This window comes from Roseobacter insulae (assembly GCF_019375555.1).
In the GTDB taxonomy this organism is placed as follows: domain Bacteria; phylum Pseudomonadota; class Alphaproteobacteria; order Rhodobacterales; family Rhodobacteraceae; genus Roseobacter; species Roseobacter insulae.
On record NZ_JAHXDN010000008.1, the window covers coordinates 57672 to 112995 of the forward strand.

57 protein-coding genes, 2 tRNA genes and 2 pseudogenes (2 of these 61 only partly in view) are annotated in these 55324 nt (G+C 61.8%); 34 read left to right on the forward strand and 27 right to left on the reverse strand.

The genetic code is table 11. The features are described from left to right. Together araD and KX928_RS21930 are read right to left on the reverse strand one after the other, a co-directional pair. Positions 1–390, reverse strand: the start of a protein-coding gene (gene araD / locus KX928_RS21925) for an L-arabinonate dehydratase (RefSeq protein ID WP_219507040.1). 1341 nt of this gene lie to the left of the window's left edge; 390 of the gene's 1731 nt are visible here — the first part of the coding sequence; it begins with the start codon at positions 388–390; its stop codon lies beyond the left edge, outside the window. A 420-nt stretch (positions 391–810) separates the two neighbouring features. Continuing rightward, a tRNA-Ser gene (locus KX928_RS21930) sits at positions 811–900 on the reverse strand. Between the two features lie 196 nt (positions 901–1096). On the opposite strand from KX928_RS21930, the gene KX928_RS21935 reads away from it, so the two are divergent. The 9 genes from KX928_RS21935 (at position 1097) to KX928_RS21975 (ending at position 11880) form a co-directional block, all read left to right on the forward strand. Beyond that, positions 1097–2002 (forward strand): SPOR domain-containing protein, encoded by a 906-nt coding sequence (locus KX928_RS21935; RefSeq protein ID WP_219507043.1) that lies wholly within the window; start codon positions 1097–1099, stop codon positions 2000–2002. 20 nt (positions 2003–2022) lie between these two features. Next, positions 2023–3192, forward strand: coding sequence for a D-alanyl-D-alanine carboxypeptidase family protein (locus tag KX928_RS21940; protein WP_219507046.1), 1170 nt, complete (start codon positions 2023–2025; stop codon positions 3190–3192). Next, positions 3189–3827 carry a dTMP kinase gene (tmk, locus tag KX928_RS21945; protein WP_219507048.1) on the forward strand — a complete coding sequence of 213 codons (639 nt, stop codon included), beginning with the start codon at positions 3189–3191 and terminating at the stop codon, positions 3825–3827. Before KX928_RS21940 ends, tmk begins: the two co-directional genes overlap by 4 nt. After that, complete coding sequence (locus KX928_RS21950) at positions 3824–4930, forward strand: DNA polymerase III subunit delta' (protein WP_219507050.1); 1107 nt, start codon at positions 3824–3826, stop codon at positions 4928–4930. Before tmk ends, KX928_RS21950 begins: the two co-directional genes overlap by 4 nt. Before the next feature lie 32 nt (positions 4931–4962). Continuing rightward, entirely contained in the window at positions 4963–5769 is an 807-nt protein-coding gene (locus tag KX928_RS21955) for a TatD family hydrolase (RefSeq protein WP_219507052.1), read from the forward strand. Next, positions 5769–6569, forward strand: coding sequence for an MBL fold metallo-hydrolase (locus KX928_RS21960; protein ID WP_219507053.1), 801 nt, complete (start codon positions 5769–5771; stop codon positions 6567–6569). Before KX928_RS21955 ends, KX928_RS21960 begins: the two co-directional genes overlap by 1 nt. Before the next feature lie 67 nt (positions 6570–6636). After that, complete coding sequence (locus KX928_RS21965; protein ID WP_219507054.1) at positions 6637–7572, forward strand: AEC family transporter; 936 nt, start codon at positions 6637–6639, stop codon at positions 7570–7572. Between the two features lie 120 nt (positions 7573–7692). Further along, a complete protein-coding gene (locus KX928_RS21970) occupies positions 7693–8799 on the forward strand; it encodes an efflux RND transporter periplasmic adaptor subunit (protein WP_219507055.1) in 1107 nt (368 codons plus the stop codon). Between the two features lie 3 nt (positions 8800–8802). Beyond that, on the forward strand, positions 8803–11880 hold the full coding sequence (locus KX928_RS21975) for an efflux RND transporter permease subunit (protein WP_219507057.1): 3078 nt from the start codon (positions 8803–8805) through the stop codon (positions 11878–11880). Positions 11881–11884: 4 nt separating this feature from the next. Here KX928_RS21975 and KX928_RS21980 read toward each other — a convergent pair whose 3' ends face one another. Further along, on the reverse strand, positions 11885–13339 hold the full coding sequence (locus KX928_RS21980) for an aldehyde dehydrogenase family protein (protein WP_219507058.1): 1455 nt from the start codon (positions 13337–13339) through the stop codon (positions 11885–11887). 107 nt (positions 13340–13446) lie between these two features. Between KX928_RS21980 and KX928_RS21985 the strand changes: the two genes are divergently transcribed. The 4 genes from KX928_RS21985 to KX928_RS24265 all read left to right on the forward strand — a co-directional run bounded on the left by KX928_RS21985 (position 13447) and on the right by KX928_RS24265 (position 16274). After that, complete coding sequence (locus KX928_RS21985) at positions 13447–13872, forward strand: hypothetical protein (protein ID WP_219507060.1); 426 nt, start codon at positions 13447–13449, stop codon at positions 13870–13872. A gap of 60 nt (positions 13873–13932) precedes the next feature. Then, positions 13933–14424, forward strand: coding sequence for a copper chaperone PCu(A)C (locus KX928_RS21990; RefSeq protein ID WP_219507062.1), 492 nt, complete (start codon positions 13933–13935; stop codon positions 14422–14424). 218 nt (positions 14425–14642) lie between these two features. Further along, positions 14643–15398: a methyl-accepting chemotaxis protein gene (locus KX928_RS21995; RefSeq protein WP_219507064.1), complete on the forward strand. Its 756-nt coding sequence runs from the start codon at positions 14643–14645 to the stop codon at positions 15396–15398. 264 nt (positions 15399–15662) lie between these two features. Beyond that, entirely contained in the window at positions 15663–16274 is a 612-nt protein-coding gene (locus KX928_RS24265; protein ID WP_219507067.1) for a methyl-accepting chemotaxis protein, read from the forward strand. 91 nt (positions 16275–16365) lie between these two features. Here the strand turns inward: KX928_RS24265 and KX928_RS24175 are convergent. The 10 genes and pseudogenes from KX928_RS24175 to KX928_RS22045 form a co-directional block, all read right to left on the reverse strand. Continuing rightward, positions 16366–16848: pseudogene (locus KX928_RS24175) on the reverse strand (transposase); the annotation flags it as partial. An 864-nt stretch (positions 16849–17712) separates the two neighbouring features. Continuing rightward, positions 17713–18150: an NnrU family protein gene (locus KX928_RS24345; protein ID WP_373274817.1), complete on the reverse strand. Its 438-nt coding sequence runs from the start codon at positions 18148–18150 to the stop codon at positions 17713–17715. Between the two features lies 1 nt (position 18151). After that, entirely contained in the window at positions 18152–19345 is a 1194-nt protein-coding gene (locus tag KX928_RS22010) for an NnrS family protein (RefSeq protein WP_219507073.1), read from the reverse strand. Next, a complete protein-coding gene (locus KX928_RS22015; protein ID WP_219507077.1) occupies positions 19345–19599 on the reverse strand; it encodes a DUF6522 family protein in 255 nt (84 codons plus the stop codon). Before KX928_RS22015 ends, KX928_RS22010 begins: the two co-directional genes overlap by 1 nt. After that, positions 19583–19834, reverse strand: a complete 252-nt coding sequence (locus tag KX928_RS22020) for an NnrT protein (protein ID WP_219507079.1) — start codon at positions 19832–19834, stop codon at positions 19583–19585. Before KX928_RS22020 ends, KX928_RS22015 begins: the two co-directional genes overlap by 17 nt. After that, a complete protein-coding gene (locus KX928_RS22025; protein WP_219507082.1) occupies positions 19831–20007 on the reverse strand; it encodes a protein NnrT in 177 nt (58 codons plus the stop codon). Before KX928_RS22025 ends, KX928_RS22020 begins: the two co-directional genes overlap by 4 nt. Position 20008: 1 nt before the next feature. Next, the gene (locus KX928_RS22030) at positions 20009–21898 is read right to left on the reverse strand and encodes a nitric oxide reductase activation protein NorD (RefSeq protein ID WP_219507084.1); all 1890 of its coding nucleotides are present in this window, start codon (positions 21896–21898) and stop codon (positions 20009–20011) included. 5 nt (positions 21899–21903) lie between these two features. Next, positions 21904–22698: a CbbQ/NirQ/NorQ/GpvN family protein gene (locus tag KX928_RS22035; RefSeq protein WP_219507087.1), complete on the reverse strand. Its 795-nt coding sequence runs from the start codon at positions 22696–22698 to the stop codon at positions 21904–21906. Between the two features lie 3 nt (positions 22699–22701). Then, the gene (locus KX928_RS22040; protein WP_219507089.1) at positions 22702–24051 is read right to left on the reverse strand and encodes a cbb3-type cytochrome c oxidase subunit I; all 1350 of its coding nucleotides are present in this window, start codon (positions 24049–24051) and stop codon (positions 22702–22704) included. A 21-nt stretch (positions 24052–24072) separates the two neighbouring features. Further along, positions 24073–24525: a c-type cytochrome gene (locus KX928_RS22045; protein WP_219507092.1), complete on the reverse strand. Its 453-nt coding sequence runs from the start codon at positions 24523–24525 to the stop codon at positions 24073–24075. 121 nt (positions 24526–24646) lie between these two features. Between KX928_RS22045 and KX928_RS22050 the strand changes: the two genes are divergently transcribed. Continuing rightward, positions 24647–24859 carry a hypothetical protein gene (locus KX928_RS22050; protein ID WP_219507096.1) on the forward strand — a complete coding sequence of 71 codons (213 nt, stop codon included), beginning with the start codon at positions 24647–24649 and terminating at the stop codon, positions 24857–24859. A 4-nt stretch (positions 24860–24863) separates the two neighbouring features. Here the strand turns inward: KX928_RS22050 and KX928_RS22055 are convergent, their stop codons facing one another. Then, positions 24864–25580 carry a Crp/Fnr family transcriptional regulator gene (locus KX928_RS22055; RefSeq protein ID WP_219507100.1) on the reverse strand — a complete coding sequence of 239 codons (717 nt, stop codon included), beginning with the start codon at positions 25578–25580 and terminating at the stop codon, positions 24864–24866. Between the two features lie 157 nt (positions 25581–25737). On the opposite strand from KX928_RS22055, the gene KX928_RS22060 reads away from it, so the two are divergent. From KX928_RS22060 to KX928_RS22070, 3 genes are all read left to right on the forward strand, one after another. Then, positions 25738–26169, forward strand: coding sequence for a pseudoazurin (locus tag KX928_RS22060; RefSeq protein ID WP_219507102.1), 432 nt, complete (start codon positions 25738–25740; stop codon positions 26167–26169). Positions 26170–26233: 64 nt separating this feature from the next. Then, positions 26234–27451: a copper-containing nitrite reductase gene (gene nirK, locus KX928_RS22065; protein ID WP_219507103.1), complete on the forward strand. Its 1218-nt coding sequence runs from the start codon at positions 26234–26236 to the stop codon at positions 27449–27451. Positions 27452–27468: 17 nt separating this feature from the next. Continuing rightward, positions 27469–28215 (forward strand): formylglycine-generating enzyme family protein, encoded by a 747-nt coding sequence (locus tag KX928_RS22070; RefSeq protein WP_219507104.1) that lies wholly within the window; start codon positions 27469–27471, stop codon positions 28213–28215. A gap of 451 nt (positions 28216–28666) precedes the next feature. Here the strand turns inward: KX928_RS22070 and KX928_RS24180 are convergent, their stop codons facing one another. Together KX928_RS24180 and KX928_RS22075 are read right to left on the reverse strand one after the other, a co-directional pair. After that, a complete protein-coding gene (locus tag KX928_RS24180) occupies positions 28667–28789 on the reverse strand; it encodes a hypothetical protein (RefSeq protein ID WP_257884028.1) in 123 nt (40 codons plus the stop codon). Further along, positions 28789–29406: an IS110 family transposase gene (locus KX928_RS22075; RefSeq protein ID WP_257884029.1), complete on the reverse strand. Its 618-nt coding sequence runs from the start codon at positions 29404–29406 to the stop codon at positions 28789–28791. The genes KX928_RS24180 and KX928_RS22075 overlap by 1 nt, the downstream gene beginning before the upstream one ends. A gap of 295 nt (positions 29407–29701) precedes the next feature. Between KX928_RS22075 and KX928_RS24375 the strand changes: the two are divergent. Beyond that, a pseudogene (locus KX928_RS24375) lies at positions 29702–29832 on the forward strand (transposase); the annotation flags it as partial. Between the two features lie 178 nt (positions 29833–30010). Here the strand turns inward: KX928_RS24375 and KX928_RS22085 are convergent. Together KX928_RS22085 and KX928_RS22090 are read right to left on the reverse strand one after the other, a co-directional pair. Further along, a tRNA-Leu gene (locus tag KX928_RS22085) sits at positions 30011–30096 on the reverse strand. A gap of 134 nt (positions 30097–30230) precedes the next feature. Beyond that, complete coding sequence (locus KX928_RS22090; protein ID WP_219507105.1) at positions 30231–31538, reverse strand: peptidoglycan-binding domain-containing protein; 1308 nt, start codon at positions 31536–31538, stop codon at positions 30231–30233. Positions 31539–31692: 154 nt separating this feature from the next. Here KX928_RS22090 and KX928_RS22095 point away from each other — a divergent pair, with 154 nt between their 5' ends. Continuing rightward, positions 31693–32361 (forward strand): DsbA family oxidoreductase, encoded by a 669-nt coding sequence (locus KX928_RS22095; RefSeq protein ID WP_219507107.1) that lies wholly within the window; start codon positions 31693–31695, stop codon positions 32359–32361. A gap of 35 nt (positions 32362–32396) precedes the next feature. Next, positions 32397–33089 carry a lipoyl(octanoyl) transferase LipB gene (gene lipB / locus KX928_RS22100; protein WP_219507109.1) on the forward strand — a complete coding sequence of 231 codons (693 nt, stop codon included), beginning with the start codon at positions 32397–32399 and terminating at the stop codon, positions 33087–33089. On the opposite strand, the gene KX928_RS22105 is transcribed toward lipB, so the two are convergent. After that, positions 33068–33499: a response regulator gene (locus tag KX928_RS22105; RefSeq protein ID WP_219507112.1), complete on the reverse strand. Its 432-nt coding sequence runs from the start codon at positions 33497–33499 to the stop codon at positions 33068–33070. The genes lipB and KX928_RS22105 overlap by 22 nt on opposite strands. Continuing rightward, positions 33496–34746 carry a sensor histidine kinase gene (locus KX928_RS22110; protein WP_219507115.1) on the reverse strand — a complete coding sequence of 417 codons (1251 nt, stop codon included), beginning with the start codon at positions 34744–34746 and terminating at the stop codon, positions 33496–33498. Before KX928_RS22110 ends, KX928_RS22105 begins: the two co-directional genes overlap by 4 nt. Positions 34747–35032: 286 nt before the next feature. Here KX928_RS22110 and ctaD point away from each other — a divergent pair, with 286 nt between their 5' ends. After that, positions 35033–36703, forward strand: a complete 1671-nt coding sequence (gene ctaD, locus KX928_RS22115; RefSeq protein WP_219507118.1) for a cytochrome c oxidase subunit I — start codon at positions 35033–35035, stop codon at positions 36701–36703. A 117-nt stretch (positions 36704–36820) separates the two neighbouring features. Here ctaD and KX928_RS22120 read toward each other — a convergent pair whose 3' ends face one another. Further along, a complete protein-coding gene (locus tag KX928_RS22120) occupies positions 36821–37717 on the reverse strand; it encodes a LysR family transcriptional regulator (protein WP_219507121.1) in 897 nt (298 codons plus the stop codon). A 113-nt stretch (positions 37718–37830) separates the two neighbouring features. On the opposite strand from KX928_RS22120, the gene KX928_RS22125 reads away from it, so the two are divergent. From KX928_RS22125 to KX928_RS22145, 5 genes are all read left to right on the forward strand, one after another. Then, positions 37831–38823 (forward strand): TRAP transporter substrate-binding protein, encoded by a 993-nt coding sequence (locus tag KX928_RS22125; protein ID WP_219507124.1) that lies wholly within the window; start codon positions 37831–37833, stop codon positions 38821–38823. Positions 38824–38901: 78 nt separating this feature from the next. Next, positions 38902–39384 (forward strand): TRAP transporter small permease, encoded by a 483-nt coding sequence (locus KX928_RS22130; protein ID WP_219507127.1) that lies wholly within the window; start codon positions 38902–38904, stop codon positions 39382–39384. Then, on the forward strand, positions 39381–40772 hold the full coding sequence (locus KX928_RS22135; protein WP_257884030.1) for a TRAP transporter large permease: 1392 nt from the start codon (positions 39381–39383) through the stop codon (positions 40770–40772). Before KX928_RS22130 ends, KX928_RS22135 begins: the two co-directional genes overlap by 4 nt. Then, a complete protein-coding gene (locus tag KX928_RS22140; RefSeq protein WP_219507130.1) occupies positions 40769–42883 on the forward strand; it encodes a N,N-dimethylformamidase beta subunit family domain-containing protein in 2115 nt (704 codons plus the stop codon). The genes KX928_RS22135 and KX928_RS22140 overlap by 4 nt, the downstream gene beginning before the upstream one ends. Positions 42884–43215: 332 nt before the next feature. After that, positions 43216–43698: a DUF2244 domain-containing protein gene (locus KX928_RS22145; protein ID WP_219507134.1), complete on the forward strand. Its 483-nt coding sequence runs from the start codon at positions 43216–43218 to the stop codon at positions 43696–43698. A gap of 89 nt (positions 43699–43787) precedes the next feature. Here the strand turns inward: KX928_RS22145 and KX928_RS22150 are convergent, their stop codons facing one another. After that, on the reverse strand, positions 43788–44489 hold the full coding sequence (locus KX928_RS22150) for a helix-turn-helix transcriptional regulator (RefSeq protein ID WP_219507137.1): 702 nt from the start codon (positions 44487–44489) through the stop codon (positions 43788–43790). A 95-nt stretch (positions 44490–44584) separates the two neighbouring features. Here KX928_RS22150 and KX928_RS22155 point away from each other — a divergent pair, with 95 nt between their 5' ends. After that, positions 44585–44761, forward strand: a complete 177-nt coding sequence (locus KX928_RS22155) for a hypothetical protein (protein ID WP_219507138.1) — start codon at positions 44585–44587, stop codon at positions 44759–44761. Here the strand turns inward: KX928_RS22155 and KX928_RS22160 are convergent. After that, the gene (locus KX928_RS22160; protein ID WP_219507139.1) at positions 44758–45216 is read right to left on the reverse strand and encodes a GatB/YqeY domain-containing protein; all 459 of its coding nucleotides are present in this window, start codon (positions 45214–45216) and stop codon (positions 44758–44760) included. The two genes, KX928_RS22155 and KX928_RS22160, sit on opposite strands and share 4 nt — an antisense overlap. 222 nt (positions 45217–45438) lie before the next feature. Here KX928_RS22160 and carA point away from each other — a divergent pair, with 222 nt between their 5' ends. Both carA and KX928_RS22170 read left to right on the forward strand, forming a co-directional pair. Further along, positions 45439–46599 (forward strand): glutamine-hydrolyzing carbamoyl-phosphate synthase small subunit, encoded by a 1161-nt coding sequence (gene carA, locus KX928_RS22165; protein ID WP_219507140.1) that lies wholly within the window; start codon positions 45439–45441, stop codon positions 46597–46599. A 95-nt stretch (positions 46600–46694) separates the two neighbouring features. Continuing rightward, entirely contained in the window at positions 46695–48578 is a 1884-nt protein-coding gene (locus KX928_RS22170) for a glycosyltransferase (RefSeq protein WP_219507141.1), read from the forward strand. On the opposite strand, the gene KX928_RS22175 is transcribed toward KX928_RS22170, so the two are convergent. Further along, the gene (locus tag KX928_RS22175; protein WP_219507226.1) at positions 48575–49228 is read right to left on the reverse strand and encodes a GntR family transcriptional regulator; all 654 of its coding nucleotides are present in this window, start codon (positions 49226–49228) and stop codon (positions 48575–48577) included. The two genes, KX928_RS22170 and KX928_RS22175, sit on opposite strands and share 4 nt — an antisense overlap. Before the next feature lie 105 nt (positions 49229–49333). On the opposite strand from KX928_RS22175, the gene KX928_RS22180 reads away from it, so the two are divergent. The 3 genes from KX928_RS22180 (at position 49334) to KX928_RS22190 (ending at position 51575) form a co-directional block, all read left to right on the forward strand. Beyond that, entirely contained in the window at positions 49334–49978 is a 645-nt protein-coding gene (locus KX928_RS22180) for a pyrimidine 5'-nucleotidase (protein ID WP_219507142.1), read from the forward strand. Positions 49979–50105: 127 nt separating this feature from the next. Further along, positions 50106–50309 (forward strand): hypothetical protein, encoded by a 204-nt coding sequence (locus KX928_RS22185; RefSeq protein ID WP_219507229.1) that lies wholly within the window; start codon positions 50106–50108, stop codon positions 50307–50309. Between the two features lie 66 nt (positions 50310–50375). Next, on the forward strand, positions 50376–51575 hold the full coding sequence (locus KX928_RS22190; RefSeq protein WP_219507143.1) for a UbiH/UbiF family hydroxylase: 1200 nt from the start codon (positions 50376–50378) through the stop codon (positions 51573–51575). Between the two features lie 6 nt (positions 51576–51581). Here the strand turns inward: KX928_RS22190 and KX928_RS22195 are convergent, their stop codons facing one another. From KX928_RS22195 to KX928_RS22205, 3 genes are all read right to left on the reverse strand, one after another. After that, positions 51582–52709 (reverse strand): aminotransferase class V-fold PLP-dependent enzyme, encoded by a 1128-nt coding sequence (locus KX928_RS22195; RefSeq protein ID WP_219507144.1) that lies wholly within the window; start codon positions 52707–52709, stop codon positions 51582–51584. 117 nt (positions 52710–52826) lie between these two features. Then, positions 52827–53285 carry an Lrp/AsnC family transcriptional regulator gene (locus KX928_RS22200; RefSeq protein WP_219507145.1) on the reverse strand — a complete coding sequence of 153 codons (459 nt, stop codon included), beginning with the start codon at positions 53283–53285 and terminating at the stop codon, positions 52827–52829. Then, entirely contained in the window at positions 53282–53737 is a 456-nt protein-coding gene (locus tag KX928_RS22205; RefSeq protein WP_219507146.1) for an Lrp/AsnC family transcriptional regulator, read from the reverse strand. The genes KX928_RS22200 and KX928_RS22205 overlap by 4 nt, the downstream gene beginning before the upstream one ends. A gap of 135 nt (positions 53738–53872) precedes the next feature. Here KX928_RS22205 and ilvC point away from each other — a divergent pair, with 135 nt between their 5' ends. Beyond that, positions 53873–54895 (forward strand): ketol-acid reductoisomerase, encoded by a 1023-nt coding sequence (gene ilvC, locus KX928_RS22210; RefSeq protein ID WP_219507147.1) that lies wholly within the window; start codon positions 53873–53875, stop codon positions 54893–54895. A 92-nt stretch (positions 54896–54987) separates the two neighbouring features. Then, positions 54988–55324: the beginning of a DMT family transporter gene (locus KX928_RS22215; protein ID WP_219507149.1), read on the forward strand. Its footprint extends 584 nt past the window's final position; the window shows 337 of its 921 coding nt (coding positions 1–337); the start codon lies at positions 54988–54990; its stop codon lies off the right edge, out of view.

Below are 55324 nucleotides of genomic sequence, written 5' to 3' on the forward strand. Positions count from 1 at the left end.
CGCCGGGGTGGACTTGTCGCATCCGCCCATCAACACAACACCGTCTACCGGATGGCTGCGCAAGGTCTCCTCGACCTCCATCGCGCCCAGATTTCGATAGAGCATCGAGGTTGGCTTCAGAAACTGTTCGGCAAAGTCATGCACCGGCAATTCTGCGGGGGTGCCGCCCGCCTGCAATATTCCGCGTTTAACCCAGTCGGCGCGATCGCGCAGGTGATGATGACACGGCGACAGGTCAGACCAGGTGTTGATGATCGCAATGACCGGCTTGCCCTGCCAATCCTCTTCGGACCACCCCATTTGCATCGCACGGCTTCGGTGCCCCATGGACCGCAAATCGTCCGGAGCGAACCAACGTGCAGAGCGCAGATCTTCTGGTTTTTTTAGCATAGAGTTATCAATCCAGATTTCTGTTGGCGGATTAGGGGATGGGTCAGACTAGCACTCGCACTGACGCCACGCCACTGATGCGCTGCCAGCGTCATCCACATGGCGATCAACCGGTGAGGTAATACCCGCAAGCGGCGGCGATCACGTGATGCAGCCGGTTGTCCGACAATCGCATCACCACGCTGGAAGCCGGGCTCAAATTCGTTTTGCGGATCGGGTTTGCTACCGAACGCACAAAGCGGTTCACCGCCCCAATCAGCGCGCCCGTTCAGAGCCTTGGGGGCCGATTGCGCCAATAGGTGTGACATTGCTGACCTGACGAGCCGCAATTCAGCCGCCGGACACTCTCATCGTTTCTACAAAACAACAGCCGCCCACTGCTCTGTTCCTGCAACCGCTGTCTTTCTTGCGAAAGTCCTGTGGCGGAGGAGGTGGGATTCGAACCCACGGTACGCTTTCACGCACGCCGGTTTTCAAGACCGGTGCATTCGACCACTCTGCCACTCCTCCGGTCAGACCGTCCTAGTGGTCCGCAAATGATTCTGAAACCGGAAATTTTCCCGATTGAATCCGTGGATAATTGCCGATCTTGCCCGCAACACCTTCCCACAAATGAGAACGCAAGTTAAAGTGCGCTCAAAGATCCCGCTTCAAGGGGCTAAAAGGCGTGCCGAACTTCCGGCAAACAGGCAAGGACACACGAAAAATGAGCGGCAACATAATCACCCTCAATCGGATTTCGACAGCGCGGACCATCATGGCCCTTTGCGCGGTTGGAGTGCTCGCGGGCTGTGAAGAGGGCAGCGATTTCAATTTCAAAGATGTCTTTGCGCCGAAACCGGAAGCAACCGCGCAAGCGCCGGACCCAGCCCGATCAACCAACGTGATCGAACGGGATGTCGAAGCCCCGGAGGTGTTTTCCGCGACCGAACCCGGGCTTTGGGACGGACGTCCGTCGCTGGGGGGGGTCTGGGTGGCGCACCCCGACGTGACCGAGCCCGAGCGCGTGATCATCCGCAATCAGACCAATGGCCAGTTCGTGGTCGGCGCATTGTTTCGCAGGGAACGCGATATTCCCGGACCGCGGCTGCAAATCTCTTCTGATGCCGCCGAGGCCCTCGGCGTGCTGGCCGGGGCACCGGTTGATCTGGATGTCACGGCGCTGGTGAAGGAAACGGTCGAGGAAACGCCCGTCACGCCCGCCGCCGAGGCGATTGAAGCCCCCGATGACATCAGCGAAACATCTCTGGATCCTATTGCCGCCGCAGGTGCCGCGATCGAGACCGCCGACCCGACGCCCGGCGAGATCACGGCGTCTGCGGCAGCGACATCCGCGCCCGCCGCGCCGGTGATCGAGTCGACCCTCCCCAAGACAACGTTGAAGAAACCCTATGTTCAGATCGGCATCTTCAGTCAGGAAGCCAATGCCGAACGCGCTGCCAAGCAGATGCAGAGCGCCGGGCTGAAACCTGTGATCAAAGCACAGGAAGCGGGCGGCAAACCGTTCTGGCGCGTGATCGTCGGCCCGGCGACAACGACCTCTGAGCAGAATACCCTTCTGACCAAAATCAAGGGCGAAGGTTTCTCCGACGCCTACGCTGTCACGAACTGACCACTACATCAGGAGCCGCCATGATCCGTCTTGCTGTTGCCCTCTTTACGCTGATCGCCGCGACCACAAGCGCATTGGCCTTTGACACCAAAGCGACGGCCGCTTTTGTGGTCGACCAGACGACCGGCACGGTGCTGCTGGACAAAAACGCCGATACGCCGCTGCCACCGGCCTCCATGTCCAAGCTGATGACGCTGTACATGGCGTTCGAGGCGATCCGGCGCGGCAAGGCGGATGGTGGTCTTGACCTGAACGAGGAACTGCCCGTGTCGGAACATGCGCAGTCCTACGGCGGCTCCAGCATGTTCCTGCGCTCCGGCGAAACCGTTACCGTCGAGGATCTGCTGCGCGGTATCATCGTCTTGTCCGGGAATGACGCCTGCGTGGTGATTGCCGAAGCCCTGTCGCCCGATGGCACGGAATACGGGTTCGCACGGCTTATGACCCAGCGCGCGCAGCAGATGGGGATGACGAATTCCACCTTCACCAATTCCAACGGCTGGCCGCAGCCGGGTCACTTGATGTCGATGCGGGATCTGGCGTTGCTGTCCAACAGGCTGATCACCGATTTCCCCGAATTCTACCCACTGTTCGCAGAGACCGAGTTCGAGTTCGACAACCGGGTGCCCAGCAACAAGCGCAACCGCAATCCGCTGCTGACAATGGGCATCGGGGCGGACGGCCTGAAAACCGGCCACACGCAGGAAGCCGGCTACGGGCTGACCGGATCTGCCAAACAGGGTGACCGGCGGGTGATTTTCGTGATCTCGGGGCTTGGCAGCGTTGCGGAACGTGCGCAGGAATCGCAGGCCATTGTCAACTGGGCCTTCCGCCAGTTTGCCATACGACCGCTTGCCAGGAAGGACGAGCAATTTGCCCAGGCCGATGTGTGGATGGGCAGCGAAGCCTCGGTTGGCCTTGTTGCCGCCGAAGACATCAGTATCCTGATGCCAGCCCTTGCGGGCAACGAGATCGCGGGCGAAGTCGTCTACACGGGTCCGGTCAGTGCGCCCATCGCCAAGGGCGATCCCCTTGCGGAGCTTGTTTTTACGCTGGAAGGCCTGCCCGAAACCCGCATTCCCCTGGTGGCGGATCGCGCGGTTGAGCGCGGCGGGTTTGTCAGCCGGGTCAGCACTGCCGCGCTTGTCCTGTTCAAAAAGCTGGTGCAGGGACCCGAGGGCGCAACGTGAGCGCAAACCCGCGCGGGAACGGCACGTTCATTACCTTCGAAGGCATTGACGGATCGGGCAAATCGACCCAGGTCAAAAAGCTTGCCGACCACCTGCGCCGCAAGGGGCATGATGTCGTTCTGACACGAGAACCCGGTGGCTCGCCCGGCGCCGAGGAAATCCGGGCACTTGTATTGCAGGGTGATCCTGATCGCTGGTCGGCAGAGACCGAGATCCTGCTTTTCACGGCGGCACGACGGGATCACATGGAACGCACCATCCTGCCTGCCCTCGCCGCGGGGAAAATTGTGATTTGCGACCGGTTTGCAGACAGCACCCGCATGTATCAGGGATTGTCGCGGGGCGATCTGCGCGCGGTTGTGGACCAGCTGCACGACCTGATGATCGGCCATGAACCGGACCTGACGCTGCTCATTGATATGGATCCGGCGGTCGGCCTGTCCCGGGCGTTGTCCCGGCAAACAAGTGACGAGCGCTTCGAGGCATTCGGGGAAGATCTGCAGGTGGCGATGCGCCAAGGGTTTCTCAAACTGGCCGAGGAGTTCAGCCATCGGTTTTGCGTCATCGACGGTGCCCGTGATGTGGATATCGTCGCGCGCGACATCGCCGATCACGTGGATGGGCGGCTGGCATGAGCGGCCCGAACCAGATCGACGGCGCGCCGCATCCGCGAGACACCGAGCGGCTGTTTGGTCAGGACGCGGCGCAGCAGGCCTTTCTGGAGGCTTTCGCAACGGGGCGGCTGCATCACGCATGGCTCCTGACCGGCCCGCGCGGGATCGGCAAGGCCACCCTGGCCTGGTCAATCGCGCGTTTCTTGCTGGCTACACCGCTGATGGAAGATGACGGCCTCTTTGGCGCGCCGCCCGCACCGACGTCACTGACGATTGATCCTGAACATCCCGTCGCGCGGCGGATCGCGGCGGGTGCAGAGCCGGGATTGAAAGCCATCACCCGCACGCCAAACCCCACCACCGACCGCATGCGCGACCAGATCGTCGTGGATGACATCCGGTCGCTGGCCGGGTTCTTCCAGCTCTCCGCAACCGATGGCGGGCGTCGGGTGGTCCTTGTCGATGCCGCGGACGAGATGAACCCGTCGGCCGCAAACGCCCTGCTGAAAATGCTCGAGGAACCGCCGGAGCGCGCGACGCTGCTGCTGATCAGCCACCAGCCATCCGGTCTGTTGCCGACCATCAGGTCGCGCTGCCGTACCCTGCGGTTGCAGAGCCTCTCGGCGGACGACATGGCCAAGGCGCTCGATCAGGCGGGCGTAGAGACGGGCAAGACCACCGCGGCCTTGGCCGAGCTTGCCAGCGGGTCGGTCGGCGCCGCCATCAGGCTCTCGCTTCTGGAGGGGTTGAAAACATATGGCGACCTCACGCGGCTGATCGGGAACCTGCCGCAATTCGACCGGGCCGCCGCCCTGAAGCTGGCGGAAACGGCAGCAGCGCGCGGCGGCGAGGCCAAGCGCGATCTGCTTTTCGAACTCATCGACCTGCTGCTGTCTCGCCTTGCCCGTACCGGGGCAACCGGGTCGCCGCCGCCGGTCGAGGTGGTGCCGCGCGAAGCCGCAACCCTCGCCCGGCTTGCACCGCACCAGAGCGCGGGCCGGGCCTGGGCACACACCGCGCAGGAGACGGGCGCACGCGCACGACATGGGCGCGCGGTGAACCTTGACCCTGCCGCTCTGGTCCTAGATACCCTGATCAAGATTAGCCAAACCGCCACCGGGTAAGCTCGGGCCTGGCGCTGAACGACCGGACCGGCATGACCGAGACACCTCAGATCACCGACAGCCACTGCCACCTCGATTTCCCGGATTTCGACGGCCAGCACGCGGACATCATTGCGCGCGCCGCCGACGCTGGTGTCACGCGAATGGTTACCATCTGCACCAGGCTTGGCAACGAACCGCACGTGCGCGCCATCGCCGAAGCGCATGCGCCGGTGTTCTACGCGGCGGGCACCCACCCGATGAGCGTGGCGCGCGAACCGCTGGCGACCGTCGACGAGCTGATATCGGTCACACGACACCCCAAGATGGTGGGGATCGGGGAAACCGGGCTCGATTACCACTACACGGCGGACTCGGCAGAGCTCCAGAAGACGTCGCTGCGCCATCACATCGCTGCCGCGCGCGACACCGGTCTGCCCCTGATCATCCACGCACGCGACGCAGACAGCGATATGGCCACCATCCTCGCCGACGAATACCGCAACGGGGCCTTCGCTTGTGTGATGCATTGCTTTTCGTCCTCGGCAGCCCTGGCCACCGCGGCGCTGGACCTGGGGTTTTACCTGTCGATGTCAGGCATCACCGCCTTTCCGAAGTCCTCCGGCTTGCGCGACATATTTGCCGCGGCGCCGCTGGAGCGAATTCTCGTGGAAACCGATGCGCCGTACCTCGCGCCACCGCCCTGCCGCGGCAAGCGCAACGAACCGGCCTACACGGCCCATACCGCGCGCCGCGCAGCCGAAACCTTTGGCATCGACTACGCAGAATTCGCCGCGCAAACCCAGGCGAATTTCGATCGCTTGTTCACCAAGGCCGCGCAGTACGAGGCCGCCGCGTAATGGCGGAAACACGCTTCACCATTCTGGGCTGCGGCTCCTCCGGCGGGGTGCCCCGGCTTGGCGGCCACTGGGGCGACTGCGACCCGTCAAACCCGAAAAACCGCCGCCAGCGCTGTTCGCTGTTGGTGGAACGGCAGACAAGTGACGGCACCACCACCGTTCTGATCGACACCTCGCCGGATTTGCGCAACCAGTTGCTGGCCGCCAATGTCGGACGTCTGGACGCGGTGATCTACACCCACGCCCACGCAGATCACGTACACGGCATCGATGATTTGCGCATGGTTGTCTTCAACATGCGCGCGCGCCTGCCGGTCTGGGCCGATGCGCCAACCCGCGCCGCGCTGATGCAGCGGTTCGAATATGCCTTCGTGCAACCCGAAGGCTCAACCTACCCGCCGATCCTGAACATGCACCTGATGGAGGGTGAAGTAACCATCGACGGCGCGGGGGGGCTTCTTCACTTTGCACCCTTCCAGGTCGCGCATGGCGGAATGGACGCCCTGGGCTTCCGCATGGGCGATGTCGCCTATCTGCCCGACGTGGCGCAAATTCCAGAGGCCGCGTGGCCATATCTGGAAAACCTGGACTGCTGGATCGTCGATGCGCTGCGCCGTGATCCGCATCCCACCCATGCGCACCTCGCCCGCACCCTTGAGTGGATCGACAAGGTCCGGCCAAAACGCGCCGTGCTGACAAACATGCATATCGACCTTGACTATGAAACGCTTCTTGCCGAAACCCCCGACCATATCGAGCCCGCCTATGACGGGCTGACACTCACCTTTCCCGCGACCTGATCTTCTCTGGTTCTCAAATATCCCCGCCGGAGGCTCCCACCCGCAGCCACAGGCACAAAGGCTGCTGATGCAAACCCTGCTCGACGTTATCCTGCCCGTTTTTCTGGTGATCGGCTTTGGCTATGTATCGGTCTGGCGCGGCCTTTTCCCGGTGGCGGGCATCGACGGGGTCATGCGGTTCACCCAGAACTTCGCCATCCCCTGCCTGCTGTTTCAGGCGATTGCCAAGCTCGATCTCAACAGCTCCTTCGATCCCGGTTTGCTGAGCAGTTTCTACGCCGGCGCCACCTTGTGTTTCTTCCTCGGTCTGTTCGGCGCGCGCCTCCTGTTCAATCGCGACTGGGAAGACTGCGTGGCCATAGGGTTTTGCTGCCTGTTCTCCAATTCTGTTCTGCTCGGCCTGCCGATCACCGAACAGGCGTATGGCCCCGACGCGCTGACCGGAAACTTCGCTATCGTCGCGTTGCATTCACCCTTCTGCTACGGGCTGGGGATCACCGTGATGGAGATCGCCCGCAACAGGGGCCAATCGGTCATTGCCATGGCGCGGGGCGTGATCCGGGCCATGTTCCGCAATGCGCTGGTGCTCGCCATCGGGCTGGGCTTTCTTGTGAACCTCTCCGGCCTGCCCATCCCATTCGTGGTGGATGACGCCCTGTCGCTGATTTCCCGCGCGGCCCTGCCCGCGGCGCTTTTTGCCCTGGGCGGTGTGCTCATCCAGTACCGGCCCGAAGGCGACAGCCGGACGATCGCCATGGTCTGCGCCATCACGCTGATCCTGCATCCCAGCCTCGTGTGGTTCTTTGGCAGCGCGCAAAACGTCCCGCCCGACGCCTTCCGGTCGGGCGTCTTGACCGCGGCGATGGCACCCGGGTTCAACGCCTATATCTTTGCCAACATGTACGGCCGGGCGCGCCGTGTGGCGGCGTCGTCGGTGCTGATCGCCACCGCGGCGTCCGTGTTCACGGTCTGGGTGTGGCTGATACTGCTCGAATCCGTCTAGCGCCGGAGCCGCAGGCCGGGGTAGGTCGACCGGCGCACAAAGGGGCTTGCCTTTGCGCCTGACAGGTTTAGATGTGCTCTCATTCTGAACTGCCCAGTTCACTTTCGGTGGAGAGACCCCATGCCCCGCGTCGTGATTTTCCTGGCTGCCGCCCTGCTCGCAACATCGGCGCATATTACGCCTGCAAGCGCTCAGGGCGCAGATGTCACCGATCTGGACCCATCCGGGCAGATCGTCCCGCTGCCATCGGTCAAGATCCTCGCGCCCGAGGACCTCACCTCCGGGATCACCCGGCGGTTTTTCGGACGCATCGCCGCGCGCGAAACGGTCGATCTGAGCTTTGAGGTCGGCGGCCGTCTGGTCATGCTGCCGGTGGTCGAAGGCGAAACCATCCCGCAGGGCTCTGTCGTGGCGGCCCTGGACACCGAGAATTTCGAAAGGGCCGTGGCCCGCGCCGAACTGACGCTGGAACAGACAAGAAGAGAAAGCCGCCGGGCCGAGCAACTGGCGCAATCCAACGTGACGTCCGCCGTCCGGGCGGAAGATGCCGCAACGGCGCGCGACCTGGCGGAGGTCGCGCTGCGCGACGCGCGCGATGATCTCGAGGACGCCACGCTGAGAACCCCCTTTACCGCGCTTGTCGCCGAACGGATCGCTGCCAATTTCACCAATGTCTCGCCCGGCCAGCCGATCCTGCGGCTGCATGACATGTCGGAAATCCGCGTGCAGATCGACGTGCCGGAGCGGCTGTTCCTGTCCGGCATTCCGCCCGAGGCTGTCCGGTTCACCGGGTCTGTGCCGCAGGCCGCAGGTCCCATCCCGCTGCAACTGGCCGAATACGAGGCGCAGACAGAGGCCATCGGCCAGACCTTCCTCGTCTCGCTCACCTTGCCGGACAGCAATATTCCCAACCTTATCCCGGGCGCCTCGATGACCGTAACCGCCACGGTGGACGTCGATTATGCGCAACCCGGCCGCGCGCTGCCGGCCACGGCGCTGCTTCTTGGCGAGGATCGCACAGCAAGCGTGATGATCTTTGAACCCGACGGCGGCGCGGCTGATCGGGGCACGGTGCATGTCAGACCGGTCGAGCTTCTTTCGCTGGCCGGGACCGATCTGCGGGTCACCGGTCTGGCTAAAGACGCGCTGGTTGTGGGTGCCGGGGTGCACCTGCTGCGCGACGGCCAGAAAGTCCGCCGCTATACCGGCCTGTCGGTCGAGGAATAGGGCATGCAGATCGCGCGCAATTCCATCGAACGCCCACTTTACACATGGCTTTTCATGGCTTTCTGTCTGCTCGGGGGCGCGATGGGCTATCTCTCCGTCGGCAAGCTCGAAGACCCGCTTTTCACGCTCAAATCCGCCCTTGTGATCACCGCCTACCCAGGGGCCAGCGCGGCCGAAGTTGCCGCGGAAGTCTCCGAAGTGATCGAGGCGGAAGTCCAGCAGATGGACGAGGTCAAGACGATAACCTCGCGCAACTCACCCGGGGTTTCCGTCGTCGAAGTGGAGATGCGCGACAGTTTCGGCGGGGAGGACCTGCCGCAAATCTGGGACGACCTGCGCGACCGGGTCGCCGATGCCCAGGCTGCCTTGCCGGACGGGGCGCAACCCTCCATCGTCAACGATGATTTCGGCGATGTTTTCGGCATCTTCTACGCGGTGACGGCGCCGGGTTTCACAGATGCGGAGATCTGGGAAATCTCGAATTATCTGCGACGCGAAGTTCTCTCTGTCGACGGGGTGGCCAACGCTCAGGTGGCCGGACTGCCCGAGGAGGCGGTCTTTGTCGAACCCGACAGCCGCGCGCTCTTCAACCTTGGCGTCGATCCCGGCGTCATTCTGCAGGCGGTGACAGAGGCGGATACGGTTGTGCCCACCGGCACGACCCCGTCAGGGGGTCGCAACCTGACGGTCGATGCCCCCACAGGCGAAGACAGCGTCAGCGAGATCGCGGGGCTGTCCATCGGGTTTCAGGGTGAAGTGGTCAACCTGCTCGACATTGCCACCGTCATCCGGGAACGCGTCGAGCATCCGCGCAATATCCTGCGTCACAACGGGGTGCCGGCCTTCACGCTGGGCATCGCGGGCCTCGATTCGCGCAACATCGTCACGGTCGGTCAGGCCGTGGAAAAGCGCCTGAAAGAGATCGAACCGATCCTGCCACTGGGTGTGCAGCTGCACCCGATCTATGAACAACACCGCGTGGTCGATGAGGCCAACACCGGGTTCCTGACCAGCCTCGCCCTCTCGGTCTCCGTGGTTATCGGGGTGCTGGCGCTGTTCATGGGGTGGCGCGCCGCCGTGGTGGTGGGCCTGTCGCTGCTGCTGACCGTGATGGCGACCTTCTTTTTCATGTACCTGTTCGACGTCAAGGTGGAGCGGATCAGCCTGGGTGCGCTGATCATTGCCATGGGCATGCTGGTGGATAACGCCATCGTTGTGGCCGAGGGCATGCAGGTGGAAATGCGGCGCGGGCGCAAGGCCCCCGATGCCGCCGCACAAGTTGCGGGCAAGACGCAGATCCCCCTGCTGGGCGCAACCGTCATTGGCGTCATGGCCTTTGCCGGCATCGGCCTGAGCCCCGATGCCTCGGGTGAATTCCTCTTCTCCCTTTTCGCGGTCATCGCGATCTCGCTGATGCTGTCATGGGTTTTGGCGATCACCGTCACGCCACTGCTGGCGCATTATTTTTTCAGGGTCGGCGGGCTGAAAGAGGGCCAGGACCCCTATGACGGGCTTCTCTTTCGCACCTACGGCAGCCTGGTGCGCGGGGCGCTGCGCGTGCGGTGGCTGGTCATCATCGGCCTGCTGGGCACCACGGCAGGCTGTGTGATCGCCTTCGGTCAGGTGACACAACAATTCTTCCCTGCCGCCAACACACCGCTGTTCTATTTCAACTACAAGGGCGCGCAGGGCAGTTCGATCCATCAGACCAGCCGCGATCTGGCGCAGATCGAAGAGTGGTTGCTTGCCCGCGATGATGTCCTCTCCGTCACCTCGTCCGCCGGTCAGGGTGTCTCGCGGTTTATTCTGACCTACGATCCACCGGCGGTGGATACCTCCTATGGTCAGATCGTCATTCGTACCACAGGGTTCGACAGCATTGCCGGGATCAGGGCCGAGCTGGATCAATTCGCCGCCCGCGCCCTGCCCTGGGCGGAAACCCGGTCCGAACAGATCATCTATGGCCCGCCAGTGGGCGCGGATGTCGAAGTGCGCTTTTCCGGCCCCGACCCGGATGTCCTGCGCACCCTTGGTGCACAGGCGCAAAGGATTTTTCAGACCGCAACGCCCGACCTGCATACCGAAAGGATGGACTGGCGCGAGCGCGAGGCTGTCACGCGCCCGGTCTTTGCCGAAGACCGCGCCCAGGCGGTTGGCGTCACCCGCGCCAGCGTGGGCCAGTCGGTTGCGCTGGCCACGGATGGTATCCGGGCCGGTGACTACCGTGAACGCGAACGTCTCATTCCGATCATCGTGCGGACCCCGCGCGCCGAAGTCGCCCTGCCGGGTCAGATGCTGGACCAGATCGTGTGGTCACCGGCCCTGTCCGATTACCTGCCGCTGGACCAGATGATCGATGGCTTCGAGGTGGTGGTGCGCGACACGCTGATCGAACGGCGCAACCGTGTGCCCACCTTGAGCGTTCAGGCCAATGTGATTGCCGGTGTCACGCCGCCCACCGCCTTCGCGAAGGTCCGCGCACAGGTCGAAGCGATCACGATCCCACCCGGCTACAGCATGGAATGGGGTGGCGAGTTTGAAAGCGCTGGCGACGCGCAGGCGTCGCTGGGCCGCCAGATGCCGCTGAGCTTCGGCACGATGCTGCTGATCACGGTGTTGCTCTTTGGCAGTCTGCGCCAGACAGCGGTGATCTGGACAATTGTGCCCATGGCCGTGAACGGCGTGGCCCTGGGGCTGTTGTTCACCGGTGTGGCCTTCAGTTTCACGGCACTTCTAGGGCTGTTGTCCCTATCCGGGATGCTGATCAAGAACGCCATTGTTCTGGTGGAGGAGATCGACGCGGAAAAGCAAAATGGCAAACCGCAGAAAGAGGCGATCGTGACAGCCTCGATCAGCCGGGTGCGGCCGGTGGTACTGGCGGCGGGCACGACCATCCTGGGGATGGCGCCGCTGCTTGCGGATTCCTTTTTCGTCGCCATGGCGGTGACGATCATGGCGGGTCTGGGGTTCGCTTCCGTGCTGACGCTTGTCGGCGTGCCCGTGCTTTATCACACCTATTTCCGCAAGGAGCGGCGCGCCGATGCGACCGCCCCGCGCGAAGTGGCCGCAGCCATGGCCTGAAGGGTCACCGGTGATAGGCCGCGACGGTTTTCAGGCTTGAAAAACCGTAAAGGGCCTCAAAACCCTTCTCGCGGCCATGGCCGGACAGCCCCGTTCCGCCGAAGGGCAGTTCGACACCGCCGCCTGCCCCGTAGTTGTTGAGAAACACCTGCCCCGCCCGCAACGCCCGGGCCATGCGCATCTGCCGCGCGCCGTCGGATGTCCAGACGGAGGCGACCAAACCGTAATCTGTCCCGTTGGCCAGGGCCAGCGCCTCGGCTTCGTCGTCAAAGGGCATCAGAACCTGAACCGGCCCGAATATCTCCTCGCGCGCCAGTCGGTGATCGGCGGGTACGTCGGAAAAGAGCGTGGGGGTCACATAGGCACCGCCCTCCGGCAGGGTTTGGGGCAGGGTCGCGCGCCCGGCGACCTGCAGGTCAGCGCCTTCGGCCAGAAACCCTTCGACCACCGCCTTCTGGCGGGCAGAGATCAGCGGCCCCACATCCGGATCGGTCAGCGCCGGCCCGACCTCAAGCGCCTCGTAGCGGGCCGCCATGGCCTCCAGAACCTGCGGGTACACGCCGCGCTGCACCAGGATCCGCGAGGACGCGGAGCAGGTCTGGCCCGCGTTCTGTATACCCGCATTCACCAGAAACGGCAGTGCGGCGTCGATATCGGCGTCCGCGAACACCACCTGCGGTGACTTGCCGCCCAGCTCCAGCGTCACCGGCACCACGTTGCGCCCGGCGGATTGCTGCACCAGCCGGCCCACGCCAACCGACCCGGTGAAGGAGATATGCTGCACAGCCGGATGGGCGGTCAGCGCCGCGCCCGCCTCGCGGCCCAAGCCCGGCACCACGTTCAGCGCACCGTCAGGAAGACCGGCGCGGCGTGCCAGCTCGGCAAAGGCCAGGGCGGTCAGGCAAGCCTCTTCGGCAGGTTTCAGGACCGCCGCATTGCCCATTGCCAGCGCGGCCCCGACCGAACGCCCGATGATCTGCATGGGATAGTTCCATGGCACGATATGTCCGGTCACCCCGTGGGGTTCGCGCAGCGTGTAGACTGTGTAGCCGTCGAGATAGGGGAGCGTGCTGCCATGCACCTTATCCGCCGCACCCGCGTAGAATTCCATGTATCTTGCCAGCGCGACAACGTCAGCGCGTGCCTGTTTGAGGGGCTTGCCGACATCGCGGGCTTCCAGCTCCGCGAGGGTGTCGATGTTGTCGAGCACGAGCTGACCCGTGCGGTAAAGCACCCTGCCCCGTTCCGCGGCCGTCGCCTGCCCCCAGTCTCCGGTCAGCGCGGCCCGCGCCGCGCCCACGGCACGGTCGATGTCTTCGGCCTGCCCGCGCGCGATGTGGCACAGCACCTCTCCCGTCGACGGGTCGATCAGCGGCAGGGTATCCGGTACCGCACAGGGGTGCCACGCACCCCCCAGAAAACACATCGCAGGGTCGAGATCGAGCGGGCGTAGGGTCATGGCCGGTCCTTTCAGCAACCCCGGGATCAGGACATTTCGCACCCCGTGGGTCAAGTCGCTTTCACGTGGCGCGATGGTCTTCGAATGCGGCATCGAGGCTGAGGCACATGCGCACACTTGCGTGTTCCGATCTGGACCATCGCCGCCACAGGATTTACGAAGCGTGTATGCTCCGGCAACGATTCACAAGTGCTGCCAGCCTGCTGCTGGTCCTCATTGCGACCCTCGCGATGACCACTTCGGCTTTTGGGCATCGGTTTTCCAAGGACGACACCTCCGACGCCTTGCGCGCCTACCTCAGCATGGGCGGCACAGTCGCGGAGCTTTGCGGAGATCCCGATCTCGGGCATCAGACCAGCCAGATCTGCGAAGCCTGCATTATTGCCGCCACGGCGCTTGTGCCCGACCGGATCGTCACGCCTGTCTTCGCGCCTGCGCCATCCGGCGCTGGCCGCTGTTCGCCCGCGACAGCCCTTCCGGAAGCCGGACGCCTTGAATGGTCCCACCCCACGCGGGCGCCACCCGTTTCGTGACGGGATTCACCTTTCACGAAACAGGGCGCCACTTGGCGCGTATCTACGGACTCATACATAATGAAAACTCTCACATTCGCGGCTGTTGCCGCGCTCCTTGCCGGTGCCACATCGGTTCTGGCACATGATTTCAAGGCCGGCGATCTGGTCATTGATCACCCGATGGCCTTCGAGACAGCCAAAACTGCGAAATCCGGCGGCGGTTACCTGACCATCACCAACACCGGCACGTCAGACGACCGGTTGATCGCCGTGCGCGCGGATTTCCCGAAAGTCATGCTGCACACCACCGAAGAAAAAGACGGCGTTGCGCGGATGATGCATGTCGATGGTATTGATGTGCCCGCAGGCGGAACCGTGGCCCTGAAACCGGGCGGCTTACACGTCATGTTCATGGGCCTGAACGGCGACCCCTTCGAGGTCGGTGAAGAAGTACCGGCCACGCTGGTGTTTGAGAAGGCGGGCGAGGTCGAGGTCATATTCAGCATTGAAGAGCGCACCTCTGGCCACAAGAAGAAAGACGACCATTCCGGGCACGCGGTGTCCAACTGAGACCGGGAGGGGCCGCTTGAAGGCCCCTCTTTCCCCCGTCGCACAGGAGCAGACATCTGCCCCTTGGGACATTGTCATCTGCTCGGCACCATGACGCGTATGTGACATCCCCGCGGCCCGAACGCGGCTTCGGGTGCGGTAATTTGCAAAATGTTAATGAACCGGCGCGTACTGTCCTGCGGCACCACCCGGCGTGCATATTTTGTCACGAGTGAGCCATGCTTCAGATATCGGACAGCCTTCAGACGACGCCGACGTACTATGAGCCTGACTGCGTATCGCAAGCGCCTGATCAGCACAGGCTGCGGGTGTTGATCGACGAAATCGCAACGACACGTGGATTGACGATTCAAATGTCTCTCAGGCTGATGATGCTGGCCGCCGGCAACGAGGATGACGACTATCGGCTGGCCCGGGAGGAGTTCTGCGCGCTCGCTGACCAATTCGACAGGAATATCGAGTTGATTTTCGGGCAGGCATCCTTCCCCGATTATCCGGCAGACAGAATAGACTGGATCAGGCGCATCGCATCCGGCACGCCGTCGCGAAAGATCAACATGCTGTCGGTGCAAACCGCGATCGCGGAGCTTCGCAAGCGCATCGGCCATGACACGCCGCTGAGCTATGTACAGGCACGCCAGTTCAACAGCGACAACTGGCCGATCGTGCGCGATGAAATGACGGCGCTGATCTGGGATCTCTGGGCGGATCTGGACAACCGGAAAAACACCGCCGTCGGCAGTGCGAAAAAGCTCAGTGAAACGCTTGTCACAACCCTGAGCGAGATCAAGAAGATCTCGATGACGGTCCGCATGATCGCGCTGAACACCGCCGTTCTGGCCTCAAAAGCAGGCGACAAGGGGGCAGGTTTCAGCGTGATTGCCTCGGAAGTCAAAAAACTCGCAGAAGCGATTCAGTCATCTGCGGACCGCGCGGATAGTGTCGTTTCGGAAATGAAGGACAACGAGGCGTAACTGCCACAGACCCCCTGTCCGGGTTTACGATGGCCGCGGCGGGCACCCGGGCAACGCCGATGCGTTCTCCGCCAGATCGGCAGATGCATATCTGCCCCGGGCCGGATCATTGACACGCTGCTGAGCCGCAAACACACCTCTGCAGGCAGCCGGCCCGCGCGGAAGACGCCAGATCCGGAGTTTCTGCCGGAGCACCCGGTGAAATTCGCATTTCATAAACCTCTGGCGGCTACTTGTGAGGGCGCGTCAAAAAGAGAAATCATCATGGAATTAAATCTCAATTGGACGAAAGATCCGGTTGTTCAGCTTGAGGACGCGATCCTGCCCGTGCTCTGGCTTCCAATTGAATTTGTCCTTGATCATGATCCGTCGGCCAGTCTTGTCGACCTGTCGCCGACCCTGGACCGCGCGGCAGACATATTGCGCAGCTGCGGCACGGAATTCCTCGAAGCGGACGGGGCAGTCGTTGCCAGTGACGGATGCGACACCTGCGAGCAGGCCGCCGATCTGGTGGCGCAAATGCACGACATGCTCAAGAGCTTTGCAGAGCAGACGCCGGATAGGGAAGCGACCCGGGCATTCGTCAAATTCGTACAATCAAAGGTGCGCCCCGCTGTCCTCGCCGCAATCAACGTTTTTCGCGAGACGTTCCTGACAATGGTCCTGTCGCGCCAGCACAAACATGCGAATATGTCGGTGCATTCAATCGCCGAACTCGATGTCATCAGCAAGAAGATCTTCTTCGTGGCCATCAATGCATCGGTGGAAGCCGCACGTGTCGGAGACCACGGCGCAGGGTTTGCCCATATCAGCTCCGAAATCCGCAGCCTGTCGCAAAGCGCACAGGCCATGATTGAAAAGATGCGCACGGAATAGCACCGCCCCTTGCACGCAGCGCAGGCGGAGATGCGGGGGTATGGGTCCGGGAGACAAGGGACACCGGCCCCCTGGTGACGTCGGTTTCTTAGCCGGTGACTGTTTCGTCAACCTCTACGAGTCCACCGATACCGCCAAAGCCTGCAAGCGCTCCGTCACGCATGTCCTCGCGTATGCAGTGCGTCAGAAACCAAGCGCTCTTGTAAGTAATGCCTGAAATGCGGTGAAGCTGGTGACTGCTGATACCCTTCTTGCTGGAAACCATCGGGTGAGTGGCCCGCAGCCCTTTGTGCAGGGGAATGTGGCATTCTTCAAAAATCGTGTTCTCGCGTACAGTGAACTGTTTACGGCACTCGCGGCATTTCCAAAGCCGAGGTGCTCTTTCCCGTCGGGGTTCTTCTCGCTGGGATTGGTGTGAACACCAGTCAAAGCGTAGGCACTGTCCACCACGCCGCAGTGGGGGTCAGACAGGTCCATCAGCCCATAGCATCGCTTCAACCTGCTCAAATGCAGCGGCTTGATCGTACACGTATTTGGCGGACGGAACGGACGGCGCGGATTTCCTTGCCTCTATGAGTTACAAACAGGCCTCCAGCGCGGGCTGGTAAAGTATTCAATCGCCCAAGTGTTGCGCTCTGTTTTGGTATAAAACGCAGGCGTGTTTTCCCGTTGTTTCGCATTTCAACAACATCCGGCTGCGAAGAAGATCTAGCAGTGTTCTGTCAAAGTATTGCCTGGTTTATAGCTCTTTGCGCTACGGTGATCGGTGTTATTGCACTAATCGGAACAATCGGCGGTTCGACAGATCCGATTTGCGAATTGAATGCCAGCGCAAGGTCAAACGGGTTTCCACGGTCTTCTGTTTAGCTTGAAGGACCGGCATTAAAAAACCAAACAGAGTGCGCTGTCTTTGGGCTGTGAAAACCAGATAGTCCGTCTTGAATTCTTAAATGCCGCCATTCAGTTAAGCGGGCGAGCGGCAGCGTTTCCCGCCAGGTGTAAGCACGAGAGCTTGAGATTTGGCACACCCGGCGAACGGCCGGCTTGACGGGCCGCGCCGCAGCGACGATCTGGTAGGGCGAACGGCAGGACCGGACCGACCTGCGAAGGCGACCCTTTGGCCCGGATTTCAATCGCCTCTGAGATAGCCAGTACATCCGCGAGCTCTGCTCGGAGTTACCGACCTGTGCTTCCCATCTTGGTGCACCCAAGCAGAAGCTGGACGACCCGCAAATTGGCCATCTTTTGTAGATCGGGGTCACCCCGGTCCGGCGCATCGAGCGTGTTCTGTTGGCCGTCGCTTCAAGGCCGGTTAACGTCACGCAATCGCAGACGATCCGCGCATACAGTGCGGAGACCCCTATGACATAGGGGGCAGCCCAAAAGGTGCCGCGCACCCGGCAACGCCAACGGCACGACGAAATGTAAGTGCACCCCATCACGCGGGCCTTGCTACAAGTGGTGCCTGGGCAGCCTTGCTATTCACATCGATCCAAACATCGTTGCCCATTTCGCGCCGTTTGCGGCGATTGATCGGGGCTCGGCCAGCGTGCCGCACGGTCTCCACAAAACCAAATAGGAGAGCATGCGGCAGATCTCCGTTTGGCTGAAGGTGCCGCCCTGTCCAGAGCGTGAGGGCAGGAAACACGGCATGGCGATAGATCCTGACAATGCCCGGATGCGCCGGGGCAAAGCGTCCATTGCGCGCGCCGCCGACCATATCGGCAGCGCCAGCATGTTGAGCGACAGGATGGAACAGCCCACCGGAAACCCGCGCTATGCGATCCGCGCGGTGAGGTGCGGTTTTATCGCCGGGCGCACCGGGATCGAATGTGACAGAAAGACTGCGGCGAGGACGACGGCGAAACCTGTCCATGTCATGGCTGTGCCTCTGGCTTGGGACGCACCAAGGCCGGTCCGTAGGCCACAAGAAATCCGGCGAATGCCGCCAGCCAAAGGACACCAGCGACGTAACTCATCCCCAGCCAGACCGATGTGAACAGCCGCGCAAAGGCCGCGCCGAACAGGTAAAGGTAGATGGCCATTGTTGCCCGATCCGCCGTCAGCTCGCGCCCCGTATGCCCAAGTGTGGCCCGGGTCATCACGGCGAGGGTCATGGCACCAACGGCACCGGTCATCCACAGATGTTGCGCGCCAGCGGTACCAGGGTTCCCCATCACTTGATCGAGGCCAAGCGCGACAGCACCCAACGGAATAAACGCATAGGCGGCGTGCAGAACCCAGACCAGCGGCTCCGCCAGCGTTTGGTGGGCCTGCCAGCGCAGTTGCCGCGCGAATTGCAACACGCCCATCGCAATCAGCGCCATGCCGGTCAGTTGCGTAAACGGTTGCACGATCCAGAGCATCAGAACGGGAATGCTGAACAGAAGCACGAGTTTATCGAAGCGCTGCATCGGCGGGGCGGGACGCGCGGGGTTGTCTGACCGCGCCAGCCAGTTGTGGGTGAAGGACGGAATGATCCGTCCACCTATCACCGCGATCATCATAATCGCGGTGGCAACGCCCAGCCGCAGCCCGACACCTTGCGCCGCGTAGTCACCCTTCAGCGCTTCAAAATGAAACAGCGCATTGGCCATCGTGAACACGGCCAGCAGCGCCAGAACGATCAGGTTGCGCCAGTTCTTTCCGGCCACAATCTCGCGCAGGATCATCGCGCCCAGGACCATGGGGAAGGCAAGATCGAGAGCGGGTGCCAGAGCCGCGGGAAAGGTCGCCGAAAAAAGAACGGCGCCCCGCCCCACGAGCCAAAGTGCAAACAGCGCGGCCAACCGCCAGCCGACCATCGGCAAGCGCCCGGTCCAGTTGGGCACGGCTGTCAGCAGGAATCCCGCCAGAACCGCGCCAAGATAGCCGAACAGGAATTCATGCGCGTGCCACGATCCGCGGTCAAACCGCGTCGGCAGGTTGATCACATCGGCCAGCGTCGCCATCCACAAAAGCATTGCCAGCACCGCCCAGCCCGCACCGAACAGGAAAAAGGGCCGGAACCCGAGACTGAACAGGGCCGGTCCCTTCCATGCACGCGTTTGCTCTGCCGACGGGAGTGCCATCACCTGTCTCCGGTGGTCACGCGAACCGTGCTGAGCACCTCGCCATCCCCGGTGCAGGTCAGTCGCACGCGTTTGCCGTTGTAACGGAACGTCAGCCTCATCCTGCCCGCATCCTCGTCCACGCCGGTTTCAAAGCGTGACGTGATCGCACTGCTGCGCATTCCGGCCTGCACGCGGTCGGGCGGGAGGTCGAGCAACGCGCCAAGATCATGCGCATCGACGGTGGGCGTTCCGTTTTCAGTCGTGACTTTCATGATCTGTCCCTCCGTCTGCGGACTCCATCAGGTGGCGGATGTGTCGTGCAAAACACCATGTCGCAGGTACGCCGATCATGCAGCCCAGAACAATCGACAGGCTGGTCGACAGGACCGGCCCGCCGACCCAGCTCAGGATCAGCGAGGCGAAAAAGACGTTCACCGCAGCAGCGCCCGCTCCGAAAGGGTAAAGGGTCAGCGTGATACGCCCCGTGGACCACCCCTTGCGGGTCATCTGCGTGACACCAGCCAATGCACGGCAATCATGCTGAACAACAGCGTAAGGCTGGCCAGCGCATACCAGAATTCGGCCGTGGCCGATTGTGCCTGCGGGATCGGACGGTCATAGGCGTTGGCAATTGCAGGCGATGCCGCCAAGGCGACCAAGAGGGGGATGAGAAAACGCATGTCAGGTCTCCTGTGTCAGGGTGCGATAGATATCGGGAAGCGCCCGCAAGAGGCGTTCGGGATTTGGCAGGAGCGTGAAACCACCACGCCCGAAGATGCGGGCAAACCAGTCCTGCCCGTCTTCGTCGATGACGATGCCATGCAGGCTCTGGCCTGCGGTGCGCGCCTCCCGGACGGCCATATGGCTGTCTTCGATCCCATGCTGGCCCTCGTAGTGGTCCAGATCGTTCGGTTTGCCATCGGTCAGCACGATCATCAGCTTTCGCGCGCTTGGTTCTTCAGCCAGCTGCGCGCTGACGTGGCGGATGGCGGCGCCAAGTCGGGTGTAGTGACCGGGCTTTAGCGCGCCGATATTGCCGGTGATCGTGGGTGACATCGGGTCGTCGAAGCCTTTGCACCGGGTCAGGAACACGCGATCCCGGCGCAGGGACGAAAACCCCCAGATCGCCAGCCGGTCGCCTGCCGCGTCGATGCCGCCGGCCAGTGCGGCCATCGTCTCGCGCGCAACCTCGATCACCGATGTATCGCCGATGGCCGCCTCGGTCGATCGGGACGTGTCGATGAGAAATGCCACCGAGACATCGCGTTCGGTCTGGCAGGCGGATTGCCAGATGCGGTCGCTGCCACGCCCGGTGGCCAGCAGGTCGGCACGCGCGGTGAGCACCGCGTCAAGGTCCAGCTCCGTCCCGTCGACCTGGCGCGGTTGCAGGACGCGACGGGGGCGCAGCGCCTCGAACTGGCGGCGCACCTCACGCATCCGGCGTTCGTTCGGTACAAAAGGCGTCGCTTCAGGCGCGGCAGGGGCATCGAGCACGCGGCAATGCGCATCCATGTAGCTGCGCGCGCGGTGGTTCCATTCGGGATAGGTGAATTTCCCGGCCAGTGCTTCATGGTCGGCATCGGCAGGCGACAGGTCGAGATGCAGGCGCAGGCGCGTGGCAACCTTGCGATCCTGTTTTGACAGGGTGATCCGGTCCTGATCATCCGCCGCCTTTTGCGCGTTCTCGTCATCATCGTCATCAATGCTGCGGTTGATATTCATCGACTCGACCCAGGACAGAATCGATTCAAAGCGGTGGATGATGAAACTGTCCTTGCGATTGTGCTGATCCTGATCTTTGCGCTCTCCCAGCTTGCGGTTGGAATGGGCCGCCTCGGGCGGCGGCGCCGGAGCGTCGGTATCGTCACTGTCGGAGGCGGCCTCACCCGATCCGGGTGGGGCAAAGCGCAGCCAGATCGGCACAGGGGCGAAGGGCATGCAGCCGCGCACAGGAAGGGCTTCCATGTCGGGCTTGGGCATTTCACCGCCAAGCCAGTCGCGGATCGCGCGTTCGAAGGCGGCTTCTTGTGCCGGGCGCATCACCTCGGGCCGTGTGGCCAGGCACAAGGCGGCCATCTTGGCGTAATCTTCGCGCAGGCCGGGACAGGCGCGACGCGCCGCATCGGCAGCCGCGGCATTGGCACGGATTTGCATGCAATCGAACAGCGGGCCAGTGGCCTTGAGGTCCAAATCAGCAACCTCCGACACAGCAGCCAAAGCAGCCAGCCAGAAGTAAGCGGCCCTGTTCAGCTTCGCCTCGGGAAAGGTGGCGATGACCGGCGGCAAGGCCAGCCGCTCACCATCAAAGCGTGCAACCCATTCGTGGTCGCGCTCGGCCCCCAGCTTGCGGCGCAGGGGGCGGCGGTGCTGCGCCAGGGTGGCGGGCGCTTCGGCCAGTTCCACCCCGGCAGGCCCGCCAAGTGCACGAAACAGCACCGCGAGGCTGGGCCGGACCGAGACAAGCGCAATTGCCGCGTCGGGATAGGTGATTGTCTCCCCGATCCCGCTGGCGACGTCGTGCCAGAGGTTTCCAACAGTTTCCTCGGGTTCCATCAGATCGAGAAGGTGCATCGTTCTTATCCGTAGACCGTTGAGACAAGGTCGCGCAGCGCCTGCTTCACATCCGCCTCATCGCTGAGCGGCTCGATGACCGCCGCCTCCAGCGCCTGAACGACGCCCATGCCACCGGCCATGAGCGTGGCCGCATAGATCAGCAGGCGGGTCGAGACACCTTCTTCAAGGTCCATACCGGACAGATTTCGGATGTGCCCTGCCAGCCGCACCAGCGGTGCGACGCGGCCAACGTCCAGTCGGCTTTCGCAGGCGACTACTGCGATCTCGGTTTCCGGGTCCGGGAAGTCGAACGAGATCGACAGGAATCGTTGCCGGGTCGAGGGCTTCAGCCGTTTCAGCACGTTCTGATAGCCGGGGTTATACGACGCCACGAGCATGAAGCCAGAAGGCGCGGCGAGTTCCTCGCCCGTCCGGTCAATCATCAATGTGCGCCGCGTGTCGGTCAGCGGGTGCAGCACCACGGTCACGTCCTTACGCGCTTCGACCACCTCGTCGAGATAACAAATACCGCCCGTCCGCACCGCGCGGGTGAGCGGGCCATCGACCCAGACGGTCTCTCCGCCCTTGAGCAGGTAACGCCCGATCAGATCCGCCGCTGACAGATCGTCATGGCAGGCCACGGTGTAGAGCGGCTTGTCAAGCTGTGCCGCCATGTGCTCGACAAACCGGGTTTTGCCGCAGCCGGTCGGCCCCTTCAGAAGAAGGGGCAAACCGTTGTCATGGGCCGTCTCGAACAGGTCGCATTCGCGCCCGGCAGGCTGGTAGAACGGCAGGGTGGGTGCGGTTGCGATGTTCATGTCTTACTCTCCCGGAACAGGGGTTGCAGGGCCGGGGGTGATGACCTCGTCCTTCCGCACAACCAGCATGGCGTAGAGGAACAGCAATGCGCCAAGGACAACCGCCACCCCGGCGCCAAAGCGCATCAGGTAGAAGATCGACAGGCTGTCCTGCACCTCCATGTAATAGTCCCCGATCACCCGCTGCATGTGCGTCTGGATGGTGCCTGCAAAGGTCAGAACGAAGGTCATGAAGGCCATGCCACCGGTCATCAGCCAGAAGGACGCCATGTTCAGCACCTGGTTATAGGGTGCGCGTTCGCGCAGCATCGGCATCGCATAGCTGAACATCGCAAGGTTCAGCGCTACATAGGCGCCGTAGAAAGCCAGGTGCCCGTGCGCTGCGGTGATCTGCGTACCGTGGCTGTAGAAGTTGACCCCGTGCAGCGTGTGCAGGAAACCCCAGACGCCCGCACCAAAGAAGGCGACGGTCGAAGACCCCAGCGACCACAGAAGCGCGGCCTTGTTGGGATGGTTCTTGCGCCCCTTCCAGACCATGACGAAGGCAAAGGACATCATCAGGAAGAACGGGATGACCTCGAAAGTTGAGAAGACCGACCCGACCCACTGCCAGTAACCGGGCAGGCCGATCCAGTAGAAGTGGTGGCCGGTGCCAAGGATACCGCTGAACAAGGCGGTCGCGACGATGACATAGAGCCACTTTTCCACCACCTCGCGGTCCACGCCCGTAAGCTTGAGCAGCAGGAACGCGAGGATCGCGGCCATGACCAATTCCCATGTGGCTTCGACCCACAGGTGCACGACGAACCACCAGTACATCTTGTCGAGGCTGAGGTTATCGGGGTTGATGAAGGCAAAGACCCACAGCAACGACAGCAGCCACAGGCCCATCAACAGCACCCCCGTGATCGCGGTTTTCTTGCCCGCCAGAACCGTCATCGAGATATTGAGCAGGAAGATCAGCGCGGCCACGAGGATGCCGAACTTGACCCAAAGCGGTTGTTCAAGGAACTCGCGGCCCCCGTGGATTCCCACAAGGTAGGAGCCCACGGCCCCAAGCGTTCCCACCAGCAGGATGATCAATTGGAGATAGGCGAGCCTGGGCGACCAGATCTCGCGCTCCGATTCCTCGGGAATGAGGAAATAGGCCGCACCGAAAAAACCCAGCAGCAACCAGACGATCAGCGCATTGGTGTGGATCATGCGAATTACGTTGAACGGCAGGATTTCCGACAGAAAATTGGGCGAGACATAGATCCACCCGGCGACAAGGCCACCCAGCACCTGAACTCCGAACAGCGCCATCGCCGCGAGAAAGTACCAGTAGGCCACTCTTTGTGATTGATATTTCATGATGTTCTCCTTTCTCGCGGCTCAGCCCGCGTCGTTGGGCGGCCAGCCCTGCGTGTCGGTCTGATCGGCCCAACGCAGAAATTCCGCAAGGCCGCGGATATCTTCGTCGGTCATGTCATAGGCGGGCATTTGCCTGCGGCCTTCGATGCCGCTGGGCTGACTTTCGATCCAGGCTTTAAGCGTTTCAAACGCGTCTTCCGGACTGTCCTGCACGCCCCAGCGCGTCATTACGTTGCCGACTTCCGGGGCGAAATACGCGCCTTCGCCGTGCAGGCTGTGGCAATTGATGCAGGAGTTGCGCTCCCACACATGTTTGCCATGGATCACCGCTTCGCTCAGCGGCATGCCCGCGGTCGAGACGTTCACAACGTATCTGTGGGAGTGGACGGTCATCACGACAAAGACCACGACAAAGAAGATCGAGCCTCCGTAGAAGATGTTTCGCGCCCGCGATTTTGTGAGAAATTCCGCCATCCGTCGGCCTCCTTGAAATTCGGGATGACCGATTGATAGCTGCCTGTGCGTCGCCGGAGTTTGCGCTGCAACAACGTTCCGGCGGATTTGCATCCTAGTCTGGTCCTACAAGGAGAACGCCATGGCGCGCCCGAGACTGGATGATCCAGACCTGCCACTTTCTGATTTGATGACCCATTGGCCGGAAACCATCGCGGTGTTCAATCGCCACAAAATGCTGTGCGTCGGTTGCCTGATCGGCCCGTTTCACACGATCGTGGATTGCTGCCGGGAATATGACCTGGACGAGACGGCATTCATTGCCGAACTGATGCGCGCGGCCGGAGTGGCCTAGGCCCTCATCCCTGGCTAAGAACCACCAACGCATGCGGATCCAGTACCGTGATCCGTTTGCGTTTGCTCTGGACCAACCCCTGTTTCTCCCAGCCGCTCAGCAACCGGCTGACCGTGTGCAACGTGGTGGCCGTCAGTTCCGACAAATCCTGCCGGGTGATCGGGAAGTCAATCTCGATCCCGTCTTCGACCTTGCGACCCGTCTGATTGATCAGCCGGAGTACGGCATTTGCGACACGTTGCTCGACCTGCAGGGTGGCCATCTCGACGATGCGGTTGTTCAACTCACCCAGCCGCTTGCCGACGGTCTTATACGTCTCGGTGGAAAAACCGTCATACTCGGACACGAAGCGCCCCCACAGTCGCGTGGGCCAGCTCAGCACAACAGAATCTGTGGCCGTCATCGCGGTGGCGGGGTACGTGTCCTTGCCAATCGCCTTTGCGATACCAAGCAGCTGGCCCGCCGGGATATGGAGCGCGGTCACCTGCTCGCCGGTCGGCGTGATACGCACCACGCGGACATAGCCATCAAGCAGCATGAAGAAGCGCTCGGCCACGGCTCCTTCGTCAAAGATCGCTACCCCCACATCATACCTGCGCGACGTCGCCTGATCGAGGATCGCACGGATCTCGCGCCGTTCCAGACGGGAGAACGGCGGCAGATGTTTCAGCAGGCTTTCATCCAGGCGCGGCAGGGTTTTGCGGGACGGCAATTCGTTCATGCAAACGTTGTGTCACATATCCAGTGCGCAACGCTACCGAATTGCACCGCCCCCCCCCACACGCAACTTTCAAAATCTTTGTCCCAGCGCAAACTCCGGCTTCCGCAAGTCGGTATTCTTCGGATCGACAAAAATGCTGATCTGAAAGGAAGCACCAATGATCCGCGCACTTGCAACAAGCCTCTCGCTGGCCGCCCTGATGTCCGGTACCGCCTTCGCCGAGACGTTCGAAGTTCAGATGCTCAACAAGGGCTCTGATGGCGAACGCATGGTTTTCGAACCGGCGTTCATTCAGGCCGCACCCGGCGATACGATCAAGTTCATCGCCGCTGACAAGGGTCACAACGCCGAAGTCAACAAGGGGATGCTGCCCGAGGGAGCAGACACTTTCAAAGGCAAGATCAACGAAGAGATCGAGATCACTTTGATCGAAGAAGGCCTCTATGGCGTGATCTGCAAACCGCATTACGCCATGGGGATGGTGATGACCATTGCCGTCGGCGACGCAGAGGTGCCCGACGACTTCTTTAAAGGACGTGTGTCGCCCAAGGCCAAGAAACGCTTTGAGGCACAGCTCGGCAATCTTTGACTGAATTTCAATGGCTGACAGGCGGATTGCCCGCAGCCAAAGCCAATCCCCAGAGGAGGGAACCATGACCAAACTGATCAATCCTGGCCTGATGAAAACCAGCCGGCGCAACGTGTTACGTGGCAGCATGCTTGCCGGAGCTGCCGCAATGACCGGCGCCGCCGCGATGTCGGCTCCACGCAGTCCGAAAATGCATGGCATCAACGCGACGTCGTCCAGGCTCTACAGGGCGGCCGACCCGCAGTCTGCGGACAGCAATGCGAAACCGGCGGACCTCAGCGGTTACACCCGTGTCAAGCAGGAGCTCGTCGCACCCCCTTTTGCGCCCGCACACGAACAGGTCGCGACCGGCGGCCCTAAGATCGTCGAAATTACCATGGAGACCGAAGAACGCCTGATGGTCGTCGATGAGGACAACGGCGCAAGCGTCTGGGCGCTGACGTACAACGGCTCGGTCCCGGGGCCGCTCATCATCGTGCATGAGGGCGACATGGTCGAACTGACCCTTCGCAACCCCACCAGTTCCATGATGGAGCACAACATCGATTTCCACGCATCAACAGGTGCGCTTGGTGGCGGTGGCCTGACCCACGTCTATCCCGGTGAGGAATGCGTGCTGCGCTGGAAAGCGACCAAGCCCGGTTGCTTTACCTACCACTGCGCGCCCGGTGGCGACATGATCCCCTATCACGTCACCCACGGGATGAACGGCGCCATCATGGTGCTGCCGCGCGACGGGCTGAAGGACAAGGATGGCAATCCGCTGCGCTATGACCGCATCGCTTACTTCGGTGAGCAGGATTACTACCTGCCCAAAGACGAAAACGGCGACTACAAGACTTACGAAGCGGCGGGCGACGATTATGCCGACAGTCTCGAAGCGATGCGTGGTCTGATCCCGACCCATTCGGTCTTTAACGGTGCCGTTGGTGCGCTGACCGGCGAGGGCGCGATCAAGGCCAATGTGGGCGAGACCGTGCTGATGGTGCACAACCAGGCCAACAGGGACTCGCGTCCGCACCTGATCGGTGGGCACGGCAACTATGTCTGGGAATCATCCTTCACCGACGCGCCATTGCAAGACATGGAGACATGGTTTGTCCGCGGCGGCAGCGCGGTGGCCGCGATGTATACCTTCGAACAGCCGGGGGTCTACGCCTATGTGAACCACAACCTGATCGAAGGTGTGATGCTTGGTGCCACAGCGCATGTTGTTGTCGAAGGACAATGGGACAACGCCTTGATGGAGCAGGTCGTCGCGCCCCGCTCCTTCGAAGCCTGAGAACGGAGGACAGACCAATGACCGCCGCCGCACCCCGATCCCTGTTCAACAGATCGTCCCTTCGACTTTTTGTTCTGGGTCTGGCAGCGGCGGGCACGCTCGGGGTCGCGCTGATACAGCGCGGCCCCGATCCTGCTTTCCTGCCCGAAATGGCGGCAAAGCCGGTCATGATGCCGGACGGCCGCGCGCTCTATGCCCAACGGCATGAAGTCACGATCACCGAATGGAACAGATGTGCAATGGACGGCGCCTGCGACCTGACGCTGCGCGCGCGGCCCGATCAGGACCCGGGCAAAACACCCGCCACCGGGCTCAGCTATGTCGATGTCCAGCAATACGTGCGCTGGATCAGCAAGAAGACCCGAAACGACTTCCGCCTGCCAACGGCGTCTGAATGGGATGCGATGGCAGCATCGGTCCTGCCGGAGGCATCGGACCCGCTCTTCACCGATCCGTCGCTGACCTGGGCGTCCAGCTACCTGATCGAAGGTCTGACGCCCCGTGCGCTGAAGCCCCAGGGCAGTTTTTCGACCTCACCCGAGGGGATTGCGGACCTGAATGGAAGTGTCTGGGAATGGACGATGGAATGCTACAACGGCACTTCAGGCGGCGCAGCAACTGACCGCTGCCCGGCCTTTTTCGTGGGCGGAGAGCATCTGGCTGCAATGTCTTTCCTTGTGCGCGATCCGGCCCGTGGTGGCTGCGCGGTTGGAATGCCCCCGGCACATCTTGGAATGCGCCTGGTAAGTGACAAGGCGATCTAAGTATCGCAGTCTCCGCGGATTTTGAAGCTGCGGCAGGTGCAAACATCGACATCCTCGCTCCTGAGCATCACAATCTGTGTGACCAAACGTCGTATGCGCCCGCAGTTTCGGTCCGCAAATCAGCCAGTTGTGCGGTTGCAGCGATTGTCTGGTCTGGCGAAGCTGCACCGCAGCTTCAGATGCAATTGTCAACGGCGGCTTCTTTAATTGGGCCTTCGGGTCAAGCTCGCTTTCCCCCTTTCATGGGTCACGTCACTCATCCGGGTCACGCTCCTCTTAGCAGTCTGAGTGGTGCCACGGGGGGCCCACCGGTGCACGCATGGCCCGGATCGGCAGTGGAGAGCCTCGTTTGGGACGCGCTGCCCATTGCGCAGCAGTCAAACTCGGTTTCATCCACAGACCTCGTCCGGCGAGGACGATCCCGTTCAGGTTGGGTGGAGGGCGCTTAAGATCATACCGTACCCTCCACCATCACCGGGCGGAACTCGGTGCCATCTGTCCACATGCGGTGGAGAAGAATGGCCAGTTTGCGCGCGACAGCGACGACAGCGCGACGTTGCCCCTTGGTACGCATCAGACGCATCCCCCAGGATTTGATCTGCGATCCAGATCGGGGAACTGCCGGAAAATCTCAAGACGGCCATCCAACAGCGGCAACATGGCGTGCGCCAAGACCCCGTCGGCTTCGATGAAGGGGCGCACCAGGTCGTCGAAACTGCCATGCTGGACCATCTGGGACAGGCGCAGTCCAAATATCTTCAAGAGGCCGCGAACCTCCTTCGCCAGATCGATTGTCCTGTAGAGCAAGGCTTTTCGGCAACTCAGCTGGGCGCGAGTTCCATGCGCTTCCCGGCTCTTCATGTGAACCGGACTGAACCAGCCAGTTCTCAGAAAATGAGCGATGCCGCGGGCGTCGTTCTTATCCGTCCTGTTCTGCATTGCCGACAAAGCGGCACTGACCTGGCGCGCTTCCATGCAGACGACATCAAAGCCATTGTTCTTAAGCCCGTAGAACAAATGCTGGCTCATTGTGCCAGCCTCAAATCCGATCCTTGAAATCGGATGCGCGAAGCTCTCCAAACACTGGACGATCTCATCAACCTCACAGGCCATTTCACGCTCAACGGCAACGCCACCCCTCGCATCCACAATACACAGCGCATGATCGGAGGGATACATCCAGTCCGGCAAAGTACGCCATCATCATTCTGCCTTGTTCACAGACATCCTGTGATCCTATCGGGAGCCCGGCCTAACATCAGGGCCAGCCCAATTGCGCATGCTTTGGGCCGCAGTATGTGATGATGACGGGCAGCAAAAGATGGATGCTGCCCAGCGGAGAACAGCGGCATTGAACCCATTTCGTTGAAAAACTCCTGCTTGATCGGCAGGCAAACGGCTCATTCAATTCCCTTTAGGAGCAGGAGGATGCGCCACGAGGGGACCAAGGCAGGAAGCTCCAGCGCGGCCGTTCTATGAGTTCTCGCTGGAAGATCATGTCCCGCAAGATCACTTGCTACGGTTGATTGATCGGTTCCTTGATCTCTGCAACATCCGTGTTCATATGTCGGATTTTTTAGCCATAAGGGACGCCCGTCGGTCGACCCCGAACTTTTGAACTGTTTCCTCGCAAGCCCTTGGGATGTCTACGAAAAAGGCAATCTGTTGGCGAAGAAAACAGTGCTAAGAAATGTATTCAGCACGCCACTGGCGACCGGCAGGAAAGAAGGGTTCCGAACGCCGCAAGTCTCTGTAATATTTGGATTTTTAGATGCCGGTATAGAGAAATGTGAAATGGTGCGGATGAGAAGACTCGAACTTCCACGGGTGTTACCCCACAGCGACCTCAACGCTGCGCGTCTACCATTCCGCCACATCCGCACGCTTGAGAAGGTCCAGCGTCTTTAGCCTGCTCCGGGCGTCTTGTGAAGAGCCATTTTCATCAAAATACCCCGGCAGTTGGTTCTGCCGGGGTACCGTGTTGGGTCAGGATATCGCCGGTTGGTGGCGCAGGCTTATTCTGTCACTGAAAACACCGGCAGAACGCCGGCCTGCGCCGGTGTGTTGCCCGCCAGCTGAACCGATGCCTTGCGCAGGATGTCGGTGCGCTCGGGCTGGCCGGGCACGAACACCGCATCCGCCCCGGCGTCTGCGGCTGCCAGCGCGGCCTCATACCACGGGCCGGCAGCACCCACGTTCTTCTGAGTGCCGAAACCAAGCGCCAGATGGTGCCCCATCAACTCGCCATAAACCGCTTCCCCCAGGGCATACAGGATCAGCGCGGACCCAAGCGCGACATTCATGTCATCCGTACGGTACCCGACACCAAGGCATATTTTGGCTGTGCCGCCAAGCTGCTGGGCGGAGGCGCCGGTTGTCGCGACGAACCCGGACACTTCCTGCGCCACGACATCACGCGGTTTGAGCGGCAAACCCTCCACATAGGGTTTCACCACCGGGCTGAAGCCTTCGCATTGGGATGCGATCTGCTGCGGGGTCAGACCATTGACCTGGCTGATCAACTCCTCGCTGCGTGCAATCGCATAGGTGCGCGCGAGGCAGAACTGCTCGTTCAGCGCCGCCGTCGGGTCGGTCATAGAGGCCGCGGTTGTATACCCGTTGGTGCTGGTAAGCAGGGAAACGGTGTTGCAATGCGAGGCCAGCGACGCTTCAGGCGCCCCGCCTTCAAAGAAATTCGGCAGAGCCGCGGGTGCGGTGGGCTGTGTCGATGCCGTCACCGTGGGCACCGGTGTCACGGCCTGCGGTTGCGGTGCGGCGGCAACCACCGACGCTTGCGGAGCCACAGCCACGACAGGGGCATTCGGGGTCGCAATCGCAGGGGCCGAGTGCCCGGCCAGTTCCGCCCTGTAGGTTTTCAGCAAACCGCGCGGACCCTCGGGATTGGCCGCGATCAGCTGCGTTGTCTGATAGCCGCCCGCCTGCGCGCGATTATACGAGGTGACCAGAAGATCCTGCTCAAACGCACTGAGCTGCCCGGTTGCGGGGTAGCCCATGTAGGCCTGATAGGATGCGATGGCATTGCGCGACTGCCGCCCCAACTGCCCATCGACCGAGCCCGCGTTGAAACCGAAATAGTTCAGCGATGACTGGATCTGGCGCCCTTCCTGTGTCGAGGGGATGCCAGAGCGATAGGTGCGCGTTGTGGTCCTTTTCTTCTGGTTGTTCTTGGTCACAGCATGACCCACGACCCCGCCGATCAACGCCCCCGCAATAAAGTCGCCGGCATCGGCGGCAACACGTGCGGCAGGCATCACAGCCACGGAAGCAGCCAGGGCTGCGGCGGTCAATCGTTTGGTAAACATGACAAAATCTCCAATGTAAGCAACATATGCGGCAACGCTATCACAGGTTGCGATTCGACCGAAGTCAATGGTGCGCGAGGTTTTGCCTGTTTTGCCCTTGTTTTTTGCCGACACAGGCTCGATTTTCAGGGGAGTCCCATATCCGGAAACGCCGATGTCCCAAACTCCCGATCAGCCCGACAGCCTGCAGATTGACATCGTCTCCGACGTGATGTGCCCGTGGTGCATCGTCGGTTTCAGGCAGCTCGAAGAGGCCCTGGCGACAACGGGTACCCAGGCCGCCCTGCGGTGGCATCCTTTCGAGCTCAATCCCAACATGCCTGCGGGTGGCCAGAACCTCGCCGAGCATATGGCCGAGAAATATGGCGCGTCTCCCGCACAAAGCCTTGAGAACCGCAAGAGCTTGCAAAAACTGGGCGCGGATCTGGGCTTCGCGTTCAATTTCACCGATCACAGCCGGATCCTGAACACGTTTCTGGCGCATCAATTGCTCGACTGGGCAGCGACGCAGGACAAGCAGCACGCGCTGAAAATGGCGCTGTTCACCGCCTATTTTACGGATGGGCTGGATGTCTCAGACCTCGGCGTGCTGGTGCAGATTGCCAGCACGGTCGGTCTGAACGCGCGCGCCGCAGAGGACGCGCTGCAATCCGGTGCCCAAGCGCAGCCGGTGCGCGAGAAACAGTCCTTCTGGACGTCGCGCGGGATATCCGGCGTTCCTTCGATGATTTTCGGTGGCAAATACCTGCTGACCGGGGCGCAGGGCACGCAAACATATACGGATGTTCTGCGCCAACTGCATGACGAAACCCGGGCCGCGTGATGGAACCGCCGCGGGCAGATCGAGGATGTTCCTGAATGGTCGAGTGGATCGCTGCCGAAGGCCTGACCGATTACCGCACCGCCGAAAGCTGGATGGAGGCGCGCGCCGAGGCGATCGCATCGGGGCAGGCCGGTGAATGCATCTGGCTGGTGGAACATCCGCCGCTCTACTCCGCCGGGACCAGCGCAAAGCCCCCGGACCTTGTCGATCCCGATCGCTTCCCCGTCTATCCCACGCATCGCGGCGGGCAATATACATATCATGGCCCCGGCCAGCGGGTTGTCTACGTGTTGCTCGATGTCGGCCGGCGCGGCCGTGACGTGCGCAGGTTTGTCGAGCAACTGGAAACCTGGGTGATCGCAACCTTGGCGCAGTTCAACGTCACGGGCGTGATCCGCGCGGGGCGTGTGGGTGTCTGGGTCGAAAGGCCCGACAAGCCGCCCCTGCCGGACGGGACGCCGGCGGAAGACAAGATCGCCGCAATCGGGATACGCCTGCGCAAATGGATCAGCTTTCACGGGCTCGCCATCAACGTGGAGCCGGACCTGTCGCATTTTTCCGGCATCGTGCCCTGCGGGATCGCGGATCACGGCGTCACCAGCCTTGTGGATCTTGGCCTTCCGGTGAGCCTTTCCGACGTGGATGTCGCCCTGCGCCAGACCTTCGACAGCGTGTTTCAGGCGCCAGCGGTGCAGACCGCTCCCTCCTATGACGACATGACGTCCTGATATTCCGCGACGAAACTCTCGAAATCCTCGGGGGTGGCCGGTTTGCACATGAACCGGTGCACGTTGCGATCCTTTTCGGCGCGTTCGTGATCGGCGCGCAGGACCGATGTGGAGAGCATGATAATGATGGTTTTGGGCGACTGGATATGCGCCGGCAGCGCCGCGTAATGTTCCAGGAATTCAAAGCCGCCCATGCGCGGCATGTTGATGTCCAGCAAGATCAGCTCCGGCAGGGTTTCGCCCCGCGCAGCTGTCTCCTTGAGGTAATCCAGCGCCGCCACACCGTCGGTCGCCACGTCGATCCGGTCGACCAGCCCGGTCCGTTTGATCATGCGGCCGTGCATCAGGTTGGTGACCTTGTCGTCATCGACAAGGAGAACGCGTTTCAGGGAAGGTGCGTCGGAAGTCATGCTGCTTGAGGCCCGTTCTGAAGGCAGATCGTGAACCGGCTGCCCTCGCCGATCGTGCTGCTGACATCGATTTTGCCGCCCACCCGCTCCAGTGTCTTGCGGATCGCGTAGAGCGATACGCCGGTACCCTCCGGCTCGATATGGGCGCGTTGGAACAGGCCGAAGACCTTGGATTCATCCGTGGGCAGATCAAGCCCCGTGCCATTGTCGCTGATCTCGATTTCCACATGTCCCTCTTTCTGGCAGGATGTCACCGAGATCCGGGGGCGTTGCTTTGGCTTTTGATACTTGATGGCATTGCCGATAACGGATTGAAGGATATTCTCCATCTCCCGGTCGACGAACCAGACGGTCTTGGCCTTGATATCCGTGGCGATCAGCGCGCGTGCCTTGCTGATCTGGTAGTGCAGGTTGACCAGCGCACCTTCGATGGCAGCTTCCAGATCGACCTCTTCAAAACTATCCAGCGCGCTGGAATGCGCCTGCGCCACGCAGATCAGCGCATCGAGCTTGTCACTGGCCTGATGGCATACGTCCCGCATCCACCCCAGGGTTTCGACATGTTCGGGCGGGAGCAGCGCCTCCGCGTCGCTCAGCATATGCGTCAGGCTGCTCAGGTTGTTGATCGGTCCGCGCAGATCGTGGGTGGCGATATAGGTGAGGTCTTTCAGATCCCGATTGACTTCCTGCAACTCCGCCGAGCGTTTGGCCACGCACACGCCAAGCTCCGAGTTCAGCACCTCAAGGTCGGCAGTGCGCGCTTTCACCCGTTCCTCAAGATTCCTGTTGACCTCCCGCAGCGCCAGTTCCGCTTCTTTCACCGCGGTGATGTCCGTTGCCACGCCGACATGGCGCAGAACCGTGCCATCCTCGGCCCTCTCGAAAACCGAGTCGACGCTGCGCAGCCAACGCAGGCCGCCATCCTTGGCCCGCACCCGGTATTCGAAGTGCGTTTCCCCCCCGTCGGGAAGGCTGCGCATGCTGTCGAGATGTCTGCCCAGACGGGGAAGGTCATCGGGGTGGACCAGCGTCTGGAACAAGTTGTCTCCCATTTGAAGCATTTCACCCGGGGAATAGCCCAGAATATCGCCGATCGCGCGGTTGGAATACTCGTTCGAATTCTTCTCATGGTTGAAAATGTAAAGGATTCCCGGCACCAAGTCGGCCATCCTGCGCCAGAAGGCGACGGCATCCGCATCCATACAAGATGTATTGTTATCAGCATGTTGTGCTGGCACCACCTGCATTTTTCCTGTTCTCCTAGCTGACACACTGCCCGCCAAAGTGACCCCCTGCGAATGAAGATCGCGCAGGAAGTTTAACCACCCGTAAATATGCGCGGGTGACGCGGATGCGGCCGCCCGGCAGGCTGCCTGTGATTTCACGATCGCCGCACAGCTGAAAATATCTTGTGCTGCGTCAATTACGATCATTGCTCCCGGCCGCAACTCCCTCTAAAACCGACGAGACTCCGGTGGCGGGCTTGGGAACGGCCAGTCATCGACCAACGAACACTATTCAGGAGGCAAGAGCATGGCAGACGCAGCCATCCACGGCCACGACCACCATGACGAACGCAGCTTCTTCCAGCGCTGGTTCATGTCCACAAACCATAAAGACATTGGTATCCTCTACCTGATCGTCTCCGCTTTTGTCGGTTTCATCTCGGTGGCCTTCACCGTCTACATGCGGCTGGAACTGATGGACCCCGGCGTCCAGTACATGTGTATGGAAGGGGCGCGCTTCTTCGCCAGCGGCGAAGCCTGTACCCCTAACGGTCACCTCTGGAACGTGCTGATCACCGGCCATGGCATCCTGATGATGTTCTTCGTGGTGATCCCCGCGCTTTTCGGCGGATTTGGCAACTATTTCATGCCCTTGCAGATCGGCGCGCCGGACATGGCGTTCCCGCGGATGAACAACCTCAGCTTCTGGCTCTACGTTGCCGGTACCACGCTGGCGGTCTGCTCGGTCCTCAGCCCCGGTGGCAACGATCAGCTGGGCTCAGGCGTCGGCTGGGTGCTCTACCCGCCGCTTTCGACCAACGAAGGCGGGTTCTCCATGGACCTCGCGATCTTCGCGGTGCACGTCTCGGGGGCCTCCTCGATCCTCGGTGCGATCAACATGATCACCACTTTCCTGAACATGCGCGCGCCGGGCATGACACTCTTCAAGGTGCCGTTGTTCTCCTGGTCGATCTTCGTGACAAGCTGGCTGATCCTGCTGTCGCTGCCGGTGCTGGCGGGCGCGATCACCATGCTGCTGATGGACCGGAACTTCGGCTTCACCTTCTTTGACCCCGCAGGCGGCGGCGACCCGGTGCTTTACCAGCACATCCTGTGGTTCTTCGGCCACCCGGAGGTCTACATCATCATCCTGCCGGGCTTCGGGATCATCTCCCACATCATCGCGACCTTTGCGCGCAAACCGATCTTCGGCTACCTGCCGATGGTCTGGGCGCTGATCGCCATCGGGGCGCTTGGCTTCGTTGTCTGGGCGCACCACATGTACACCGTCGGCATGAGCCTGAACCAACAGGCTTATTTCATGCTCGCCACCATGGTCATTGCGGTGCCCACCGGCGTGAAGGTGTTCAGCTGGATCGCCACGATGTGGGGCGGCTCGGTGGAATTCAAAACGCCCATGCTCTGGGCCTTTGGCTTCCTCTTCCTCTTCACCGTGGGCGGCGTGACCGGCATCGTGCTTTCCCAGGCCGCCGTGGACCGCTACTATCACGACACCTATTACGTGGTGGCGCACTTCCACTACGTGATGAGCCTCGGGGCCGTCTTCGCGATCTTTGCGGGCATCTACTTCTACCTGCCCAAGATGTCGGGCCGCATGTATCCTGAATGGGCGGGCAAGCTGCACTTCTGGACGATGTTCGTCGGCGCCAACCTGACCTTCTTCCCACAACACTTCCTCGGGCGTCAGGGCATGCCACGTCGTTACATCGATTATCCGGACGCCTTCGCCTATTGGAACGCCTGGTCAAGCTGGGGCGCTTTCCTGTCCTTCGCTTCGTTCCTGTTCTTCTTCGGTGTCATCGCCTGGACCCTGCGCTCCGGCAAAAAGGTGACCGAGAACAATCCGTGGAACGAATACGCGGACACGCTGGAATGGACCCTGCCCAGCCCACCTCCCGAACATACGTTCGAAATCCTGCCCAAGCAGGAAGAGTGGGATCACAAGCACGCCCACTAAGGCACCCATGCTCACCCCAAAAAGCCCCGGACTTCCGGGGCTTTTTTTTGCGCGACAGGCAGATGCGGGCTGCGGACCGGGGCAGCGACCTGCACACCCCCTGCCCTCCGGCACCGGTCAGTCCGCCGACAGTTCGTAGTCCTGCAGGAAATCCACGAACAACTGCATCGCACCGTCGGGCGCGTCCCGTTTCCAGAAGGCGACGGTCTGCAACCGTTCCGATGCATCCTCGATCGGAATGGCGACCAGCCCGGGCCCGATGGCATTAAGCACGCTCTCGGTCAGGATCGTCACGCCCATCCCGGCGGACACCAGACCGAGAATCCCGGCGGTGTTGAACGCCTCCTGCACCACCTGCGGCACGAAACCCGACCGGCGGCAGAGCGGCAGGAGGTACGAATGGAACTGCTCCCAGTCCTTTGACGAGCCATGCACGAAATCCTCCCCCGCCAACTCCTCCAGCCGGATCGCGGCGCGACCGGCCAGCGGGTGGCTTTCATACACAACGCAGACGAACCGCTCGGATTGCACGGGGCATTGCCGGTATCCGGTGCGGTTGATCGGGCCGGTGACAAAACCGATGTCCAGCGCCCCGGTGTCCAGTTTCTGCAATTGGGTGACGGTGACATCGTGATGCGGCTGCAGGATGATGTTGGGATGGCCGTCCTGAAATGCCTTGAGCAGGACCGGCAGGCACCCGGCAATGGCCATATCGGTATAGCCGATGCGCAGGCTGCCCAGCAGGCCCCTGTGCGCCAGCCGCGTGTTGTCGACCGCATGGTCGATGGAGTTGATGACCCCGCGGCAACCCGCCAGAAAGCTCTCCCCGGCCGGGGTAATCTGCACATTGCGGTTGGAGCGGGTGAATAGAACAACGCCCAGTTCCTTCTCCAGGTACTGGATCGCCCGGCTCAACGCCGGCTGGGCCACGCCCAGCCGCTCAGCCGCCCGCCGGAAATGCTGTTCTTCCGCGACGGCGATGAAATAGCGGATATGTCTGAGGCCAAATTTCATGATGCTTATACGGCATCATTCATTACCCAGTCGATATTATACCGGCAACATAAAATGTGTCATCCTGCCTGCATAATCAAAAAACTGCGAAATCCACCAACCCGGAGAAACCCATGAAACCGCTCAAACCCCTTTCCCTCGCCGCCGCGCTTGCGGTGCTGGCCGCGCACCCCGCCCTGGCCGCCGACGTGACCATCAACCTTGGCTATGCCGCCGCCGAAGGCAGTTCCTACAGCGTGCTGGCCAACAAGTTCGAGGAGCTGGCCGAAGAATACTCGGGCGGCAGCATCGACGTCAAAGTGCGCTGCTGCGGCCAGCTGATGGGCGAGGATGAGGCTTTCAAGGCGATGCAACTGGGCACCGTCGACATGCATGTGATCACCGGCAACAACATCTCACCCCACTTCCCGCTGATGGATGCCTTCGTGCTGCCCTACATCTTCGAGGACAAGGACCACGCCTACCGCGTGCTGGAGGGCGAGGTGGGTGCGAATTTCGCGCAGCAACTGCAAGAGGCCACCGGCGTGCACCTGCTCACCTTCGGCTTTGTCGGCGACCGCGATTTCTACAATTCCCGCAACCCGATCACCAAGATGGAAGATATGGCCGGGCTGAAGGTGCGGGTGCCCAAGAACCAGGTGATGATCGACACCTTCACCGAATTCGGCGCCGCCCCCATCCCGCTGCCCTGGGCCGATACGCCCACCGCCCTGCAGACCGGCACGGTAGAGGGTGCCGACAACGGCACCTCCTTCATCAAGTCGCAAAAATTCTATGAAATCATGCCGCATTTCACCGCGCTGGAACATTTCACCTATTTCTCGCCGCTCTTTGCCAGTGACCGGATCATGGGCAAGCTGGACGACGCCCAGCGCGACGCGGTGATGCGCGCCGCGCATGACGCCGGGGTCTTCCAGAAAGAGGAAATGACCCGGCAGGTCGGTGAAATCCGCGCCTTTCTCACCGGCGAGGGCGGCATGAAAACCGCAGAGTTCGACCGGAGCGATTTCATCGCCGCCGGTCAGCGCGTGCAGGATAAATACGCCGCCGACAAGGGCGCGGAGTTCACCGCGCTGGTCACCGAAATCCGCGCCGCTGCCGAATAACCCCGCGTCGCTGTCCCAACAGGGTGGCAATATCCCGCATGCCACCCGCTTTCCCTCCTCCGTTCAAGGGGCTGCCCCATGCTGAGCAAACTTGACCGCTATTTCGAAGAGGTCCTCTGCACGCTGTTTCTCTGTGTTGTCGTCGGGTCGGTGCTGATGCAGGTGATCTTGCGGTTTGTCTTCCACACCGCCGCCGCCTGGGCCGAGGAGACGGCGGTCTACGGGATGATCTTCGCGGTCTATCTGGGCGCCACCATGGCCACGCGGGACCGGGCGCATATCCGCATCACGCTGCTGATCAGCCGCCTGCCCCGCCGCCTGCAGGTCGGCTGCGTCGTGCTGGCCGACATGCTCTGGCTGGGCTTCGTGATCTTCATGATCGTGCAAACCACGACCTACACGCAGCTGTTGTTCAACGTCACCTACCAGACACCCGGTCTCGGCATCGAGCAGCGCTGGGTGCAGATGTTCATCCCCATGCTGTTTGCCCTGATGGTCCTGCGCATTCTCCAGGTCTACTGGCGCTGGCGCCGGGACAACTTCGCAGGGCTGCCGCTATGACCGACGCCACGGCCGGCCGCCCGCGCCCCAATATCACCGCGATCGCCATTCTGGCTGCGCTGATCCTCGCGCTGATCCTCGTGCTTGCCGACGGCAGCAACGGGCCGGTTGTCATGGCGGTCGTCTTTGTTGTGACCATGGCCATCGGCATGCCCATCCCCTTCGCCGCCGGCATCGCCACCGTTGCAGGGCTGCATATTGCCGACATCCCGATGACCCTGATGGCGCAGGCGGCATGGACTGCGTTCGAGCCCTTCCCGCTGGTCACCATTCCGCTCTTCGTGCTGGCCGGTCAGCTGATGGAACAGGGCGGCATGTCCGAAAAGCTGGTCAACATCGCACAGAAACTGGTCGGGGCCTACAAGGGCGGGCTTGGCCTGGTGACGGTCGTGGCCTGCATGTTCTTTGCCGCGCTCTCCGGTTCTGGCCCCGCCACCACCGCCGCCATCGGGTCGATCACCATTCCGGCAATGCAGGCAGAGGGTTACCGGTCACGCTTTGCCGGGGCCATTGCCGCCGCGGCCGGTGCGCTTGGCAGCATGATCCCGCCCTCGAACCTGCTGATCATCTTCGCGCTGGTCACCGATGTCTCGATCCCGCGCCTGTTCCTGGCGGGCATTATCCCGGGCATCCTGCTGGGGCTGATGCTGATGGTCGTGGTCTTCGTCATCTCGGTCAAGAACGACTACGGCGGCACCGGCGAGCCATTCCGCTGGGGTCCGCTGCTCACCGCCTTCTGGGAGGGCAAATGGGCGGTCATGGCCCCGGTGATCATCCTGGGCGGCATCTATGCCGGTATCTTCACCCCGTCCGAGGCCGCCGGTGTTGCGGTTGCCTATGGTCTCTTCGTGGGGCTGTTCATCTACCGCGGTCTGACGCTGGCCAAGCTTTTCGCGGCGTTCAAATTTACCGCCATCGTCATCGGCACGGTGCTGTTCATCCTCGGCTCAACCAAGGCCTTCGGCCAGCTTGTCACCATCTTTGACATCCCCGACGCGGTGCTCGGCCTGTTTCGCGGGCTGGTGGATTACCCGTGGCTGGTGATGCTGCTGATCGGGGTGTTCTACATCATCGTCGGCATGTGGCTGGAAAGCATCCCGCAGATCATCATCTTCACGGCGGTGTTCTTCCCGCTGGTGACCAGCCTCGGCATCGACCCGGTGGTCTTTGGCATCTTCACCGTGATGACCTGCGAGATCGGCTTTCTGACCCCGCCCATCGGCGTGAACCTCTTTGTCGCCGCGCGGATCAGCAAGACCACGATCGAGGACATCTCTGTCGGGGTCCTGCCGCTGCTGATCCCCTACCTGCTGATGATCCTGCTGCTCGTGTTCTTCTCCGGCTGGGTGACATTCCTGCCCGATCTCGTGTACGGGCCATCGCGATGACAGCCGAGACCAAAGACCTGCCGCTGCTCGGATACACCGACACGCTGTCGGCCCGCCCGGGCGATACAGTGGCGTTCAAGGTGTCGTCGCTGTCAGCCACACCCTTCACGGCGCGGCTGACCCGGTCCATCAGCGCCGATCCGAACCCGCAGGGGCCGGGCATCGTGGAAGAGGACGCATCGGACTTCTTTGCGCCCGGAAAGTTCCCGTCAGTGCACCGCCCGTTTTATCCTGGCTCCTACGGTATCGGGCAACGGCCGGTCTCGGTCGAGGCGGGTGCAGAGCTCGTGGTCTCTGTCACGCTCTTTCCGACGCGGCTGACCGGCGGTGTGCAAACGCTGATCTCGCTGGGGGCCCTCGATCTGCATCTCGACCCCGATGGTGCGGCGGCCCTCCTCTGCGGTGACGCCACCGTGTCAAGCGGCACGCCGCTCAGACTGCACCACTGGCACCGCGTCGAAGCGCGCATCGCGGCCGGGCGCATGACCCTCCGGCAGCACGAACTGGGGCGCGGCACCGCGCCCCCCGCGACCGCCGAAGGCCCTGCCCCCCGCATCGCGGTCTCGGGCAAACCGCTGGTCGCCGCCCGGCTGGTTGACGGCCACGCCCGCCAGCATTTCAACGGCAAGATCGAAGCCCCCCGGATCATCGCCGGCGCACAGACCCTCTGCGCCTGGGATTTCAGCCGCAATATCCCCGGCACCACGGTACCCGCCAGCGCCGGGCCCGATCTCGCCCTGGTCAACTTCCCGGCCCGCGCCATGACCGGGGCTGCCTGGGACGGGTCAGAGATGAACTGGACCCACAAGCCCGCCCATTACGCGGCGATCCATTTTCACGAGGATGACATCTACGATTTCGGCTGGGACACCGATTTCACGCTCACCATCCCCGATGACATGCCCTCCGGCATCTACATCATGCGGCTGGACTGCAACGGCGCCTCTGACGCGATCCCGTTCTTTGTCTGCCCGCCGCGGGGCACGGCACAGGCCGATCTCTGCGTGCTGGTGTCGACCTTCACCTATGCGGTCTATGGCAACCACGCCCGGCCTGACTACGAGCCCGGCTGGCAGGCGCGTATCGCCGCGTGGCAGGCCTATCCGCACAATCCCGCGGAACACCCGCACTACGGGCTGTCCACCTATAACTACCACAGCGACGGCTCCGGCATCTGCCACGCCTCGCACCGCCGCCCGCTGTTCAACCTGCGGCCCGGCTATCTGACGTTCGGGGCAACCCCCTGCTCCGGCCTGCGCCATTTTCCCGCCGACAGCCATTTGATCAGCTGGCTGCATGCCAAGGACATCTCCTACGACATCATCACCGATCAGGATCTGCACACCCACGGCGCAGCCGCGCTTGCCCCCTACAGGGCCGTGACCACCGGCAGCCATCCTGAATATCACACCACCGAAACCCTCGACGCGCTGCGCGATTACCGCGATGCGGGGGGCCACCTGCTCTATCTCGGCGGCAACGGGTTTTACTGGCGCATCGCGGTGCATTCGGAAAACGACAGCCTGCTGGAAATTCGCCGGGCCGAGGATGGCATCCGCGCCTGGGCCGCCGAGCCGGGCGAGTATTACAACGCCTTCGACGGCACCTACGGCGGCCTCTGGCGGCGCAACGGCCGCGCCCCGCAGGATCTTGTGGGCATCGGCTTCGCCGCACAGGGCGAATTCTTCGGCGATCCCTACCGCCGCAGCTGCGTCGATGCCGCCTTTGACTGGGTGTTCGAAGGGATAGAGGGCGACATCATCGGCGATTACGGGTTTTCGGGCAATGGCGCGGCCGGGTTCGAACTGGACCATATGGATCACCGCCTTGGCACACCTGAAACCGCCGTCCTGCTGGCCCGTTCGGTAACGCGGGAGAACGGCTTCATGCTGGTCCCCGAAGAGCAGCTGACCCATCTGACCAATCTCACCGGCGGGCCGGAGGCAGAGGCCAAGCACGCCGATATGATCTACGCGACCTACCCGGGCGGCGGGTCAGTGTTCGCCACCGGCTCGATCACATTCTGTGGCAGCCTGCCGTGGAACGATTTCGATAATGACATCTCGCAACTCCTGCACAATGTGCTGCGGAAATGCCTGCGCGCGCAGTGAGCTGTTCGACATCCCGGCGCGCTGCCGCCGGATCGCGCCCGCACAGCGCATCTCGCGGGCCGCGACCGGCGTGCGGCGGCCTGGCGTTCTGTAAACATGCCCGCCGGTCGCCCCGTTAACCCGGGCCCGCGGCCCCGCTGCGGTGCATAGCCTGTGCACATGTTGTGCACGCGCCGTGCAGGCTCATTTTTCCACCTATAGTGGCGTTAACGCCCGAACCGCCCCCACCACCGTCCGATGCCCGGCGCGCGGTGCACCCGGAGGCGCCCGGAGCGGTGGTTTGGCAAGGTGCCGCATTGCGCGCCCCCGCGGCTCTGCGATAACATGCGCTCATGCCCTACCAATGGACCTCAGAACCCGGCGACAGGCTCCAGACGCTGAAGCTCTGGCCGCATAACTCCCTGCCCCCGCGCGGCATGGCAGCCTTCGTTCTGGCGACCTTCACGCTCATTCTGATCCCCGCCCTGCCGCTGCTGGGCAGCCCCATTCTCTGGGGTCTGCTGCCGTTTCTTCTGGGCGCCGTCTGGGCGATCTACCACGCGCTCCGGCGCAACCACCGCGCGCGCCAGATCACCGAGGTCCTGACGCTGGATGACGAGGCCGCCCACCTGGTGCGGCAGGAACCCTCCGGCACGGTGAAGGAGTGGGATTGCAAGCGCTATTGGACGACGATCACCAAGTACGAAAAAGACGGGCCGGTGCCGCATTACGTCACCCTGAAGGGCATGGGGCGCGAGGTGGAGATTGGCGCGTTTCTCAGCGAGGACGAACGCGTGTCGCTCTATGACGAGCTGCAGATCGCGTGGCGCCGATAGGCAAGAGTTCACATCGTGTGAATGTTCCGATTTCTGCCGGTATCTCCTTGAATTTGCACGCACCTTCGGGCGTCAACTTCCCCGGCGCGCTAAACGTCCGTTAGGCTCGCAGCCGGCAGATCCCACCGGTTTTGCTCGCGCCACAGGGCGCGCAGGGTTTCGCCCTGCTCCGCGAAGGATGCCGGCAACACGGTGCAGGCGTATATGCGGTCGGCGCGAAAATGCCGGAACCCGCCGCGCAATTCGCACCACCCGGCCAGCAAGACGCATTCCAGATGATAGACAAGCGCCAGCGGACGCACCACACGCTTGGTATCAGTACCTGCCTCGTCCCGATAGGTGAGGCGCAGTTTCACGGCCCGGCGGATCGCATCGCGCAAAGATGCAACCGAGACGCAGCCCTTGCCGGGGTCATCCGGCGCTGCCCCCCAGGGCGAAACCTGTAACCAGTCTGCAGGCCCGTGCAGCGCATCCACTTTGCGGTGGATTCTCAATGCCGCCGCCTGCAATCCGCTGTCACCCGTGCGGGTCAGCATCGCCAACCCGACGCGCAGCGCCTCGATCTCCTCGGCATCGAAATTGAGCGGCGGCAAATCGTAGCCTGCCCGCATCATGTAGCCGATACCCGCTTCGCCATCGATTGGGGTCTGTCGCGCCTGAAGGGTCGCGATGTCACGATAGATGGTCCGTTTGGACACCTCTAGCCGCTGCGCCAGAACATCGGCCGTCATCGGCGCGCGGGCCGACCGCAGAATCTGGATGATCTCGAACAGCCGGTCAGAACGTGGCATCGGGTCCGCCTCTCTTACTGCTGACACCCTAGCAGGAGCCGCTGACAGCGTACTGTCAGCAGGGGTTTGCGACAAAGGTAAAAAGGAGAGGTCCCATGTATTCCTACGATCATTACACGATGTTGCGCCTCGGTCTGGACCGGTGGTCCGGGCACGAACAGAACCAGCACCGCCCGTCCCCTGCGCCACGCATCGCGCCGCCGATCCTGCTCAGAAAGCTGATGCTTTGGCGGCGCCGCAAACTGCAGGTGCCGCGGCGCGCGCCAAGCTAGCTTAAACGGGCTTTGACCTTGGGACCAACAGTGCCGAAATCCATTTGCCCGGTGTATCTGGATTTCAACAGGGCCATTACCTTGCCCATGTCCCGGATACTGTCCGCGCCGATTTCAGCCACCGCGTCAGAAACGGCCTTTTCGGCCTCGGCATCCGAGAGTTGCCGCGGCAGAAACTCTTCGATCACGGCGATCTCCGCCGTCTCGCGTTCAGCCAGATCAAGGCGGCCGCCTTCTTCGTACGCCCGCGCGCTCTCCGCCCGCTGCTTTGACATTTTCCCAAGGATGGCAAGGACTTCGCCATCGCCGACGCCATCCTCGTTGCCTTCCGCGCGGGCGGCTATGTCCTTGTCCTTGATCGCAGCGTTGATCAGGCGCAGTGTTGACAGCCGATCGGCTGCCTTATCTTTCATCGCCTGCTTCAGAGCGGCGGAGACTTTGGCGCGCAATTCCATTGCTGTGCATCCTTTGTTAAGCGGCCTGACACGGATGAAACCGATAAAGCACCTGTTCAGGCCTTGGACCTTATCCAAAGCTTGCAGCAGTCGCAACACGGTCCCTCGCGTCACGGGCCGGGCCACGGCTCTCGGGCCGGTGAATGGGCCTTGACCCGCCCGCGCCGCGCGTCTAGGTATCGCCAGATTTCACTGTCGCCAGCCCGCCTGAAAGGATCGCCCATGCAGCCTCCTGCGTCCGACCGCCCAACCGCTTGTCTGGCGCTGGCCGATGGCACGATCTTTTACGGCATCGGGTTCGGCGCAACCGGTCAGACCGTGGCAGAACTCTGTTTCAACACCGCGATGACAGGCTATCAGGAGATCATGACCGACCCGTCATATGCCGGGCAGATCGTGACTTTTACCTTCCCGCATATCGGCAATGTCGGCGTGAACCCGCAGGATGATGAGACAGGCGACCCGGTGGCGGAGGGCATGATCGTCAAATGGATGCCAACGGACCCGTCGAACTGGCGGGCCACGCAGAATCTGGACGCATGGCTGGCCGCCCGCGGCCGCATTGCCCTGGGCGGTGTCGATACCCGCCGCCTGACACGCGCCATCCGTCAGTCCGGCGCGCCGCACGTGGCCCTGAGCCATGATCCCGAAGGCAGGTTCGACGTGGAAGCGCTGGTGGCTGCGGCGCGAAGCTTCAGCGGACTGGAGGGGCTTGATCTGGCAAAGGATGTCACCTGTGCGCAGTCCTACCGCTGGAACGAGATGCGGTGGGCTTGGCCCGATGGTTATGCCCCGCAACTGCACCCCAAGCATAAGGTTGTGGCGGTGGATTACGGTGCCAAACGCAATATCCTGCGCTGCCTTGCCAGCGCCGGGTGCGACGTGACCGTGCTGCCCGCAACGGCGACCTTCGACGATGTGATGGCGCATGACCCCGACGGTGTCTTCCTGTCCAACGGACCGGGCGATCCCGCGGCAACCGGCTCCTATGCGGTGCCGATGATCCAGAAGGTGCTGGCAGAGACGCAGCTGCCGGTCTTCGGTATCTGCCTTGGCCACCAGATGCTGGCGCTGGCTCTCGGCGCCCAGACAATCAAGATGAACCACGGCCACCACGGTGCAAACCACCCTGTCAAGGACCACGACACCGGCAAGGTCGAGATCACCTCGATGAACCACGGGTTCGCCGTGGATGCCCAGTCCCTGCCGGACGGTGTGGTCGAAACACATACCTCGCTTTTTGACGGCTCGAACTGTGGCATTCGGGTGGATGGCAGACCGGTCTGGTCAGTGCAGCACCACCCGGAGGCCAGCCCCGGACCGCAGGACAGCTATTATCTGTTCGAGCGTTTTGCCCAAGCGATGGCCGACCGGGCGGCCTGACCTGCCCCCCAATAGTTGAAAAGCTTTAATTTAACAGATCGTTAACCCTGATCTGACAGGTTGCCTCGCGTTGAGTATTCGCAAGGCAATCGACCATGAATGACCTTCGCCTGCTTTTGCCCGAGCCTGAAAAGGCCGAGCTGGCCAGTCACTTTGCGCCCATCGGTCGATTGCTGGTGGACCACGGAAAGATTGCGCAGAAGGACCTCGTACATGCGCTGAACCTGCAGGGCCACATTGATGCGCCGCTGGGGGATATCATGATCTCCGAGGGGCTGATCAGCAAACGTGACGTCCTCAGCGCTCTGGCAACGCAATGCCGTGCCGACGGGGCGGATCTGGAGCTTGAGCCACCCCACCCCGACATGGCCGGATTGCTGCCCGCCGCGCTGTGCCTGCGATACGGCGTGGTTCCCTGGAAACAACAGGGCCGCACGCTTTTCGTCGCCACCAGCAGCCCGTCGGATTTTACCCAATTGCGCAAGGCGCTTGGCGCCCGCGGAACCACCCTCTTTCCGGTGATTGTCGATGAACTTCAAATCCAGACCCACATCAGCCGGCTCTACGGCGCGGAACTCGCACAGAAGGCGGCCACACGCGTGCCTGCGATCGAAAGCTGCCGCAGCTGGGCCGCCCAGGGCCGCCACCGCTCTTTGTGGGCAACGACGATCTGCTGTGCCTTGTTGGGCCTGCTGCTGTGGGCACCGGCGTGGACCATCACGGTTGGGCTGCTATGGGCTGTGCTGACCCTCCTGATGACCACGGTGATGAAGACCGCGGCATTTGTCGCGCAGATTACCCACAAGCCACCCGGCCGGGCCGAACGCTGTGACCTGCGGTCGGCGAAGTTTCGGCTGCCACGGGTGTCGGTGCTGGTACCACTTTTGAAAGAAAAGGAAATCGCGGGTCAGCTCATCGCGCGGCTGAGCAAGCTGACCTACCCGAAATCCCTGCTGAACGTGGTGCTGGTGCTGGAGCAGAACGACACGCTGACCCGCGAAACCATCGCACGGACTGATCTGCCTGACTGGATGAGCGTGATCGAAGTCCCGGGTGCCGGAGATCTGACGACAAAACCGCGGGCGTTGAACTACGCCCTCGACTTCTGCCGCGGCAGCATCATCGGCGTCTGGGATGCAGAAGACTGGCCGGAAGCAGACCAGATCGAACGCGTCGTCAGCCGGTTCAACACCGCGCCGGATCACGTGGCCTGCCTGCAGGGCGTGCTTGATTACTATAATTCGCGCACGAACTGGCTGTCCCGGTGTTTCACTATCGAATATGCCACGTGGTGGCGTGTCGTCTTACCGGGGATCGCCAAACTCGGGCTGGTGCTGCCACTGGGCGGAACCACGCTGTTTTTCAAGCGCGACGCATTGGAAAAGCTCGGCGGTTGGGACGCACATAACGTGACCGAAGACGCGGACCTGGGCGTCCGGCTGGCGCGTCACGGCTATGTCACCGAACTTCTCCCCACCGTCACCCACGAAGAGGCGACAAGCCGGGCATGGCCGTGGGTGCGACAGCGCTCCCGCTGGCTGAAAGGCTTCCTGATCACCTATCTGGTGCATATGCGCCATCCCGGCCAACTGCTCCGCGATCTCGGGCTCAAGCGGTTTCTGGGTTTGCAGACCATATTTCTGGCAACCTTCTCCCAATTCGCCGCAGCGCCGCTCTTGTGGTCCTTCTGGCTGACGGTCTTCGGCGTCACCCACCCGGTGGAGACAACTCTGGGCGCCCCAACACTATGGGTGCTCGCAGGACTGTTCATCGTATCCGAAGGGATCAGCCTGATCCTGGGGGTTTACGCGGTCTCGGGCCGGGCGCACCGTCACCTTCTGGCCTACGTTCCCACGATGATGTTCTACTTCACGCTGGGCGCGCTGGCGAGCTACAAGGCACTGTGGGAGATGGTACGCAACCCGTTCTTCTGGGACAAAACCCAGCATGGCGTATCGCATCAGACCGACCCGCGTTAGCACTCTTCCTGACGGCGCGCCGCGTCCTGTTTGAGCCGCGTCATGAAGGCCACCGATATATGCTCCCGCAAGGCCTGATCCGCGCCTTCCGCATCTTTTGCCTCGATCGCGCTGACAATCGCACTGTGTTCAGCCTGCGCGATTTCGCCGCGCCCCTGCGCCGCCAGCGAGGTGGTGGCCATCAGCGCCATCGTCCTGTGCACAAGATCCAGTTGTTGCACCAGATACCGGTTATGCGACGCGAGATGAATTTGCGTGTGAAATCTGCGGTTTGCGCGGGCCAGCGCCACCGGGTTATCCACCAGCGCGTTGTCCGCTTCGACCATTTCCCGCAGAATACGCACTTCTTCTTCGGTGGCATGTTGGGCGGCGAGACGTGCGGCCAGACCCTCCAGCTCGCGGCGCACGACATAAAGCTCGGCCATTTGGTTATGATCAAGCGACGCAACAATCAGGCTGCGGCCATCCCGGGCCAACAGCGATTGGGTTTCAAGGCGTTGCAACGCCTCGCGTATCGGCGTTCGCGAGACACCAAACCGCTCGGCCAGCTCGCTTTCGACCAGACGATCTCCTGGGCGGTAAACACCCAGATCAATCGCATCCAGAATGAGCGAATACGCATCCGTTTGTTGTGGCTTTTGCAGGCCCATGCGGGTTGCCTTTTCCAAGATCGTTTCGTCACCTTAACGAGGCGGCGACCCGTGAAGCAACCCCATGGGCTTGTGCGCGGTCGCGCCGCAATTTAGGTAAGCCCTATGCCAAAGGTTGCCTTCTCCGATGTGAGCACATGGGTCTTCGACCTCGATCATACGCTCTACCCGCCGTCCGCACGTCTCTTTGATCTGATCGAGGTGCGCATGACCGCATATGTGATGGACGCGCTCGGCGTGGCGCGCGGCGAGGCCGACCGGCTGCGCAAGCATTACTGGGCAAAACACGGAACAACGCTTGCCGGGCTGATGCGGGAACACGACGTGGACCCCGGCCCTTACCTGACGAATGTGCATGACATCCCGATGGACAGCCTGGACCCAGATCCGGAACTGGCCGCGCAGATCAGGGCGCTGCCGGGGCGGCGCATCGTTTACACCAACGGCTGTGCGCCCTACGCCGAACGGGTGCTGGCGGCGCGCGGGCTGCAAGGGGTGTTTGACGCGGTCTATGGCGTTGAACATGCGAACTTCCAGCCAAAACCGGATCATGCCGCATTTGACATGGTTTTCCGCAAGGACGGGCTGATCCCCGATACCGCCGCGATGTTCGAAGACGATGCCCGCAATCTGAAAGTGCCGCACCAGATGGGCATGCGCACGGTGCACGTGGCCCCTTCACGCGGGCGGGGCGCGCACATCCACTTCCATACCGACGATCTGAGCGCCTTTCTGGCTAAGATCATCTGACGCCCCTGCGACAATCGGGCCACTATGTTTTAACCTTTTGCGCCCTATCTCCCTGATAACATCGTCATAAAGGAGCCTCACCGTGTCGCTTGCACCCGCAGAACCCATCCTCCCCTTCTGGCAACGGATGTTTTACCGCGTGCCGGTCATCGGGTGGATCGCGCGGGACATCATGTTCGGTGACAAGAACAATTTCTGGTTCGCCCTCATCGGTTTTGTCAGCCTGTGGATGTGTTCGGCCCTGACCTTTGGATTGCCCGGCCTCTATCTGCCCGCCCTCGCGCTGGTCCCGGTTGTCTTTGTGCTTCTGCTCCTGATAACCAAAGGCTAGAAAGCTTCAGACCACGGCCAAGGTCGCGCAGCGGCCCCGCAGCGCGTTGATATGAACGGAGATCATATGCCCGATCAGAATTGGGATATCCTAATCTCCGGCGGCGGGATCGCCGGCCTGACCGCAGCTGCCGCTTTCGGCACCGCGGGCTTCTCCGTCATCTGCGTCGATCCCGCACCACCTGTCACCGAGCGCGACGCGGCCGGCGCCGACATGCGCACCACCGCCATGCTGCAACCCGCCTGCGGCGTCCTGGAAACCGCAGGGCTCTGGAACCGTCTGGAGCCCTTTGCATCGGCCCTGCAAATCATGCGCATCGTGGATGCGGGAGGCGAAAGCCCGGAGCCCCGCATCATCAAGGACTTTAACGCATCCGACGTGTCCGACCAGCCTTTTGGATGGAACCTGCCCAATTGGCTGTTGCGACGTGAGATGGTCGCGCGGCTTGCGGAGCTGCCGAATGTCGATTTTCGTCCGGGGACCCGCACGATGTCGCTGTTCACCCGCGAAGGCGAAGCGCGCGTCGGCCTGAGCGATGGCCACAAGGTGCACGCCAGGCTGGTGATCGCTGCTGACGGGCGCGGCTCTTCCATGCGTCAGGCCGCGGGTATCGATGTCAAAACCAGACGGTACGGTCAGAAAGCGCTGGCATTTTCGGTTACCCATCCGGTGCCGCATGAAAACGTATCGACCGAGATTCACCGGACGGGCGGCCCCTTCACGCTCGTGCCTTTGCCAGACCGGGATGGGTCACCCTCTTCGGCCGTCGTCTGGATGGATGACGGACCGCTTTCGCAGAGACGAAGCACCATGGATATCGCCGCTTTCGAAGCGGAAATGACCGAACGCAGCTGTCATCTTTTCGGGCCACTGTCGCTTGCCTCGCCACGAACGCTCTGGCCCATCATAAGTCAACAGGCAACCCGGCTGAGCGGGGAACGGCTGGCCCTGATTGCCGAAGCCGCGCATGTGGTCCCCCCGATCGGGGCACAGGGGCTGAACATGAGCCTTGCAGATACCGCGACACTTCTTGCACTGGCCCAAGAGCGCCCGGAAGGGTTGGGGGATCGCACGATGCTGGATACCTATCACAAGGCGCGGTACGGCGATATCTCCCTGCGGGTTCAGGGGATCGACGTCCTGAACCGCGCCAGCCAGGTTCACAGCCCGATGCTGCGTGACCTGCGCGCCGCAGGGTTGAACGCGCTCTACACCATGCCCGCGGTGCGTAAAACGCTTATGCAGATGGGGCTTGGCGTGAAGTAAGCGGCTCTACAGCACCTTGTCGATCACCCGCTGCAACCGGCTCAGCGTCCCATCGACGTCGTGAAGCTTGTCCAGCCCGAAAAGACCCAGGCGGAAGGTACGAAAATCGGCCGGTTCATCACATTGCAACGGGACCCCGGCCGCAATCTGCATGCCCTCGGCGGCAAACTTCTTGCCACTCTGCACATCCGGATCGGACGTGTAACTCACCACAACCCCGGGCGCGCCATAGCCCTCTGCCGCGACCGACACGACGCCCTTGGCCGCCAGCATCGCCCGTACCGCGTCTCCCAGTTTCCATTGCGCTTCCTTGAGGCGCTGAAATCCGTAGTCCCTGGTTTCCAGCATGGTGTCGCGAAAATCGCGTAACGCGTCGGTAGGCATGGTCGCGTGATAGGCATGCCCGCCGCTTTCATACGCCGTCATAATGCTGTGCCATTTGCCCAGATCAATCGCGAAACTGTCGGACCGGGTTTCGGCCAGCCGCGCCTCGGCGCGCTCAGACATCATGACCAGCCCGGCGCAGGGCGCGGCCGACCAGCCCTTTTGTGGAGCCGAAATGAGCACATCGACACCCAGGGCGCGCATATCGACCCATGCACAGCCGGAGGCGATGCAGTCGAGCACCATCAATGCGCCCACATCATGCGCCGCCCGGGCCATGGTCGCGATATAGGCGTCGGGCAGGATCACACCGGCGCTTGTTTCCACATGTGGGGCGAAAACAACGTCAGGTTTTTGCTCCGAGATGGCCGCGACAACTTCGTCGATCGGCGCGGGTGCGAAAGGCGATGGTGTGGCATTCGCCGTCTGGCGTGCCTTCAACACCGTTGTCGCGGCGGTCAGGCCTCCGGTTTCGAAAATCTGGCTCCAGCGGTAGGAAAACCAGCCGTTGCGCACAACCAGCACTTCGGCGCCTCGCGCAAACTGCCGGGCCACCGCTTCCATGCCATATGTGCCACCGCCGGGGATGATGGCCACTGCGTCGGCGGCGTATACATCCTTCAGCATGGAGGACATGTCGTTCATCACCTGCTGAAAGGCAGCGCTCATCGAGTTCAGGGAACGATCCGTGAAAACGACCGAGAACTCTTCCAATCCGTCTGGATCAACAGTGTCGAGTAATGCAGGCATGAATTTGTCTCCCTCAGCTTCGGCCAGACCTAACCTTTCATAAGGGCCGTGGCAAAGTTTACTTCGGTATTTCTGATCACTTTGCACGCCCCCCACCCGAGGCAACCGACGTCGGCCTTAGCCGATCGGACCCGCACGGCGCTCTTCACTGAGCAACACATTCGCTTCAACTTCTCCGACACCGGGCAGGGTCATGATCCGGCGCCGCAGCACCCGTTCGAAGTCGGGCAGATCACGGGCGACCACCCGCAAGCGGTAGTCATACATGCCCAGCACATGCTCCACACGCTGGACTTCGGGAATGGCGCTCACCGCGCGTTCGAAATCTTCAAGACTGACGCGCCCCTTGGTTGCCAGCTTGACGCCAAGAAACACCGTGACGCCGAAACCCAGAGCTTCAGCATTCAGCCGCAGGCGACGCCCCCGGAGAATGCCGGCGCTTTCCAGCTTGCGGATCCGCCGCCAAGTCGCGGGCTGCGACAAGCCCAGAGTGCGTCCCAACGCACCAGCGCTTTGCATCGCGTCCCGTGCCAGCGCACGCAGAAGTGCGCGGTCCAGTTCATCCAGCTCAGTCATAGCGGCAATGCCTCTTCCGCCTTGATCCGGGCGATCTGCATCAGCGCTTCGATATCGGCAATATGGGGCAGTGTCAGAACACGGCTGCGGTAGATATCCTGATAATGGGCCATGTCCCGCGCGATGATGTTCAGCCGAACGTCTACGCGCCCCAGAAAAGTTTGTATCTCCGTGACTTCAGGGATCGCCCGGGCCGCTTCGATAAAATCGTCAAATGCGCGGGCCTGAGTTTTGTCCAGCGTCACCCTCAATGACACTTCGACCGAATATCCCAGCGCCGCCCAGTCGATCACGGCGCTTGTGCCCTCGATAATTCCCGTCTCCTGCATCCGGTTGATCCGGCGCGCGGCTTTTCCCGGCGTGATGGTGCAGCGTTCTGCCAGTTCCGCAGGGCTGAGACTTGGGTCAGATTGCCAGTGCCGCAGGATACGGCGATCAAGATCATCAAGCATGATATTCTCAACAGTTAGCAATTACGCGAATTAATTTTTCATTAGCCTGCTGATATAGTCAAAGAACAGTAATGGCAATCAACATCAGAAGGCGTATTTTGACGCCAGATTCCAATCAATCAAAGGATTGCCAAAATGCGCGTTTATTATGATCGCGATTGCGATGTGAACCTGATCAAAGACATGAAAGTGGCCATTCTGGGCTACGGCAGCCAGGGCCACGCCCATGCGCTGAACTTGCGCGATTCCGGTGCGAAGAACCTCGTTGTCGCCCTGCGCGAAGGCTCGCCTTCCGCCGCGAAAGCCGAAGGTGAAGGCCTCAAGGTCATGGGGATCGCCGAAGCCGCAGCCTGGGCTGACCTGATCATGTTCACGATGCCCGATGAACTGCAGGCTGAAACGTACAAGAAATACGTTCACGACAACATCCGCGAAGGCGCGGCCATTGCATTCGCACATGGCTTGAACGTGCACTTCGGCCTGATCGAACCCAAAGAAGGCATCGACGTGGTGATGATGGCACCCAAGGGTCCCGGCCACACCGTGCGCGGCGAATACACCAAAGGGGGCGGTGTGCCCTGCCTTGTTGCGGTGGACAAGGACAGTTCCGGCAAGGCGCTGGAAATCGGTCTCTCTTACTGCTCGGCCATCGGCGGTGGCCGCTCGGGCATCATCGAGACAAACTTCCGCGAAGAGTGCGAAACGGATCTCTTCGGTGAACAGGCCGTTCTTTGCGGGGGCCTCGTGGAACTGATCCGGATGGGCTTCGAGACGCTTGTCGAGGCAGGCTACGCGCCTGAAATGGCCTATTTCGAATGCCTGCACGAGGTGAAGCTGATCGTGGACCTGATCTACGAAGGCGGCATCGCGAACATGAACTACTCGATCTCCAACACTGCCGAGTACGGTGAATATGTCTCCGGTCCGCGGGTCCTGCCCTATGACGAGACAAAGGCGCGGATGAAAGCGATCCTGACCGATATCCAGACCGGCAAATTCGTGCGGGACTTCATGCAGGAGAACGCGGTCGGCCAGCCCTTCTTCAAAGGCACACGTCGCATCAACGACGAGCACCAGATCGAAGCCACGGGCGAGACGCTGCGCGGCATGATGCCGTGGATCTCGGCAGGCAAAATGGTCGATAAAGCGAAGAACTGATCCTTCGGCCCGGATCGAAACATCTGGTGATCCAGACGCATTATTCAGAACGGGGCGGGCGCAGTCCGCCCCGTTTTCTTTGAAAGACCAGAATGTCTCAAGCACCTGATATCTCGTTCAAAAGCTGGCTGATGGTGGCCGTTCTGGGTTTCACCTGGGGCGGCACCTTTCTGGTCACCGAAGTGGCACTCGAAGGCTTGACACCCTTCTGGCTGGCCGCGGGTCGCATCGGGTTTGCCGCCGTGCTGATGATGGCAATCTGGGCGGGGCTTGGATTCAAGCTGTTTGACGATCCTGTGCCGCGCGGCACGTGGGGTGCGGCCTGCCTGATCGGCGCTCTCAGCTCCGCCGTTCCTTTCATGCTGCTTGCCTGGGGCCAGCAATTCGTCACCTCCGGTTTTGCCGGTGTTTCCATGGCTGCGGTTGCAT

What these genes read in the sequence shown, in the direction of transcription:
- KX928_RS21965 (WP_219507054.1), top strand. Translation starts at nt 6,637, where the DNA reads ATGCAAACCCTGCTCGACGTTATCCTGCCCGTTTTTCTGGTGATCGGC.
- KX928_RS24345 (WP_373274817.1), bottom strand. Translation starts at nt 18,150, where the DNA reads ATGGACAGGTTTCGCCGTCGTCCTCGCCGCAGTCTTTCTGTCACATTC.
- KX928_RS22045 (WP_219507092.1), bottom strand. Translation starts at nt 24,525, where the DNA reads ATGGCGGAATTTCTCACAAAATCGCGGGCGCGAAACATCTTCTACGGA.
- KX928_RS22205 (WP_219507146.1), bottom strand. Translation starts at nt 53,737, where the DNA reads ATGCTTGATGATCTTGATCGCCGTATCCTGCGGCACTGGCAATCTGAC.
- KX928_RS21940 (WP_219507046.1), top strand. Translation starts at nt 2,023, where the DNA reads ATGATCCGTCTTGCTGTTGCCCTCTTTACGCTGATCGCCGCGACCACA.
- KX928_RS22050 (WP_219507096.1), top strand. Translation starts at nt 24,647, where the DNA reads ATGGCGCGCCCGAGACTGGATGATCCAGACCTGCCACTTTCTGATTTG.
- KX928_RS22135 (WP_257884030.1), top strand. Translation starts at nt 39,381, where the DNA reads ATGACCGACGCCACGGCCGGCCGCCCGCGCCCCAATATCACCGCGATC.
- KX928_RS21950 (WP_219507050.1), top strand. Translation starts at nt 3,824, where the DNA reads ATGAGCGGCCCGAACCAGATCGACGGCGCGCCGCATCCGCGAGACACC.
- KX928_RS21960 (WP_219507053.1), top strand. Translation starts at nt 5,769, where the DNA reads ATGGCGGAAACACGCTTCACCATTCTGGGCTGCGGCTCCTCCGGCGGG.
- KX928_RS22035 (WP_219507087.1), bottom strand. Translation starts at nt 22,698, where the DNA reads ATGAACATCGCAACCGCACCCACCCTGCCGTTCTACCAGCCTGCCGGG.
- KX928_RS22030 (WP_219507084.1), bottom strand. Translation starts at nt 21,898, where the DNA reads ATGCACCTTCTCGATCTGATGGAACCCGAGGAAACTGTTGGAAACCTC.
- nirK (WP_219507103.1), top strand. Translation starts at nt 26,234, where the DNA reads ATGACCAAACTGATCAATCCTGGCCTGATGAAAACCAGCCGGCGCAAC.
- KX928_RS21985 (WP_219507060.1), top strand. Translation starts at nt 13,447, where the DNA reads ATGCGCACACTTGCGTGTTCCGATCTGGACCATCGCCGCCACAGGATT.
- KX928_RS22070 (WP_219507104.1), top strand. Translation starts at nt 27,469, where the DNA reads ATGACCGCCGCCGCACCCCGATCCCTGTTCAACAGATCGTCCCTTCGA.
- KX928_RS24265 (WP_219507067.1), top strand. Translation starts at nt 15,663, where the DNA reads ATGGAATTAAATCTCAATTGGACGAAAGATCCGGTTGTTCAGCTTGAG.
- KX928_RS22155 (WP_219507138.1), top strand. Translation starts at nt 44,585, where the DNA reads ATGTATTCCTACGATCATTACACGATGTTGCGCCTCGGTCTGGACCGG.
- KX928_RS22010 (WP_219507073.1), bottom strand. Translation starts at nt 19,345, where the DNA reads ATGGCACTCCCGTCGGCAGAGCAAACGCGTGCATGGAAGGGACCGGCC.
- KX928_RS22015 (WP_219507077.1), bottom strand. Translation starts at nt 19,599, where the DNA reads ATGAAAGTCACGACTGAAAACGGAACGCCCACCGTCGATGCGCATGAT.
- KX928_RS22020 (WP_219507079.1), bottom strand. Translation starts at nt 19,834, where the DNA reads ATGACCCGCAAGGGGTGGTCCACGGGGCGTATCACGCTGACCCTTTAC.
- KX928_RS22150 (WP_219507137.1), bottom strand. Translation starts at nt 44,489, where the DNA reads ATGCCACGTTCTGACCGGCTGTTCGAGATCATCCAGATTCTGCGGTCG.
- KX928_RS22120 (WP_219507121.1), bottom strand. Translation starts at nt 37,717, where the DNA reads ATGAAATTTGGCCTCAGACATATCCGCTATTTCATCGCCGTCGCGGAA.
- KX928_RS22110 (WP_219507115.1), bottom strand. Translation starts at nt 34,746, where the DNA reads ATGCAGGTGGTGCCAGCACAACATGCTGATAACAATACATCTTGTATG.
- KX928_RS22190 (WP_219507143.1), top strand. Translation starts at nt 50,376, where the DNA reads ATGCCCGATCAGAATTGGGATATCCTAATCTCCGGCGGCGGGATCGCC.
- KX928_RS22170 (WP_219507141.1), top strand. Translation starts at nt 46,695, where the DNA reads ATGAATGACCTTCGCCTGCTTTTGCCCGAGCCTGAAAAGGCCGAGCTG.
- KX928_RS21970 (WP_219507055.1), top strand. Translation starts at nt 7,693, where the DNA reads ATGCCCCGCGTCGTGATTTTCCTGGCTGCCGCCCTGCTCGCAACATCG.
- KX928_RS22040 (WP_219507089.1), bottom strand. Translation starts at nt 24,051, where the DNA reads ATGAAATATCAATCACAAAGAGTGGCCTACTGGTACTTTCTCGCGGCG.
- KX928_RS22200 (WP_219507145.1), bottom strand. Translation starts at nt 53,285, where the DNA reads ATGACTGAGCTGGATGAACTGGACCGCGCACTTCTGCGTGCGCTGGCA.
- KX928_RS22180 (WP_219507142.1), top strand. Translation starts at nt 49,334, where the DNA reads ATGCCAAAGGTTGCCTTCTCCGATGTGAGCACATGGGTCTTCGACCTC.
- KX928_RS22125 (WP_219507124.1), top strand. Translation starts at nt 37,831, where the DNA reads ATGAAACCGCTCAAACCCCTTTCCCTCGCCGCCGCGCTTGCGGTGCTG.
- KX928_RS22140 (WP_219507130.1), top strand. Translation starts at nt 40,769, where the DNA reads ATGACAGCCGAGACCAAAGACCTGCCGCTGCTCGGATACACCGACACG.
- carA (WP_219507140.1), top strand. Translation starts at nt 45,439, where the DNA reads ATGCAGCCTCCTGCGTCCGACCGCCCAACCGCTTGTCTGGCGCTGGCC.
- lipB (WP_219507109.1), top strand. Translation starts at nt 32,397, where the DNA reads ATGGTCGAGTGGATCGCTGCCGAAGGCCTGACCGATTACCGCACCGCC.
- KX928_RS22090 (WP_219507105.1), bottom strand. Translation starts at nt 31,538, where the DNA reads ATGTTTACCAAACGATTGACCGCCGCAGCCCTGGCTGCTTCCGTGGCT.
- KX928_RS22055 (WP_219507100.1), bottom strand. Translation starts at nt 25,580, where the DNA reads ATGAACGAATTGCCGTCCCGCAAAACCCTGCCGCGCCTGGATGAAAGC.
- KX928_RS22105 (WP_219507112.1), bottom strand. Translation starts at nt 33,499, where the DNA reads ATGACTTCCGACGCACCTTCCCTGAAACGCGTTCTCCTTGTCGATGAC.
- KX928_RS22185 (WP_219507229.1), top strand. Translation starts at nt 50,106, where the DNA reads ATGTTTTACCGCGTGCCGGTCATCGGGTGGATCGCGCGGGACATCATG.
- KX928_RS22130 (WP_219507127.1), top strand. Translation starts at nt 38,902, where the DNA reads ATGCTGAGCAAACTTGACCGCTATTTCGAAGAGGTCCTCTGCACGCTG.
- KX928_RS21980 (WP_219507058.1), bottom strand. Translation starts at nt 13,339, where the DNA reads ATGACCCTACGCCCGCTCGATCTCGACCCTGCGATGTGTTTTCTGGGG.
- KX928_RS22145 (WP_219507134.1), top strand. Translation starts at nt 43,216, where the DNA reads ATGCCCTACCAATGGACCTCAGAACCCGGCGACAGGCTCCAGACGCTG.
- KX928_RS22195 (WP_219507144.1), bottom strand. Translation starts at nt 52,709, where the DNA reads ATGCCTGCATTACTCGACACTGTTGATCCAGACGGATTGGAAGAGTTC.
- KX928_RS21990 (WP_219507062.1), top strand. Translation starts at nt 13,933, where the DNA reads ATGAAAACTCTCACATTCGCGGCTGTTGCCGCGCTCCTTGCCGGTGCC.
- KX928_RS24180 (WP_257884028.1), bottom strand. Translation starts at nt 28,789, where the DNA reads ATGCGTACCAAGGGGCAACGTCGCGCTGTCGTCGCTGTCGCGCGCAAA.
- KX928_RS22095 (WP_219507107.1), top strand. Translation starts at nt 31,693, where the DNA reads ATGTCCCAAACTCCCGATCAGCCCGACAGCCTGCAGATTGACATCGTC.
- ilvC (WP_219507147.1), top strand. Translation starts at nt 53,873, where the DNA reads ATGCGCGTTTATTATGATCGCGATTGCGATGTGAACCTGATCAAAGAC.
- ctaD (WP_219507118.1), top strand. Translation starts at nt 35,033, where the DNA reads ATGGCAGACGCAGCCATCCACGGCCACGACCACCATGACGAACGCAGC.
- KX928_RS22025 (WP_219507082.1), bottom strand. Translation starts at nt 20,007, where the DNA reads ATGCGTTTTCTCATCCCCCTCTTGGTCGCCTTGGCGGCATCGCCTGCA.
- KX928_RS21975 (WP_219507057.1), top strand. Translation starts at nt 8,803, where the DNA reads ATGCAGATCGCGCGCAATTCCATCGAACGCCCACTTTACACATGGCTT.
- KX928_RS22160 (WP_219507139.1), bottom strand. Translation starts at nt 45,216, where the DNA reads ATGGAATTGCGCGCCAAAGTCTCCGCCGCTCTGAAGCAGGCGATGAAA.
- KX928_RS22175 (WP_219507226.1), bottom strand. Translation starts at nt 49,228, where the DNA reads ATGGGCCTGCAAAAGCCACAACAAACGGATGCGTATTCGCTCATTCTG.
- KX928_RS21955 (WP_219507052.1), top strand. Translation starts at nt 4,963, where the DNA reads ATGACCGAGACACCTCAGATCACCGACAGCCACTGCCACCTCGATTTC.
- KX928_RS22060 (WP_219507102.1), top strand. Translation starts at nt 25,738, where the DNA reads ATGATCCGCGCACTTGCAACAAGCCTCTCGCTGGCCGCCCTGATGTCC.
- KX928_RS21995 (WP_219507064.1), top strand. Translation starts at nt 14,643, where the DNA reads ATGCTTCAGATATCGGACAGCCTTCAGACGACGCCGACGTACTATGAG.
- KX928_RS21935 (WP_219507043.1), top strand. Translation starts at nt 1,097, where the DNA reads ATGAGCGGCAACATAATCACCCTCAATCGGATTTCGACAGCGCGGACC.